Annotated in this window: 49 protein-coding genes (2 of these 49 running past the window's edge); 29 read left to right on the top strand and 20 right to left on the bottom strand. The window is 73.6% G+C overall.

The window, feature by feature from the left end; all coding sequences use genetic code 11:
• A protein-coding gene (locus ACWDYF_RS05535) for an NB-ARC domain-containing protein (protein WP_389473975.1) crosses the window boundary here: on the bottom strand, nt 1–1,173 show its 5' portion. 483 nt of this gene lie to the left of the window's left edge; only the first 1,173 of its 1,656 coding nucleotides appear in the window; its start codon is at nt 1,171–1,173; its stop codon lies off the left edge, out of view.
• Nucleotides 1,174–1,506: 333 nt separating this feature from the next.
• Here ACWDYF_RS05535 and ACWDYF_RS05530 point away from each other — a divergent pair, with 333 nt between their 5' ends.
• A complete protein-coding gene (locus ACWDYF_RS05530) occupies nt 1,507–2,877 on the top strand; it encodes a hypothetical protein (protein WP_389473977.1) in 1,371 nt (456 codons plus the stop codon).
• Between the two features lie 85 nt (nt 2,878–2,962).
• Here the strand turns inward: ACWDYF_RS05530 and glnA are convergent, their stop codons facing one another.
• Nucleotides 2,963–4,324: a type I glutamate--ammonia ligase gene (gene glnA, locus ACWDYF_RS05525; protein ID WP_381743602.1), complete on the bottom strand. Its 1,362-nt coding sequence runs from the start codon at nt 4,322–4,324 to the stop codon at nt 2,963–2,965.
• Between the two features lie 442 nt (nt 4,325–4,766).
• Between glnA and ACWDYF_RS05520 the strand changes: the two genes are divergently transcribed.
• On the top strand, nt 4,767–5,957 hold the full coding sequence (locus tag ACWDYF_RS05520) for a globin domain-containing protein (protein ID WP_389473979.1): 1,191 nt from the start codon (nt 4,767–4,769) through the stop codon (nt 5,955–5,957).
• 79 nt (nt 5,958–6,036) lie between these two features.
• Here ACWDYF_RS05520 and ACWDYF_RS05515 read toward each other — a convergent pair whose 3' ends face one another.
• Complete coding sequence (locus tag ACWDYF_RS05515) at nt 6,037–6,486, bottom strand: RrF2 family transcriptional regulator (protein WP_381743598.1); 450 nt, start codon at nt 6,484–6,486, stop codon at nt 6,037–6,039.
• Between the two features lie 252 nt (nt 6,487–6,738).
• Here ACWDYF_RS05515 and ACWDYF_RS05510 point away from each other — a divergent pair, with 252 nt between their 5' ends.
• The 4 genes from ACWDYF_RS05510 (at nt 6,739) to ACWDYF_RS05495 (ending at nt 12,263) form a co-directional block, all read left to right on the top strand.
• Nucleotides 6,739–7,482 carry a DUF3105 domain-containing protein gene (locus tag ACWDYF_RS05510; RefSeq protein WP_389473981.1) on the top strand — a complete coding sequence of 248 codons (744 nt, stop codon included), beginning with the start codon at nt 6,739–6,741 and terminating at the stop codon, nt 7,480–7,482.
• A complete protein-coding gene (locus tag ACWDYF_RS05505) occupies nt 7,479–8,174 on the top strand; it encodes a DUF305 domain-containing protein (protein ID WP_381743595.1) in 696 nt (231 codons plus the stop codon). The genes ACWDYF_RS05510 and ACWDYF_RS05505 overlap by 4 nt, the downstream gene beginning before the upstream one ends.
• Nucleotides 8,175–8,412: 238 nt before the next feature.
• Nucleotides 8,413–10,356: a S53 family peptidase gene (locus ACWDYF_RS05500; protein ID WP_381743593.1), complete on the top strand. Its 1,944-nt coding sequence runs from the start codon at nt 8,413–8,415 to the stop codon at nt 10,354–10,356.
• A gap of 146 nt (nt 10,357–10,502) precedes the next feature.
• Complete coding sequence (locus ACWDYF_RS05495; protein WP_389473984.1) at nt 10,503–12,263, top strand: NAD+ synthase; 1,761 nt, start codon at nt 10,503–10,505, stop codon at nt 12,261–12,263.
• Between the two features lie 105 nt (nt 12,264–12,368).
• On the opposite strand, the gene panB is transcribed toward ACWDYF_RS05495, so the two are convergent.
• Complete coding sequence (gene panB / locus ACWDYF_RS05490) at nt 12,369–13,247, bottom strand: 3-methyl-2-oxobutanoate hydroxymethyltransferase (RefSeq protein ID WP_389473986.1); 879 nt, start codon at nt 13,245–13,247, stop codon at nt 12,369–12,371.
• A 240-nt stretch (nt 13,248–13,487) separates the two neighbouring features.
• Between panB and ACWDYF_RS05485 the strand changes: the two genes are divergently transcribed.
• The 6 genes from ACWDYF_RS05485 (at nt 13,488) to ACWDYF_RS05460 (ending at nt 20,373) form a co-directional block, all read left to right on the top strand.
• A complete protein-coding gene (locus ACWDYF_RS05485) occupies nt 13,488–15,086 on the top strand; it encodes a DHA2 family efflux MFS transporter permease subunit (RefSeq protein WP_389473988.1) in 1,599 nt (532 codons plus the stop codon).
• A gap of 142 nt (nt 15,087–15,228) precedes the next feature.
• Nucleotides 15,229–15,870 (top strand): TetR/AcrR family transcriptional regulator, encoded by a 642-nt coding sequence (locus ACWDYF_RS05480; protein WP_381743586.1) that lies wholly within the window; start codon nt 15,229–15,231, stop codon nt 15,868–15,870.
• A 182-nt stretch (nt 15,871–16,052) separates the two neighbouring features.
• A complete protein-coding gene (locus tag ACWDYF_RS05475) occupies nt 16,053–17,111 on the top strand; it encodes an endonuclease/exonuclease/phosphatase family protein (RefSeq protein ID WP_037893416.1) in 1,059 nt (352 codons plus the stop codon).
• Nucleotides 17,112–17,200: 89 nt separating this feature from the next.
• The gene (locus ACWDYF_RS05470) at nt 17,201–18,421 is read left to right on the top strand and encodes an MFS transporter (RefSeq protein WP_389473991.1); all 1,221 of its coding nucleotides are present in this window, start codon (nt 17,201–17,203) and stop codon (nt 18,419–18,421) included.
• Nucleotides 18,422–18,535: 114 nt separating this feature from the next.
• Nucleotides 18,536–19,561 (top strand): ATP-binding cassette domain-containing protein, encoded by a 1,026-nt coding sequence (locus ACWDYF_RS05465; RefSeq protein WP_381743583.1) that lies wholly within the window; start codon nt 18,536–18,538, stop codon nt 19,559–19,561.
• Nucleotides 19,558–20,373, top strand: coding sequence for an ABC transporter permease (locus tag ACWDYF_RS05460; RefSeq protein ID WP_389473993.1), 816 nt, complete (start codon nt 19,558–19,560; stop codon nt 20,371–20,373). Before ACWDYF_RS05465 ends, ACWDYF_RS05460 begins: the two co-directional genes overlap by 4 nt.
• 11 nt (nt 20,374–20,384) lie before the next feature.
• Here the strand turns inward: ACWDYF_RS05460 and ACWDYF_RS05455 are convergent, their stop codons facing one another.
• Both ACWDYF_RS05455 and ACWDYF_RS05450 read right to left on the bottom strand, forming a co-directional pair.
• A complete protein-coding gene (locus ACWDYF_RS05455; protein WP_389473995.1) occupies nt 20,385–23,756 on the bottom strand; it encodes an AfsR/SARP family transcriptional regulator in 3,372 nt (1,123 codons plus the stop codon).
• A gap of 79 nt (nt 23,757–23,835) precedes the next feature.
• Nucleotides 23,836–24,360, bottom strand: a complete 525-nt coding sequence (locus ACWDYF_RS05450; RefSeq protein WP_451584263.1) for a Uma2 family endonuclease — start codon at nt 24,358–24,360, stop codon at nt 23,836–23,838.
• 168 nt (nt 24,361–24,528) lie between these two features.
• Between ACWDYF_RS05450 and ACWDYF_RS05445 the strand changes: the two genes are divergently transcribed.
• Nucleotides 24,529–25,329 (top strand): site-2 protease family protein, encoded by an 801-nt coding sequence (locus ACWDYF_RS05445; protein WP_389473999.1) that lies wholly within the window; start codon nt 24,529–24,531, stop codon nt 25,327–25,329.
• On the opposite strand, the gene ACWDYF_RS05440 is transcribed toward ACWDYF_RS05445, so the two are convergent.
• Nucleotides 25,319–25,504 (bottom strand): hypothetical protein, encoded by a 186-nt coding sequence (locus ACWDYF_RS05440; protein WP_018570507.1) that lies wholly within the window; start codon nt 25,502–25,504, stop codon nt 25,319–25,321. The two genes, ACWDYF_RS05445 and ACWDYF_RS05440, sit on opposite strands and share 11 nt — an antisense overlap.
• 98 nt (nt 25,505–25,602) lie before the next feature.
• A complete protein-coding gene (npdG, locus tag ACWDYF_RS05435) occupies nt 25,603–26,307 on the bottom strand; it encodes an NADPH-dependent F420 reductase (protein ID WP_064532796.1) in 705 nt (234 codons plus the stop codon).
• A 139-nt stretch (nt 26,308–26,446) separates the two neighbouring features.
• Here npdG and ACWDYF_RS05430 point away from each other — a divergent pair, with 139 nt between their 5' ends.
• Together ACWDYF_RS05430 and ACWDYF_RS05425 are read left to right on the top strand one after the other, a co-directional pair.
• Entirely contained in the window at nt 26,447–27,064 is a 618-nt protein-coding gene (locus ACWDYF_RS05430; RefSeq protein ID WP_381743576.1) for a hypothetical protein, read from the top strand.
• A 212-nt stretch (nt 27,065–27,276) separates the two neighbouring features.
• On the top strand, nt 27,277–28,551 hold the full coding sequence (locus ACWDYF_RS05425) for an MFS transporter (RefSeq protein ID WP_389474007.1): 1,275 nt from the start codon (nt 27,277–27,279) through the stop codon (nt 28,549–28,551).
• 990 nt (nt 28,552–29,541) lie between these two features.
• Here ACWDYF_RS05425 and ACWDYF_RS05420 read toward each other — a convergent pair.
• Nucleotides 29,542–29,784 (bottom strand): hypothetical protein, encoded by a 243-nt coding sequence (locus ACWDYF_RS05420; RefSeq protein WP_381743575.1) that lies wholly within the window; start codon nt 29,782–29,784, stop codon nt 29,542–29,544.
• A 58-nt stretch (nt 29,785–29,842) separates the two neighbouring features.
• Here ACWDYF_RS05420 and map point away from each other — a divergent pair, with 58 nt between their 5' ends.
• Nucleotides 29,843–30,700, top strand: a complete 858-nt coding sequence (map, locus tag ACWDYF_RS05415) for a type I methionyl aminopeptidase (protein ID WP_381743574.1) — start codon at nt 29,843–29,845, stop codon at nt 30,698–30,700.
• Nucleotides 30,701–30,898: 198 nt separating this feature from the next.
• On the top strand, nt 30,899–31,546 hold the full coding sequence (locus ACWDYF_RS05410) for a biliverdin-producing heme oxygenase (RefSeq protein ID WP_381743572.1): 648 nt from the start codon (nt 30,899–30,901) through the stop codon (nt 31,544–31,546).
• A 25-nt stretch (nt 31,547–31,571) separates the two neighbouring features.
• On the opposite strand, the gene ACWDYF_RS05405 is transcribed toward ACWDYF_RS05410, so the two are convergent.
• From ACWDYF_RS05405 to ACWDYF_RS05395, 3 genes are all read right to left on the bottom strand, one after another.
• On the bottom strand, nt 31,572–32,216 hold the full coding sequence (locus ACWDYF_RS05405) for a PhzF family phenazine biosynthesis protein (RefSeq protein ID WP_389474003.1): 645 nt from the start codon (nt 32,214–32,216) through the stop codon (nt 31,572–31,574).
• A 109-nt stretch (nt 32,217–32,325) separates the two neighbouring features.
• Nucleotides 32,326–33,948, bottom strand: a complete 1,623-nt coding sequence (locus tag ACWDYF_RS05400; protein WP_389472415.1) for an HtaA domain-containing protein — start codon at nt 33,946–33,948, stop codon at nt 32,326–32,328.
• A 122-nt stretch (nt 33,949–34,070) separates the two neighbouring features.
• Nucleotides 34,071–35,570 carry an HtaA domain-containing protein gene (locus ACWDYF_RS05395; RefSeq protein WP_389472412.1) on the bottom strand — a complete coding sequence of 500 codons (1,500 nt, stop codon included), beginning with the start codon at nt 35,568–35,570 and terminating at the stop codon, nt 34,071–34,073.
• A gap of 115 nt (nt 35,571–35,685) precedes the next feature.
• On the opposite strand from ACWDYF_RS05395, the gene ACWDYF_RS05390 reads away from it, so the two are divergent.
• From ACWDYF_RS05390 to ACWDYF_RS05360, 7 genes are all read left to right on the top strand, one after another.
• Nucleotides 35,686–36,705 carry a heme/hemin ABC transporter substrate-binding protein gene (locus ACWDYF_RS05390; RefSeq protein ID WP_389472408.1) on the top strand — a complete coding sequence of 340 codons (1,020 nt, stop codon included), beginning with the start codon at nt 35,686–35,688 and terminating at the stop codon, nt 36,703–36,705.
• A complete protein-coding gene (locus tag ACWDYF_RS05385; protein WP_381743565.1) occupies nt 36,702–37,826 on the top strand; it encodes a FecCD family ABC transporter permease in 1,125 nt (374 codons plus the stop codon). The genes ACWDYF_RS05390 and ACWDYF_RS05385 overlap by 4 nt, the downstream gene beginning before the upstream one ends.
• Nucleotides 37,823–38,665: a heme ABC transporter ATP-binding protein gene (locus ACWDYF_RS05380; RefSeq protein WP_389472402.1), complete on the top strand. Its 843-nt coding sequence runs from the start codon at nt 37,823–37,825 to the stop codon at nt 38,663–38,665. Before ACWDYF_RS05385 ends, ACWDYF_RS05380 begins: the two co-directional genes overlap by 4 nt.
• A gap of 189 nt (nt 38,666–38,854) precedes the next feature.
• On the top strand, nt 38,855–39,994 hold the full coding sequence (gene efeO, locus ACWDYF_RS05375) for an iron uptake system protein EfeO (RefSeq protein WP_037893390.1): 1,140 nt from the start codon (nt 38,855–38,857) through the stop codon (nt 39,992–39,994).
• A gap of 10 nt (nt 39,995–40,004) precedes the next feature.
• Entirely contained in the window at nt 40,005–41,267 is a 1,263-nt protein-coding gene (efeB, locus tag ACWDYF_RS05370) for an iron uptake transporter deferrochelatase/peroxidase subunit (protein ID WP_389472398.1), read from the top strand.
• A 4-nt stretch (nt 41,268–41,271) separates the two neighbouring features.
• Nucleotides 41,272–42,144 (top strand): iron uptake transporter permease EfeU, encoded by an 873-nt coding sequence (gene efeU / locus ACWDYF_RS05365; RefSeq protein WP_018570522.1) that lies wholly within the window; start codon nt 41,272–41,274, stop codon nt 42,142–42,144.
• Nucleotides 42,104–43,147 (top strand): hypothetical protein, encoded by a 1,044-nt coding sequence (locus tag ACWDYF_RS05360; RefSeq protein WP_389472394.1) that lies wholly within the window; start codon nt 42,104–42,106, stop codon nt 43,145–43,147. Before efeU ends, ACWDYF_RS05360 begins: the two co-directional genes overlap by 41 nt.
• Nucleotides 43,148–43,187: 40 nt before the next feature.
• On the opposite strand, the gene ACWDYF_RS05355 is transcribed toward ACWDYF_RS05360, so the two are convergent.
• Complete coding sequence (locus ACWDYF_RS05355; RefSeq protein ID WP_389472391.1) at nt 43,188–43,931, bottom strand: bifunctional DNA primase/polymerase; 744 nt, start codon at nt 43,929–43,931, stop codon at nt 43,188–43,190.
• A gap of 213 nt (nt 43,932–44,144) precedes the next feature.
• A complete protein-coding gene (locus ACWDYF_RS05350) occupies nt 44,145–44,780 on the bottom strand; it encodes a TetR/AcrR family transcriptional regulator (protein WP_389472388.1) in 636 nt (211 codons plus the stop codon).
• A gap of 200 nt (nt 44,781–44,980) precedes the next feature.
• Here ACWDYF_RS05350 and ACWDYF_RS05345 point away from each other — a divergent pair, with 200 nt between their 5' ends.
• Nucleotides 44,981–45,799 carry a dimethylarginine dimethylaminohydrolase family protein gene (locus tag ACWDYF_RS05345; protein ID WP_389472386.1) on the top strand — a complete coding sequence of 273 codons (819 nt, stop codon included), beginning with the start codon at nt 44,981–44,983 and terminating at the stop codon, nt 45,797–45,799.
• Between the two features lie 361 nt (nt 45,800–46,160).
• On the opposite strand, the gene ACWDYF_RS05340 is transcribed toward ACWDYF_RS05345, so the two are convergent.
• The 3 genes from ACWDYF_RS05340 to ACWDYF_RS05330 form a co-directional block, all read right to left on the bottom strand.
• The gene (locus ACWDYF_RS05340) at nt 46,161–47,174 is read right to left on the bottom strand and encodes a small ribosomal subunit Rsm22 family protein (protein WP_389472383.1); all 1,014 of its coding nucleotides are present in this window, start codon (nt 47,172–47,174) and stop codon (nt 46,161–46,163) included.
• Nucleotides 47,175–47,241: 67 nt separating this feature from the next.
• Nucleotides 47,242–48,390 (bottom strand): serine hydrolase domain-containing protein, encoded by a 1,149-nt coding sequence (locus tag ACWDYF_RS05335; RefSeq protein WP_078531263.1) that lies wholly within the window; start codon nt 48,388–48,390, stop codon nt 47,242–47,244.
• Nucleotides 48,387–49,838, bottom strand: coding sequence for a multidrug effflux MFS transporter (locus tag ACWDYF_RS05330; RefSeq protein ID WP_389472381.1), 1,452 nt, complete (start codon nt 49,836–49,838; stop codon nt 48,387–48,389). Before ACWDYF_RS05330 ends, ACWDYF_RS05335 begins: the two co-directional genes overlap by 4 nt.
• An 88-nt stretch (nt 49,839–49,926) precedes the next feature.
• Between ACWDYF_RS05330 and ACWDYF_RS05325 the strand changes: the two genes are divergently transcribed.
• Both ACWDYF_RS05325 and ACWDYF_RS05320 read left to right on the top strand, forming a co-directional pair.
• A complete protein-coding gene (locus ACWDYF_RS05325; protein ID WP_389472378.1) occupies nt 49,927–51,012 on the top strand; it encodes a Gfo/Idh/MocA family protein in 1,086 nt (361 codons plus the stop codon).
• A gap of 97 nt (nt 51,013–51,109) precedes the next feature.
• Nucleotides 51,110–51,871 (top strand): SDR family oxidoreductase, encoded by a 762-nt coding sequence (locus ACWDYF_RS05320; RefSeq protein WP_389472375.1) that lies wholly within the window; start codon nt 51,110–51,112, stop codon nt 51,869–51,871.
• Between the two features lie 276 nt (nt 51,872–52,147).
• On the opposite strand, the gene ACWDYF_RS05315 is transcribed toward ACWDYF_RS05320, so the two are convergent.
• A complete protein-coding gene (locus ACWDYF_RS05315; protein WP_389472421.1) occupies nt 52,148–53,305 on the bottom strand; it encodes a D-alanyl-D-alanine carboxypeptidase family protein in 1,158 nt (385 codons plus the stop codon).
• Between the two features lie 540 nt (nt 53,306–53,845).
• On the opposite strand from ACWDYF_RS05315, the gene ACWDYF_RS05310 reads away from it, so the two are divergent.
• Both ACWDYF_RS05310 and ACWDYF_RS05305 read left to right on the top strand, forming a co-directional pair.
• Entirely contained in the window at nt 53,846–54,391 is a 546-nt protein-coding gene (locus tag ACWDYF_RS05310; protein ID WP_018570534.1) for a DoxX family protein, read from the top strand.
• 79 nt (nt 54,392–54,470) lie between these two features.
• A complete protein-coding gene (locus tag ACWDYF_RS05305; protein WP_389472373.1) occupies nt 54,471–54,911 on the top strand; it encodes a MazG-like family protein in 441 nt (146 codons plus the stop codon).
• A gap of 173 nt (nt 54,912–55,084) precedes the next feature.
• Here the strand turns inward: ACWDYF_RS05305 and ACWDYF_RS05300 are convergent, their stop codons facing one another.
• Both ACWDYF_RS05300 and ACWDYF_RS05295 read right to left on the bottom strand, forming a co-directional pair.
• Complete coding sequence (locus ACWDYF_RS05300) at nt 55,085–55,492, bottom strand: hypothetical protein (protein ID WP_018570536.1); 408 nt, start codon at nt 55,490–55,492, stop codon at nt 55,085–55,087.
• A 201-nt stretch (nt 55,493–55,693) separates the two neighbouring features.
• On the bottom strand, nt 55,694–56,241 hold the 3' portion of the coding sequence (locus ACWDYF_RS05295) for a sigma-70 family RNA polymerase sigma factor (protein WP_389472370.1). Its footprint extends 100 nt past the window's final position; only the last 548 of its 648 coding nucleotides appear in the window; its start codon lies beyond the right edge, outside the window; the stop codon is at nt 55,694–55,696.

Below are 56,241 nucleotides of genomic sequence, written 5' to 3'. Positions count from 1 at the left end.
TTCGTACATGCCGTCGCCGACCGGCCGGAGCAGGTGCTCGTGACTGAGCCGTACCAGCGACTCGGCCGCCTGCGCGGCGGGCCGTCCGGTGAGCGCGCCCGCACAGGCGGCGTCGGCCCGGCTTCCCGGGTGCAGGGCGAGAAGCCGGAACAGCCGCCGGTCGGTCGGGGCCAGCCGCCGGTAGGAGGCGGCGAGGGCCGGTCCGGCGGCCGTCCCGCGCGGCCGGGCGGCGAGTCTGCGGACCTGGTCGGCCAGTGACCAGGCCGGGGTGGCGGCGATGCGCGCCGCGTTGACCGCGAGGTCCAGCGGCAGGTTGCCGCAGAGCCTGCCGAGTTCCGCGACCGCCTCGGGCTCCGCGCGGACCCGGTCGGCGCCGACCACCTGGCCGAACAGTTCGGCCACCTCCGCGCAGTTCAGCGGCTGTAGCTCGACGCGCCGCGCGTCGGCGCCCCCGACCAGGGCGTTCCGGGCGGTGACCAGTGTCGCCCCGCGCGAGGTGCCGGGGAGCAGGTGCCGCAACTGGTCGTCGTCCGCGGCGTCGTCCAGGACGACGAGGACGTCACGTTCGGCGAGCAGTTCCCGGTAGCGGGCCGCGCGGGCGCGGCCGGACATCCGGTGCACCCGCTCGGCGGGCTGCCCGAGGGCGACCAGCAGCCCCGCCAGGACGGCGGCAGGTTCGGCCGGCGGCAGACACGGGTGATAGCCGTGGAGGTCGACGAACAGCCGGCCGTGCGCACCGCGCCCGGCGGCGGCCAGCGACCGCGCGGCCCGGATCGCGAACTGGGTCTTGCCCACTCCCGGCATCCCGGTGATCACCAGGGGCCGGGGGTCCGGCTCGGCGACCGCGCGCAGTTCGGCGCTCCGCCCGGCGAACGGCTCGACCGGCGCGGGCAGTTCCGCGCGGATCCGGCCGCCGCCGCCACTGTCCGGCCGGCACAGCATCGCCCGCACCGCCCGACGCCACTGCTCCCGCGGCGAACCCTCGACGCCGAGCGCGATGACGATGTCCAGAACCAGGTTCATGTCGATGCGGCGCCGGCCGGTACGGAAGCAGTCGTAGACGGTGACCCGGCCCGGCATGCGTTCCGACGCCGGCACCCCACGGGCCGCGCGGACGGTGCCGATCCGCCGGGCGAGTTCGGCGTACGACGGGTTCCCGGCCCAGCCGCGCAACGCTCTGAGGGATTCCGCGAGTTCATCGGGTGTGCGGAGACTGCCAGGGTTTGGTATCGGTAAGAGATCCATACTCTTCGTCTCGTCGGTCGGGCCGGGCCCGACCGCCGCTGCAACCCGGTGCGGCCGATTCCGGCGTCACGGTGGCACTCCCGGACCCGAGAGCGAGGCGGTCGCTCCGGGCACCCGGACATCGACGCAGAGTAGCAGCGATCGATCCAGACCAAAGGGTGATAAACAGACAGCACCGGCTGACGCGAGCACGGCTCAAGCGGCCCCCGGTTTCCTGCCGACCGGGGACGACACGGCACCCCAGTGGCCATACTGCCTGCCATGTCTCAAGCCTCGTCGCCCGCGAACCGCACCCCCGGCGCCCCGCACCACCGCGCGTCGCGCCGGGCGGCGGCCGCACTGGGCAGGACAAGGGGATTCGGCCGCGCGTTCCTGGAATCTCTGAAAGACAATCACTTCAGGGCCATAACCCTCCTGATGGCGCGAGCGAACTATCGTCGGCTCTCGGACATGATCGCCGCCTTCGCGCAGGATCTGGCAAGCCCGGAGGAGGTGGAGAAGGTACGGCGAAGGGTCGGGCGGGGAGCAATGAGGTCCACCCTGAACCGCGCCAACAGACTTGCGTGGGCTGTCACGTGGATTTACTACCCTATGATTCTCCTCCTCCCGTGGATGATATCATTGGGCCTGTTTTCGCCGCCGGACTCCGGATCCGCCCACGGGGACCAGGAGGCCGTGAAAGGCATTTCATTCGACCAGCTGGTGACCCTCGGGGTCCCCCTTGGTCTTGGCTATGTATTGGTGTTCACGGCCGTAGCCTGCCGCATAAAGCCCAGGACGGAAGCAATCCATACACTGAAAATCATCAGAAAAGTGAGACACCGTGTTCTGCCCGTGATGGTGCTCGTGGACTCGTTCATCATATGGACGGTCACCGACACATCGTCGGGCTACCGTCCGGTGGTGCAGTGTCTTGCCTGGTTCGCGCTCGGGGGCGCGGCAGCGGCTCTCCATCTGCTCATGTCCCTGGCTTTCGCCGCCCTGCTGAAATATCTGTTCTATCCGCGCATCACCGAACACGACCATCCCTACGATGAATTGCTTGTCGCCATGACGATGGCATGTTCAAAGGTGCATTCGAGTATGGGGCAGCCCTTCAGGTCGACCAGGACACGCGCGGCTCTGGTAGCGCTCGAAGCGGCCGCAGGTACGGCCGAAGTACTGGCTCTGAAGTTCTCCCGGTCGGCTTCGATCTTCGATCGGGAGTCCCGGAGCATCGCCAGGAGAGAGGCGTTCGGCGTCGCCGACGTGATACGGAAGCACAAATATGTCCTGTCACGAGCCGGCGGACCGGGATCGCATGTCCGCGTAATGGCGTCCTTGTGGGCCGGAATCACCGCTCTCACGCAGGACGACTGGGAGTCCGTGGTCGCGCAGATCGACCAAGCCCCACGCATCTCGAAGATTCACGCCGCATGGCAGCGCCTGCTGCCTCCGCTCGTCCTGCTGACAGCCGCGTTCGCTCTCCCTCTCATTCCCGACGTGGCGAGAATCCCCGCGGTCGCCGGCAGCCTGCGGATCACCCTGCTGATCACTGCGGCGCTGACGCTCGTGCTTCCCCGGGAGTCCTCCGCTCGGGCGCCGATCCTGGACGCTCTCGGCAAGGCGCTGCCCATCGGGTCCCAGAAGTAGCCGTCGTCCGGTCCTTCTGGGCAGCCCTCGCCCCGCACGGCGGCGAGAGCGCCCCTGCGCCCGGGGAGCCCTGTCCCGAGCCCCCCTACAGCACCGGCAGATGCTTCCGCAGTTCGTATGCCGTGACCTCGCTTCTGTACTCCTCCCACTCCTGCTTCTTGTTGCGGAGGAAGAAGTCGAAGACGTGCTCGCCGAGGGTTTCGGCGACGAGGTCGCTGTTCTCCATGAGGGTGAGGGCCTCGCCGAGGTTCTGGGGGAGGGGTTCGATGCCCATGGCGCGGCGTTCGGCGTTGGAGAGGGCCCAGACGTCGTCCTCGGCGCCGGGGGGGAGTTCGTAGCCCTCCTCGATGCCCTTGAGGCCGGCGGCCAGGAGGACGGCGTAGGTGAGGTACGGGTTCGCGCCGGAGTCGATGGAGCGGACCTCCACGCGGGCGGAGCCGGTCTTGCCGGGCTTGTACATGGGGACGCGGACCAGGGCGCTGCGGTTGTTGTGGCCCCAGCAGATGTAGGAGGGGGCCTCGCCGCCGGCGCCCGCGGTGCGCTCGGAGCCGCCCCAGATGCGCTTGTAGGAGTTGACCCACTGGTTGGTGACCGCGCTGATCTCCGCCGCGTGCCGCAGCAGGCCCGCGATGAAGGAGCGGCCGACCTTGGAGAGCTGGTACTCGGAGCCGGACTCGTAGAACGCGTTCCGGTCGCCCTCGAAGAGGGAGAGGTGCGAGTGCATGCCGGAGCCGGGGTACTCCGAGAACGGCTTGGGCATGAAGGTGGCCTGGAGGCCCTGCTCCAGCGCGACCTGCTTCATGACCAGGCGGAACGTCATGATGTTGTCGGCGGTGGAGAGCGCGTCGGCGTAGCGCAGGTCGATCTCCTGCTGGCCGGGCGCGCCCTCGTGGTGGGAGAACTCCACCGAGATGCCCATCGACTCCAGCATGGTGATCGCCTGGCGGCGGAAGTCCATGCCGATGGCCTGCGGGGTGTGGTCGAAGTACCCGGAATTGTCGGCGGGGGTGGGGCGGGAGCCGTCCAGCGGGCGGTTCTTCAGCAGGAAGAACTCGATCTCCGGGTGGGTGTAGAAGGTGAAGCCCAGGTCGGAGGTGCGGGCGAGGGCCCGCTTGAGGACGTAGCGGGGGTCGGCGAAGGACGGGGAGCCGTCCGGCATCAGGATGTCGCAGAACATCCGGGCCGTCCCCGGGCCCTCCGCGCGCCAGGGCAGGATCTGGAACGTGGACGGATCGGGCTTGGCGATCATGTCCGACTCGTAGACCCGGGCGAAGCCCTCGATGGCGGAGCCGTCGAAGCCGATGCCCTCGTCGAACGCCTGCTCAAGCTCGGCGGGGGCCACGGCCACGGACTTGAGGAAGCCCAGCACGTCGGTGAACCACAGGCGCACGAACCGGATGTCGCGCTCCTCCAACGTCCGGAGCACGAACTCCTGCTGCTTGTCCATCTTCCGCTTCCCCATCCTTGCTGGTCAGGCCGCCTGTGTCCGTACGTAGGCACGAGAGGCGGTCGGGCACGCGAGCATCACACCACATCACCGTTTCACACGCGTTGCGGACCGTCGTTCCCACGCGTCACGGGCCTCGGACAGGAGGGCCGTCCCGGGTCCGGCCGGATCCGGCTGGGTCCGGCCAAGGCCAGGTGCGCCGGGTCCGGCGCCGGGTCGGCGGGTGTGCTGCTCCGCTGCCCATCTTGCCCCCTGTACGGCTCCCCCGTAATGGCCGGAACCTCCTCCGGCGTGAGCGACGCCACTTCCTTTTAATTTGCATCTCAGATGCAAGTTTTCATACCGTCGAAGCGGTCGAGCGGTCGAACTTGTGAGCGGTCCGGGCGTTCCGAGCGGCCCGAGCGGTCCGGTCGATCTTTCGTCGAGCCTTCGAGGAGACACGATGCTGTCCGAGCAGTCAGCAGCCACCGTCCGCGCCACCCTCCCCGCCGTGGGTGCGGCCATCGGCGAGATCACCGAGCGCTTCTACGCCCGGCTGTTCGAGGCCCACCCGGAGCTGCTGCGCGATCTGTTCAACCGCGGCAACCAGGCGTCCGGCGCCCAGAAGCAGGCGCTCGCCGGCTCCATCGCCGCCTTCGCCACCCACCTGGTGGACCACCCGGACCAGCGCCCCGACCTGATGCTGCACCGCATCGCCCACAAGCACGCCTCGCTGGGCATCGCCCCCGAGCAGTACCCGATCGTCCACGAACACCTGTTCGCCGCCATCGCCGAGATCCTCGGCGACGCCGTCACCCCCGAGGTCGCCGCCGCCTGGACCGAGGTCTACTGGCTGATGGCGAACGCCCTCATGGCCGTCGAGAAGCGGCTGTACGAGCAGAGCGAGCAGACCGGCTGGCGCGAGTGGACGGTCGTCCGACGCGTCGAGGAGACCGCCGACGTCGCCGCCTTCCGGCTGCGCCCCGCCGACGGCGGCCCGGTGCCCGGCCACCGCGCCGGGCAGTACGTCTCGGTCGGCGTCCGTCTCGCGGACGGCGCCCGGCAGATCCGCCAGTACAGCCTCACCGCCGCCCCCGGCTCACCGGAGCGGCAGTTCGCCGTCAAGCGGGTGAGCGGCGACGCCGTGACCCCCGACGGCGAGGTCTCCAACCACCTGCACGCGCACGTCCGCGAGGGTGACGTCCTCCAGCTGTCCGCCCCCTACGGCGACCTCGTCGTCGAGGACACCACCGCGCCGCTGCTGCTCGCCTCCGCGGGCATCGGTGTCACCCCGGTGATCGCCCTGCTGGAGCAGCTCGTGCTCGACGGCCGCACCGCCCCCGTGACCGTGGTGCACGCCGACCGCTCCCCCGCCGCGCACGCGCTGCGCGCCGAGCACGAGGCGTACGCGGCCAAGCTGGCGGACGGGCGGACGGTCTTCTTCTACGAGGAGGGTGCCGAGGGCGCCGCGCGGTCCGGCCTGGCCGACCTCACCGGCATCGACGTCCCGGCCGGTACGCGGGCCTATCTGTGCGGGCCGCTGCCGTTCATGCGGGCGGTGCGCGAGCAGCTCCTCGGCCGGGGCGTGGCCCCGGCCGACATCCACTACGAGGTCTTCGGGCCCGACCTGTGGCTGGCGGAGGGCGCGGCCTGATCCGCGTGGCCCCTGGGTCCGGCCCGGTGTGCAAGCCGTCGGGCCGGAGGCGGTTCCCCCGACCGCGGTCCCCGAACGGTCAGGTGCCGTCCGGCCGCCGCGCGGTCGGCAGGCCCAGCAGCAGCGGGCCCGTCGGGGAGGCGACCATGTCGGCGACGGTGAGCGGGTCGAGGGAGGCGTAGAACGCCTCCTGGGCCCGGCGCAGGGCGCCGCGCAGGCGGCAGTCGGAGTTCAGCGGGCAGGGGTTCGCGCCCTCGCAGTCGGCGACGTCGCCCTCGCCCTCCAGGGCGCGCACGAGCGCGCCGACCGACGCGCCGCGGCCCGCCTCGGTGAGGGTCAGACCGCCGCCCCGGCCGCGACGGGCGGCGAGCAGGCCCCGGTGCTGGAGTTCGGCGACGACCTTCGCGGCGTGCGTGTACGGCACGCCCATGTCCGCCGCGACCTCCCTGGTCGTGGGGCTCGATCCGCCCGCGACGGCGAGCCTCATCAGGACGCGCAGCGCCATGTCGGTGGAGCGCAGCAGCCGCATGCCGCCAGCCTAAATAATGCGCATCTGCCATTCAACTTATCCGCACAGCCACACAGCCGTATCCCCATACCCGCGTCTGGCGCTTCCCGCTCTCCCCTCCGCGCGCCCTCCCCCACTACGATCAGCGCGCACTCGCACCGCGCCCCCGGCGTCCGGGCCCCGCCGCCCGGCCCCACGGCACCCTTCCCTGCCGCCCCACCAGATCCTCCAGACTCCTCCGCCCCATCCGACCGTGACACGAAGGACTTCCCCATGGGCCCCGCGAAGAAGCCGGACAGCACCGCCACCGGGCAGCGCAAGGCGCGCATCGAGGAGATGCGCCGTGCCGACCGGTCCCGGGAGCGCCGCAACCGGCTTCTGGTGATCGCGGCGAGCGTGGTCGTCGTCGTGGGTCTGGCCGTGGGCGGCGTGGTGCTGGTCCAGTCGCGGTCCGACGACGGCACCCCGGTCGCGAAGGAGAGCGCGTCCGGGTCGGCGTCGAGCGGCATGGACGGCAAGAGCGGCAAGGACGGGAACGACAAGAACGGCAAGGGCACTTCCGGCCACTTCGAGACGGGCAAGGACGGGGTGCGGACCTGGAAGGGCACGCTGGGCCGTACGCACACCACGGACCCCGTGACGTATCCGATGGAGCCCCCGGTCGGCGGTGACCACAACCCGGTCTGGCAGAACTGCAACGGCGACGTCTACACCGCCCCGCTGAAGAACGAGCACGCCGTGCACGCGCTGGAGCACGGCGCGGTCTGGGTGACGTACGACGCCAAGGCGCCCAAGGCGGACGTGGACGCGCTCGCGGCGAAGGTGCGCAGGACGCCGTACTCGCTGATGAGCCCGGTGGCCGACCAGAAGGACCCGATCATGCTGTCGGCGTGGGCGCACCAGCGCACGGTGACGGGTGCGGCCGACCCGAACGTGGACGCGTTCTTCGCCCAGTTCGTCCAGGGCCCCCAGACGCCGGAGCCGGGGGCCGCCTGCACGGGCGGGGTGGACCGGTGAGGGTCGCCGGGCTGGTCGCGGGTGCCGTGGCCACGGCCGTGATCGCCGTCGGCGCGATCGGCTACGCGGTCGCGGAGGGCGGCGGCCCGGCCGGTCCGGCGGACGGCTCTGCGGCGGCGGGCGCCACGGCTCCGGCCCTGACGGTGCCGGACGGCGGCTCGGCGGACGCCGGTTTCGCCCGGGACATGGCGGTCCACCACCAGCAGGCCGTCGAGATGTCGTACATCGTGCGCGACCGCACGAGCGACCCGGAGGTGCGGCGGCTCGCCTACGACATCGCGCAGACCCAGGCCAACCAGCGCGGCATGCTGCTGGGCTGGCTCGATCTGTGGGGGCTGCCGAAGGTGTCGGCGGGGCCGCCGATGGCGTGGATGGGGATGGGCGGCGCGGCCTCCGGGGCGGCGGGCGCGAACGGTACGGACGGCGCGGACGGCGCGCTGATGCCGGGGATGGCCACCGACGCGCAGCTGAAGGAGCTGGGCCGGCTGCGCGGACGTGCGGCGGAGGTGCTGTATCTGCGGCTGATGACGGCACATCACCGCGGCGGCATCCACATGGCGCAGGCGTGTGCCGCCGCCTGCGCGGTGGGGGCGGAGAAGCGGCTGGCGCAGGGCATGGTGGACGCGCAGCAGTCGGAGATCGACTTGATGGCGGACATGCTCAGGAAGCGGGGCGCGGCGACCGGTTCGTGACACCGCACGACCGGAATCCGGGGAACGAAGACCGCAATTCGTGCGCTATACACCGCTCCTGACGGTTCCTTGGGTTTCTCTTGGCCTGCGTATTCCCCTGGCATGCACGGTTCATCGGGAAGAGTGGCACTCGATCGTGTGATCCATTCAGGGGCCACACCGCCGCGGTCGTCATGCCGGGTCACGCGAGGTCCGACCACTCATTGCGTTACATGCGATCCGCATCGCAGGGGGTTATATGAGATCGAACCGCGCCACCGTGCGGGCCGGAGTGAGCCTGGCAGCGACACTGCCGATGGTCGCCGGCGCGCTGGTGCTCGGCATACCCGCGGCGCACGCCGCGGGCCACTCGGGCCGTCAGGCCGTCACGGGCACCAAGCCCGCGTGGGCCACGGCCAAGGCGGACAAGGGTGCCACCGCCGACAGCGCCCAGGTCACCGCCCGGGTGTACCTGGCCGGCCGCGACGCGGCGGGCCTGGCCGCCTACGCCAAGGCGGTCGCCGACCCGTCCTCGCCGTCCTACGGCAAGTACCTGAGCGCCGAGCAGGCGCAGACGCGCTTCGGTGCGACGAAGGCCCAGGTGGCCGCCGTCACGTCGTGGCTGAAGTCGACGGGTCTGAAGGTCACGTCCGTCACGCCGCACTACGTCGCCGTCTCCGGTGACGTCGCCGCCGCGGAGAAGGCGTTCGGCACCCAGCTGCACAACTTCGCCAAGGGCGCGAAGACCTACCGCGCCCCCGCCCAGCAGGCGTCGGTGCCGCAGGAGCTGCGGGACGCCGTCCTGACCGTCACGGGTCTGGACAACGCCCCGCACAAGTCCGACCACAAGGACCAGCTGCCGCCGCCGGACGCGGTCTTCAAGAACGCCGGGCCGTTCTCCACGTACTACGGCTCGAAGACCGCGAAGACGCTGCCGTCCGCGTACGGCCAGAAGGTCCCGTACGCCGTCAAGGGCTACACGGGCAAGCAGCTGCGCGCGGCCTACGGCGCGGGCAAGTACACCGGCAAGGGCGTCCGGGTCGCCATCACCGACGCCTACGCCTCGCCGACCATCGCCTTCGACGCGGCCACGTACGCGAAGAAGAACGGCGACAAGCCGTGGAAGACCGGCCAGCTGCACCAGTCGCTGCCGGCCCAGTACACGCGCACCGAGGAGTGCAAGGCGGCCGGCTGGTACGGCGAGGAGACCCTGGACGTCGAGGCCGTGCACGCGGTCGCGCCGGACGCGGACGTCACCTACGTCGGTGCCGCCTCCTGCTACGACGACGACCTGCTGGACTCGCTGAGCAAGGTCGTCGACAACCACCTGGCCGACATCGTCTCCAACTCCTGGGGCGACATCGAGGCCAACCAGACGCCCGACCTGGCCGCCGCCTACGACCAGGTGTTCCAGTTCGGCGCGGTGGAGGGCATCGGCTTCTACTTCTCCTCCGGTGACAACGGCGACGAGGTCGCCAACACCGGTACGAAGCAGGTCGACACCCCGGCCAACTCGGCGTGGGTGACCGCGGTCGGCGGCACCTCGCTGGCCGTCGGCAAGGGGAACAAGTACCTCTGGGAGACCGGCTGGGGCACCGACAAGGCCAGCCTGTCGGCCGACGGCAAGAGCTGGGACGGCTTCCCCGGCGCCTACACCTCGGGCGCGGGCGGCGGCACCAGCAAGACCGTGGCGCAGCCGTACTACCAGAAGGGCGTCGTCCCGAACGCGCTGGCCACGGCGAACAACGCCGCCGGCAACCGCGTCGTCCCGGACATCGCGGCCATCGCCGACCCGAACACCGGCTTCCTGGTCGGCCAGACCCAGTCCTTCCCCGACGGGTCGCAGCAGTACGCCGAGTACCGGATCGGCGGCACCTCGCTGGCCGCGCCGGTGATCGCGGGCGTGCAGGCCCTCGCCCAGCAGGCGAACGGCGGCAAGGCGATCGGGTTCGCCAACCCGGCGATCTACTCGCAGTACGGCACGAAGGTGTACCACGACGTCGTGGACAAGCCGACCGGCAAGGACCTCGCGGTCGCCCGCGTCGACTTCGTCAACGGCATCGACGCCACCGGCGGCCTGAGCGTCTCGCTGCGCAGCCTCGGCAAGGACAGCTCGCTCAAGGCGGTCAAGGGCTACGACGACGTCACCGGCGTCGGCTCGCCCGCGAAGGGTTACGTCGACTCCTACCGTCGCCGTCACTGACCCGCATCCGCACCGCGGCGCGCCCGTCCCCCGGCTTCCGGGGGGCGGGCGCCCGTGCGTGCGCCCGGCCCGCGCCGCCTCCGGCGTGGGGCGGCCCACACCGCCCGTCCCCCCATCGCGTCGCTCTGACGATTACACTGGTGGACGTGCCTCAACTACGTCTCGCCCTGAACCAGACCGACTCGCGCGTCGGCGACCTCGCCGCGAACTCCGAGGCGGTCGTCCGCTGGACCCGGCACTCCGCCGAGCAGGGAGCGCATCTCGTGGCGTTCCCCGAGATGGTGCTGACCGGGTATCCCGTCGAGGACCTGGCGCTCAGGTCGTCCTTCGTGGAGGCGTCCCGGGCCGCGCTGCGCGCCCTCGCCGCCCGGCTCGCCGAGGAGGGCCTCGGGGAGCTGCCGGTCGTCGTCGGCTATCTCGACCGCTGCGAGACCGCCCAGCCGAAGTACGGCATGCCGGCCGGTGCGCCGCGGAACGCGGCGGCGGTGCTGCACCGCGGCGAGGTGGTGCTGGCCTTCGCCAAGCACCACCTGCCGAACTACGGCGTGTTCGACGAGTTCCGCTACTTCGTGCCCGGCGACACCATGCCCGTCCTGCGGGTGCACGGCGTCGACGTGGCGCTCGCCATCTGCGAGGACCTGTGGCAGGACGGCGGGCGCGTCCCGGCCGCCCGCACCGCGCGCGCGGGCCTGCTGCTGTCCGTGAACGCCTCCCCCTACGAGCGGGAGAAGGACGACACCCGCCTTGAGCTGGTGCGCAAGCGGGCCCAGGAGGCCGGCTGCACCACCGCCTACCTGGCCATGACCGGCGGCCAGGACGAGCTGGTCTTCGACGGCGACTCCATCGTGGTCGGCGCCGACGGCGAAGTGATCGCGCGGGCACCGCAGTTCACCGAGGGCTGTGTGGTGCTGGACCTGGACCTGCCGGGGGTGGCGGCCGACGCGGCGGCCGACGGGCAGCGGGTGGACGACGGGCTGCGCGTGGAGCGGGTGGTGCTGTCCGAGGAGCCGCTGCCCGCGTACGAGCCGCGGTTCACCGGCGGGTACACCGAGCGGCTGGACGACGACGAGGAGGTCTACACGGCGCTCGTCACGGGCCTGCGGGCGTACGTCCGCAAGAACGGCTTCCGGTCCGTCCTCATCGGTCTGTCCGGCGGCATCGACTCGGCGCTGGTCGCAGCGATCGCCTGCGACGCGGTGGGCGCGGAGAACGTGTACGGGATCTCGATGCCGTCCAAGTACTCCTCCGAGCACTCCAAGGGCGACGCGGCCGAGCTGGCCCGGCGCACCGGGCTGCACTTCCGCACGGTGTCGATCGCCCCCATGTTCGACGCGTACATGGGCGCGCTGGGGCTGACCGGGCTGGCCGAGGAGAACCTCCAGTCCCGGCTGCGCGGCACCCTGCTGATGGCGGTCTCCAACCAGGAGGGCCACATCGTCCTCGCCCCCGGCAACAAGTCGGAGCTGGCGGTGGGCTACTCGACGCTGTACGGCGACTCGGTGGGCGCGTACGGCCCGATCAAGGACGTGTACAAGACGTCGGTGTTCCGGCTGGCCGAGTGGCGCAACCGGGCCGCCGCCGAGCGCGGCGAGACCCCGCCGATCCCGGAGAACTCGATCAGCAAGCCGCCGAGCGCGGAGCTGCGCCCCGGGCAGGTCGACACGGACTCGCTGCCGGACTACCCGGTGCTGGACGCGATCCTGGAGCTGTACGTGGACCGGGACCGGGGCGGCGACGAGATCGTCGCGGCGGGCTACGACCGCGAGCTGGTCGTGAAGACGCTGACGATGGTCGACCGGGCCGAGTACAAGCGGCGCCAGTACCCGCCGGGCACCAAGATCTCCGCCAAGGGCTTCGGCAAGGACCGCAGGCTGCCGATCACCGACGGCTGGCGCGAGCAGGCGTAGCACCCGGCGCGGAACGGGCGCGGAACGGAGAACAGCCCCGCCGACGGGGGAAGATCGGCGGGGCTGTTCCGGGTGTTTCCGCAGTGGTCCGGGTGGGCCGGCGGATCAGTGGACGGAGTGCTCCTCCAGCGGGAACGCTCCGCCGATCACGTCCTCGGCGAAGGACCGCGCCGCGTCGCCCAGGACACCGCGCAGGTCGGCGTACTTCTTGACGAACTTGGGCACCCGGCCGCCGGTCAGGCCGAGCATGTCCGTCCAGACGAGGACCTGGGCGTCGGTGTCGGGTCCGGCGCCGATGCCGACGGTCGGGATGTGCAGCACCCGCGTCACCTCGGCCGCCAGCTCCGCCGGGACCAGCTCCAGGACGACGGCGAAGGCGCCCGCGTCCTGGACGGCCTTGGCGTCGCGCAGCATCTGCTGGGCGGCCTCCTCGCCGCGGCCCTGGACGCGGTAGCCCATGGCGTTGACGGACTGCGGGGTCAGGCCGATGTGGGCCATGACCGGGATGCCGGCCTCCACCAGCAGGCGGATCTGCTCGTGTGAGCGCTCGCCGCCCTCCAGCTTCACGGCGCCGACCCCCGCCTCCTTCACCAGGCGGGTGGCCGAGCGCAGCGCCTGCACCGGACCCTCCTGGTAGGAACCGAAGGGGAGGTCGCCGACGATGAGGGCGCGCCGGGTGCCGCGCACCACGGCGGCCGCCATCATGGCCATCTCGTCGAGGGTGACGGGGACGGTGGTCTCGTACCCGAGGTGGCAGTTGCCCGCCGAGTCGCCGACCAGCATCACGGGGATGCCGGACTCGTCGAAGACGGAGGCGGTCATCGCGTCGTAGGCGGTGAGCATGGGCCACTTCTCGCCGCGCTCCTTGGCGAGGGCGAGGTCGCGGACGGTGATGCGGCGGGTGCCCTTTCCTCCGTACAGCGTGTGGGCACTGCCGTCGGAGGTGCTCTTCTGTGCAGGCTGGGCAGCCGGAAGCTGCGTCATTGCAACGGCTCCTTCAATCATCTCGAGGCGCCCTGACGGCGTCCCCGGACTCCCCTCCATGGTGACATCTCCGCCCGCGGCGGGCCAGAGGACCCCCGTGTGCCTCAAGTCTCGGTCCGCCGTGGGCCGGTGTGCGCTTCGAGCGGGCGCGGGCCGGGCAAGGCGGCCGGTCGTAAGATCTGAGCAAAGGATTTCCGATACGAGACGGTTCCGTATCGCAATGGCCCTACGCTCGGGCCCATGACTACTCCTGCCGACCGCGCCGCCCCGGGGCCCGGGATCCCGGCGGCGGTGCACCGCCGCCGCTGGGCGATCCTCGGCGTCCTGATGCTGAGCCTGCTGATAGTGGTGCTCGACAACTCGATCCTGAACGTCGCCATCAAGACCATCTCGACCCCGGCCCCGACCGGGCTGGGTGCCACCCAGAGCGAGCTGGAGTGGGCGATCAACGCCTACACGCTCGTCTTCGCCGGACTGCTGTTCACCTCGGGCCTGATCGGGGACCGGGTGGGCCGCAAGAAGGTGCTGCTGGGCGGCCTCGTCGTCTTCGGCATCGGCTCCGCGCTGGCCGCCGAGTCCGGCTCGCCGGGCCAGCTGATCACCTACCGCGCCCTGATGGCCGTGGGCGCCGCGTTCGTCATGCCGGCCACCCTCGCCGTGCTGATGAACGTCTTCGAGCGCGACGAGCAGCCCAAGGCCATCGGCATCTGGGCGGGCGGTGTCGGCCTCGCCATCGCCATCGGCCCGATCACCGGCGGTCTGCTGCTCGACCACTTCTGGTGGGGCTCGGTCTTCCTGATCAACGTGCCGATCGTCGTCGCCGCGGTGGCGCTGATGATCTGGCTGGTGCCCGACTCGCGCGACCCGCGCCCCGGCCGCCTCGACCCCATCGGCGTCGTGCTGTCCGTGATCGGTCTGGTGCTGCTCGTCTACGGCATCATCAAGGGCGGCGAACTGGCCGACTTCACCGACCCGACCGTGCTGGCGACCATCATCGCCGGTGTCGTCGTCCTCGCGGCGTTCATCGTCTTCGAGAAGCGCAGCGACCACCCGTCGCTGGACGTCACCTACTTCAAGAACAAGGTCTTCTCGGCCGCCATGGCCGCCATCGCGCTGGTCTTCTTCGCCCTGATGGGCGTCACCTTCTTCTCGGTCTTCTACACCCAGAGCGTGCGCGGCTACTCCCCGCTGGAGTCCGGCCTGCTCATGATCCCGCTGGCCGCCGCGCAGATGATCTTCGCGCCGCGGGCCCGGCTGGTCGTCGACCGCTTCGGCTACAAGGCGACCACCACGGCGGGCCTGGTGCTGCTGGCCGGGATGCTCGCCGCGTTCGCCGCGTTCGATGCCGACACCCCGATCTGGGTGCTGGAGGTCGCCTTCTTCCTCATGGGCACCGGCATGGCGCACATCATGACGCCGACCAGCGTGGTCATCATGCAGGCCCTGCCCCGCGAGAAGGCGGGCTCGGCCTCCGCGCTGAGCAACACCTTCCGCCAGGTCGGCGGCGCGCTCGGCATCGCCGTGCTCGGCTCGGTGCTCTCCACCGCGTACCGCGACAGCATCGAGGGCAAGCTCGGGATGCTCCCGGCGAACCTGCGCGGCACGGCGGGCGAGTCCATCGAGGCCACGCTGGGCGTCGCCGAGAAACTGGGCCCGCGCGGGCAGGCGCTGGTCGGCCCGGCCAACGACGCCTTCCTGCACGCCATGCACGTGACCTCGCTGTGCGGCACCGTGGTGGCGCTGGCCGGCGCGGTCGTGGTGGCCGTCTTCCTGCCCGGCCGCACCCCGCGCCGGCCCGAGAACCAGGAGGAACCGGAACTGGTGGCGGCGGCCGACTGAGCGCCGCCGCGCAAGACGCGCGAGGGGGCGGCACACAAGCGGGGGCGGAGCAGTCATGACGGGGGCGGCCGGCCGGCGGTGGGCAGCAGCACCGCCGGCCACCGGGTGGACAATGACCCGGTACGACGAAAGGACGTCTCAGGTGAGCCTCGCCGACAGCCAAGCCGCCCCGGAGTGCCCCGTGAGGGGCCGCCCCCGGAGCGAGGCGGTGGAACGCGCCATCGTCGAGGGGGTGATGAAGCTCCTGGAGGAGGGCGTGCCGCTGGCCGAGCTCTCCATCGAGCGCATCGCCCGGACGGCGGGCGTCGGCAAAGCCACCATCTACCGCCGCTGGAGCGGCAAGGAGGAGCTGTTCGTCGACGTCGTGCGCGCCGCCGAACCGCCCGACCCCGATCTGCCCGGCACCTCCATGCGCGACGATCTGGTGGCGCTGCTGGAGCAGTTGCGCCGACGCGGGCTGATCAGCCGCTCCTCGGCGATCCTGCACAACGTCTACGCCCAGATGAAGAGCAGCCCGAAGATCTGGTGCGCCTACCACGCCACCGTCGTCGAGCCCCGGCGCCGGATCCAGGTGGAGCTGCTGCGCCGCGGCCAGCTCACCGGTGAACTGCGCGCGGACGTCGACGTGGAACTGCTCAACGACATCCTCGTCGGACCCCTGCTGGTGCGCAGCATCATGCGGCCCGACCTGGACCTGCCCGAGGGGCTGTCGGAGCAGATCGTGGACACGGTCCTGGAGGGCCTGCGGCCCGTGCCGCGCCCGGCCGGTCCGGCGCCGGAGTGAATGTGCCCGTTTCGTCACAGAGCAGGCCCCGCACGGCGTGACCGGAACTCCGCGCCCCGGCTCGCTCGTCCTCGTGCTCGTACGGCCGTCATGGACGGCAGGAACGGAGCCGATCATCCCCTAGGGTCGTAGCCCACGGGGTGACGGTGCACGGCAGGCACGGCAGGCAGTGAGGCGACGGTATGGCGCAGCAGGCGTACTTGACGGAGACGGACGACGGCGGCTCGGGGCCCGAGCGCTCGGAGAACCGGATTCGGCGCCTGCTGGACCGGCTGCTGCGCGGCTGGCGCGGCGACCGCCGGATCTGGCGGCGGGGCATCGTCTCGGCGGTCCTCGCGGTGCTGGCCGCGCTGGTGATGCTGCTGCACTCGCACATCCCCAACCGGGTCGGCAACCTGGGCAGTCTGACGGAGACCTTCCTGCCCTGGCTGGGGCTGCTCGTGCCGGTGCTGCTGGTGGTGGCGCTGGTGCGCAAGTCGGCCACCGCGCTGATCGCGCTGGTGCTGCCCGTCGCCGTCTGGCTGAACCTCTTCGGCGGTCTGGTCACCGACAAGACCGGCGGCGGCGGTGATCTGACGGTGGCCACGCACAACGTCAACGCGGACAACCCCGACCCGACCGGCACCGCGCGCGAGGTCGCCGCGTCCGGCGCGGACGTGCTGGCGCTGGAGGAGCTGACGGCCGCCGCGGTGCCGGTGTACGAGCGGGCGCTGTCGTCGGCGTACAAGTACCACGCCGTGGAGGGCACGGTGGGGGTGTGGAGCAAGTACCCGCTCAGCGCGGTCCGCCCGGTCGACCTCCGGCTCGGCTGGACCCGTGCCCTGCGTGCCACGGTGGCCACGCCCGAGGGCCCGCTCGCGGTGTACGTCGCCCATATGCCCTCGGTGCGGGTGAAGCTGAACGCCGGGTTCACCGCGCAGCAGCGGGACCACAGCGCGACCGCGCTGGGCACGGCCATCGCGCACGAGAAGCTGGAGCGGGTGGTGCTGCTCGGCGATCTGAACGGCACGATGAACGACCGCTCGCTGGGCGCGGTCACCTCCCAGATGCGCTCGACGCAGGGCGCGGCGGGCAGCGGCTTCGGCTTCAGCTGGCCGGCCTCGTTCCCGCTGGCCCGGATCGACCAGATCATGGTCAGGGGCGTGGAGCCGGTAAGCTCCTGGACGCTGCCGCGCACGGACAGCGACCATCTGCCGATCGCGGCGCGTGTGAAGGTCACCACATCGGCAACCAGCTCGTAACCTGCTGGAATACCGGGCCTGAAAGACTTTGTTCCGCAGCTGAACATACAAGTCGCACGCTGTACGGAACCCACCCCGAAAGGTCTTTCATGCCCCTGGCCCTGCTCGCCCTCGCCGTGGGCGCCTTCGGCATCGGCACGACCGAGTTCGTCATGATGGGGCTGCTGCCCGACGTCGCCGACGACCTGGGCATCTCGATCCCCGCCGCCGGGCACCTGGTCTCCGCGTACGCGCTGGGCGTGGTCATCGGCGCCCCGCTGCTGGCCGCGCTCACCTCCCGGATGTCCCGCCGCCGGGTGCTGATCGGCCTGATGGCGCTGTTCGTCGTGGGCAACACGCTGTCCGCCCTCGCCCCCGGCCACAACTGGCTGCTGGCGGCCCGCTTCCTGAGCGGACTGCCGCACGGCGCCTTCTTCGGCGTCGGCGCGGTGGTCGCCACCGGGATGGTGCCGCCCGAGCGCAAGGCCCGCTCGGTGTCGCTGATGTTCCTCGGCCTCACCGTGGCCAATGTCGCCGGGGTCCCGGTCGCCACGCTCATGGGCCAGCACCTGGGCTGGCGGGCGACGTTCCTCGGGGTCGGCGCGATCGGCGTGGCGGCCATCGCCGCGCTCGCCCTGCTCATCCCCCGCGACCCCGCGCACGCCGCCCCGGCGGCCGGACTGCGCGGTGAACTGGCCGCCCTGCGCTCGCTGCCCGTGTGGCTGGCGCTGCTGACCACCGTGGCCGGTTTCGGCGCGCTGTTCGCCGCCTACAGCTACATCACGCCGATGCTCACCGGCACCGCCGGGTACGCCGAGTCCAGCGTGACCCTGCTGCTGGCCCTGTTCGGCGTCGGCGCGACCGCGGGCAACCTGCTGGGCGGGCGGCTCGCCGACCACGCGATGCGCGGCACCCTCTTCGGCGGGCTGGCCTCGCTGGCCGTCGTGCTGCTCCTCTTCCCGGTGCTGATGCGGGCCGGGTGGAGCGCGGCGCTCGCGGTGACCCTGCTCGGCACGGCCGCCTTCGTCACCGGCTCCCCGCTCCAGCTCATGGTGATGGAGAAGGCGGCGGCGGCCCCCTCGCTGGCCTCCTCCGCCAACCAGGCCGCCTTCAACCTGGCCAACGCCGGGGGCGCCTGGATCGGCGGGCTCGCGCTGGCCGCGGGCTTCGGCGCGACCTCACCGGCGCTGGCCGGCGGCGCCCTGGCCGTCCTCGGCCTGGCCGTGGCCGCCGCGGCGCAGGCCGTCGACCGCCGCCGTCCGGCCGAGGTCCCCGCGGCCCGCGTCGTCACCGGCCACGTACCGGAGGCGACCGCACCGCTGCACCGCTGAGCGGACGCCCCGCCCGGCGCCCGGCCACCGCGCCCGGATTCCTGTCGGCGGCGGCCGGGCGGGCGTCGGCGGACTGTCGGTGGTTTGTCGGTGGGGGATGGCATCGTCTTCGCCATGACACGAATCGACAAGCACCCCGGCGGCGCGGGGATCGCCGTGACGGTACGGGGACTGGTCAAGCACTACGGCGAGACCAAGGCGCTGGACGGCGTCGACCTCGATGTGCGCGAGGGCACCGTGATGGGCGTGCTCGGGCCGAACGGCGCGGGCAAGACCACCCTCGTCCGCATCCTCTCCACCCTGCTGGCCCCCACCTCCGGCGAGGCCACCGTCGCCGGGTACGACGTGGTGCGCCAGCCCCGGCAGCTGCGCCGGGTCATCGGGCTCACCGGGCAGTACGCGTCCGTGGACGAGAAGCTGCCGGGCTGGGAGAACCTCTATCTGATCGGGCGGCTGCTGGACCTGTCCCGCAAGGACGCCCGCACCCGCGCCGACGAGCTGCTGGAGCGGTTCTCGCTCACCGAGGCGGCCAAGCGCCCGGCCAGCACCTACTCCGGCGGCATGCGGCGCCGCCTCGACCTGGCCGCGTCCATGATCGGACGCCCCTCGGTGCTCTACCTGGACGAGCCGACCACCGGCCTGGACCCGCGCACCCGCAACGAGGTCTGGGACGAGGTCAAGACGATGGTCGGCGACGGTGTCACCGTGCTGCTGACCACCCAGTACATGGAGGAGGCCGAGCAGCTCGCCTCCGAGCTGACCGTGGTCGACCGCGGCAAGGTGATCGCGGGCGGCCGCATCGAGGAGCTGAAGGCCAAGGTCGGCGGGCGCACCCTGCGCGTCCGGCCGGCCGACCCGGGCGAACTGCGCCCGCTCGCCGGGATGCTGGACGAGCTGGGCATCACCGGGCTGGCGACGACCACCGTGGACACCGAGACCGGCTCCCTGCTGGTGCCCGTCCTCAGCGACGAGCAGCTGACCGCCGTGGTCGGCGCGGTGACCGCGCGCGGCATCACCATCACCTCCATCACCACCGAACTGCCCAGCCTGGACGAGGTCTTCCTGTCCCTCACCGGCCACCGCGCCAGTGCCCCGCAGGACGCCAGCCCCGCCGACGCCCGCGAGGAGGTCGCCGTATGAGCGCCGTCACCACTCGGATCCCGACCGCCGACGTGCGGATCCCGCTGCGCGGGCATCTGCGGCACACCGGCGCGCTGATCCGGCGCAACCTGCTCTGGATCCGCCAGGACCCGGAGTCCATGTTCGACGCGCTGCTGATGCCGATCGTCTTCACCCTGCTGTTCGTGTACGTCTTCGGCGGCTCGATCGGGCAGGCGCTGGGCGGCGGCCAGTCGCAGTACGTGCAGTACGTCATCCCGGGCATGCTGGCGATGAACAGCATGACGCTGTCCCAGGGCGTCGGCACGGGCTTCAGCCAGGACTTCAACAGCGGTGTCATGGACCGCTTCCGGTCGCTGCCGATCGGCCGCGGCTCGGTGCTGTTCGCGAAGATCGCGGTCGAGCTGTTCCGGATGCTGTTCGCCACGGTCGTGCTGATGGTCGTCGCCGCGCTGGTCGGCTTCCACATCACCCACTGGGCCGGTCTGTTCGCCACCGTCGGCCTGTCGGCGCTGTTCGCCTCGTCGATCATGTGGGTGTTCCTCACCCTCGGCGTCATGCTGAAGAACGCGCAGTCCGTGCAGGCGATGGGCTTCCTGGTGCTCTTCCCGCTCCAGTTCGGCTCGTCGATCTTCGCGCCGACCCAGTCGATGCCGGGCTGGCTCCAGCACTTCACCGACTACAACCCGCTCTCCACGCTCGCCGACGCGGCCCGCGGTCTGATGCTGGGCGGCCCGGTCGCGCACGACCTGTGGATCACCGTGGCCTGGTCGGTCGCGATCACCGCCGTCGCGGCGCCGCTCGCCATCCACAAGTTCCGCACCAAGACCTGAGGCCGCGCGCCTCAGAACAGGGCGGCGGCCTCCTCCGGGGAGAGGCCGCCGCCCTCGGCGTACGCGGCCTCGAAGCCGTCGGCGCCCAGCGTGCCCCGGATCTGCTCCACGACCTGGTCCCGGACATGGCGTTCCATGGCGGAGGAGATATGGCCGACGGACAGCAGGGCGTCGGCGGCGGCCAGGCAGCGGGCCGCGTCCCGGGCCCGTCCGCCGCCGTCGAGCGCGGCCAGGGCCATCGCGCCGACCATCAGATAAAGGGCGCGCATGTGCGGGGCGATGGCCAGGGACAGCGGGTCACCGGCCCCCCGCATCGCCTGTCCCGCCTTGGCCAGCGCCTCCTCGGGGCGGCCGTCGACCGCGTCGAGCCACGCTTCGGCGCCCAGGATGAAGGAGTCGAAGACGATGAAGTGGGAGATGCCGAACTCCTCGCGCAGCAGCCGCAGTTGCTCGCGTCCCTGCGAGATGCGGCCGGTCATGCCGAGGTGACCGGCCAGGAAGAGCCGGGCGGCGGGCATCGCCTCGTTCCCGGCGCCCAGCCTGCCGTCGATCACCTCGCGCAGCAGCCGCTCGCCCTGCTCCGCCTCGCCCGCCTCGATCAGGACGCTGCCCAGCCGCGACTGGAGCACCGCCGTCTGGGCACGCGCGCCGAGCCGTTCGGCGTGTTCCACGGCCTCCTCGTAGTCGGCGGCGGCCCGCAGATACCGTCCGGCGCGCTCATGGGACTCGCCGCGCGCGGACAGCGCCTCGGCGGCGCCCCAGGCGTCCCCGAAGCTCCGGTAGATCTCCAGCGACTCGTCGGCGTCGCGGGTGGCGTCGCCGGTCCACTCGACGCGGTTGGCCAGCAGGTTGGCCCGCATCTGGAGGGCGCCGGCCAGTTCGTGCTCGTAGCCGGGGGTGCTGCGGCAGGTGGCCACGGTCGCGTCGATGACGGTACGCAGCCGCACCATGTCGCCGCTCAGTATCACCGCGAAGAACCACAGCATGCCGGGGTAGCGGCAGGTCTGGGGCAGGCCGGGCTCGTAGACCTCGGTGACGGCCCGGAGCTTCCGCTTGGCCTCGGGGGTCTCCCACGCCTCCAGTTCGGTGTCCATGCAGGCGAGGTGGAGCAGATGCAGGCCGCGGCGGGCCTCCGCCAGGACGTCGTCGCTCATCGGCGGCGGGGCGTCCGTGCACCGCTGCCACACCGGCACCGCGCGGCGCACCGGCTCGGCGAACGGGTCGGGGGTGAACGCCATGACGTCCGCGCACCAGTTGCGGGCCTCGATGCGCACGTCCCGCATCTGCCAGTACGTGCCCAGGGAGTGGATCAGGCACAGCGCCTCCTGCTCGTCGCGTTCGGCGACGGCGTGCCGCAGGGCGGTGCGCAGGTTCTCGTACTCCAGCTCGAAGCGGGCGATGGCGGCGAGCTGGCCGGAGCCGCGCAGCAACGGGTCGGTGGTGCGGGCCACTTCGCGGTAGTGGACGAGGTGGGCGCGTTCGGCCGCGGCCCGGCCGCCGGTCTGTGCCAGCCGTTCGGCGGCGTACTCGGCGACGGTCTCCAGGAGCCGGTAGCGCATCGCGCCGTCGGCGGCGGGCGCGGCCACCACCAGCGACTTGTCGACCAGGGAGCCGAGGGCGTCGAAGGCGGCGGGACCGCACACGGCCTCGGCGGCGGCCAGGTCGCAGCCCCCGGCGAAGACGGACAGCCGGCTCAGCACCTCCCGCTCCCCCGCGTCCAGCAGGTCCCAGGACCAGTCGACGACGGCGCGCAGGGTCTGCTGGCGGGGCAGCACGGTGCGGCTGCCGGAGGTGAGCAGCCGGAAGCGGTCGTCGAGCCGGTCGGCGATCTGCCGCGGGGAGAGCATCCGCAGCCGGGCGGCGGCCAGTTCGATGGCGAGCGGCAGCCCGTCCAGACGGCGGCAGATCTCGGCGCAGGCGGCGGCGGTGTCCGCGTCGGCGTCGGTGCGGAACCCGGGCCGTACTGCGGCGCCGCGCTCGGCGAACAGGCGCAGCGCGACCGGATCGGGCAACGGCTCCACCGGGCGCAGCAGTTCGCCCGGTACGCCGAGGGGTTCGCGGCTGGTGGCGAGGACGGTGAGGCGGGGGCAGCGGGCGAGGAGTTCCTCGACGAGGTGGGCGGCGGCGTCGACGACGTGCTCGCAGTTGTCCAGGAGCAGGAGCATGCGGCGGCGGGCGCAGTGCTCGACGAGCCGTTCGACCGGGTCGTCGTGGCGGTCGGCGACGGCGGCCCGTATCTCCTCGGCACCGGCGCCGTAGAGCACGGTCTCGCGGGCGCCCACCGCGGTCAGCACCGCCTCGGGCACCGCGTCCGGGTCGTCGACCGGGGCCAGCTCCGCCAGCCACACGCCGTCCGGCGGGGCGGGCCGCAGGGCCTCGGCGGCCTCCTGCGACAGCCGGGTCTTGCCGGCCCCGCCGGGCCCGAGGAGCGTGATGAGCCGCGCGCTTGCCAGGTCGGCGCGGAGCGCGTCGATGTCGCTCTCGCGGCCCACGAAGGAGGTCAGCCGGGCGCGCAGGTTGCTGGACGGCGGCGCCGGGGCGGCGGCCGGGGGCGCGGGGTCGGCGGGAGCGGCGGCCGCCGGGCGGCCGGGGGCGATGGCGGTGGCGTACGGGTCCGGGCCGCCGGTGCCCCGCCGCCGGTCCTGCCGCGGTCCGTCGCCGCCGAGCAGCCGCCCGTGCAGCGCGCGCAGTTCGGGCCCCGGGTCGGAGCCGAGCCGGTCGGCCAGCAGCCGCCGTACGTCCTCGTAGGCGGCGAGCGCCTGGGCGGTGCGGCCGGCCTCGTGCAGGGCGCGCAGCCTGAGCGCCTGGAGGGGCTCGTCCAGGGGGTGGGTGTCGCACAGGGCGGTCAGCTCGGGCAGGGCCCGGTCGGTGTCGCCGAGGGCGAGCGCGGCGGCCAGGCGGGCCCGGCACACATCCAGGTGCCGGGTCTCCCAGCGGGCCGCCTCGGCGGTGCGGTCGGGCAGGTCGGCGAGGGCGGGGCCGTGCCACAGGGCGAGGGCGTCGTCGAGGGTGGCGGCGGCTTTCGCCGGGTCGCCGTCGGCGAGCGCGGCCAGACCCTCGCCCGCCAGCCGCTCGAACCGGTGCAGATCGATGTCGTCGGCCGTGGCGGTGAGCCGGTAGCCGCCCTCGGCGGAGGCCACCGCGTCGGCGCCGAGCGCCCGGCGCAGCCGTCCGACCAGGGCCTGGAGCGCGCCCGTGGCGTCGGCGGGCGGATCGTCCTCCCAGACCTCGTCGACCAGGACGGACACCGGGACCGTACGTCCGGGCCGCAGGGCGAGCACGGTCAGCAGGGCGCGCAGCCGCGCACCGCCGACCGGGACGGCGGTGCCGTCGGAGCGGAATGCCTGGGTGGTGCCGAGGATGCGGTAGCGCACGGGGTCCATTGTCCCCGGGGACGCCCCGGAGCCGCTCGGGGGTTTCCTCGTGGCGGAAAGCGGCGGGAAAGCGGCGAGGACAGGTGTCTCAGATGCGGACGAACTGGGAGGAGTCGAGGGTCAGGGTCTGGTCGGCGACGGGAATGCGGATCTCGTCCCCGAAGGCGCCGGACTCCTCGTGCCGGTAGACGCCGTCCTGGGGCCGGGTCAGCAGGGTCCAGCGGGCGCTGAGCACATCGACGACGAGGTAGGCGGGGATGCCGCGCAGCGCGTAGTGGTCGGGCTTGGTGCTGTAGTCGCGGTTCCTGCTCTCGGGGGAGACGACTTCGACGACGAAGGGCAGGTGTCCCTCGTCGAACTCGCTCTTGCCGGAGTTCCACTCGCTCTCCGGCAGGGCGGAGACATCCGGCTCGGGCGAGTAGCCCTCACGCCGGGGAACGATCTTGAACTCACCGATCGGCACCCAGCCCGGCGCCGATGTCTCGATCTGGTTCGCGATGCGGCGCTGGGTCATGAGATGCGCCTGCGTGACAGGTACCACCGTGAGTCCGTTCCGTGTCAGGCGGAGTCGCAGCCGCCTGGGCAGGTGAACTGCCTCAAGCGCATCTGCCACCCACTCCTCGGTAGTGGTCACGACACCTCCCTGGTCGAGTCGATTCCAGCCTACCGACTATCAGGAACCGCAAGCCCACCGCAGCACGTTCCCCCCGTGTCACCGGTACGGTCGACCCCACCCGCCGGTCGCGCCCGGCACCGGACCGTCCTTTGGAGCGCCCCGCCCATGACCACCGCCACCGCCCGCCGCGACGACCGCCGGATCAGCCCCGTGTTCCTGGGGATCCTGGCCGTCACCGCCGTCACCGGGTGGGCCACCTGGACCGGATTCGCCGAGCGGCCCGGTGTCGCGGTGTTCCTGTTCGTGACGGCGGCCTGGATCGTCTCGCTGTGCCTGCACGAGTACGCGCACGCCCGCACCGCGCTGCACAGCGGGGACATCACGGTCGGCGCGAAGGGCTATCTGACGCTGAACCCGCTGAAGTACACGCACGCGCTGCTGAGCGTCGTACTGCCGGTGATCTTCGTGATCGCGGGCGGGATCGGGCTGCCCGGCGGCGCGGTCTTCATCGAGCGGGGCCGGATCCGGGGCCGCTGGCGGCACAGCCTGGTCTCGGCGGCCGGGCCGCTGACCAACGTGCTGTTCGCGGCGGTGTGCACCGCGCCGTTCTGGCTGGGCGCGCTGGACGGGGTGCCGGGCGACTTCCGGTACGCGCTCGCCTTCCTCGCGCTGCTCCAGGTCTCGGCCGCGCTGCTCAACTTCCTGCCGGTCCCGGGCCTGGACGGCTACGGCGTGCTGGAGCCGTGGCTGTCGCAGGGGCTGAAGCGCCAGGTGGAGCCGTTCGCGCCGTTCGGACTGGTGTTCGTCTTCGCGCTGCTGTGGCTGCCCTCGGTCAACAGCGCCTTCTTCGACGCGGTCCACGCGGTCCTGGGCCATCTGGGCGTGGACGACCAGGACCGCTACTGCGGTCAGGAGCTGTACCGCTTCTGGCAGGGGACGAACGAGTACTGCGCGGTCAGCCGGTGACCGAGCCGCCGCGGGCCGCGCGGCCCCGGCGCAGGTAGTACCAGGTCATGTTGGACGACAGTCCGGCCAGCAGGACCCACACGATCCCCAGCCAGCTGCCCTGGACGAAGGAGACGACGGCCGCGGCCACGGTGAGCACGCAGACGATCAGGGCGTAGAGGGCGAGGCGGGGCATGGGGGCGGGCTCCTGTCGGGGACACGGGGACACTGCTCGGGACTGCTTCGCCGACCAGTGTCCCCCATGCGCGTCCCGGACCGGTGCGCGGGCGGCACTCAGACGTCGGTGAGCCGCAGCCCCGCGTGCGCCTTGTAGCGGCGGTTGACGGAGATCAGGTTGGCGACCAGCGACTCCACCTGGTGGGCGTTGCGCAGCCGCCCGGCGAAGACCCCGCGCATCCCGGGGATCCGGCCGGCCAGCGCCTGCACGATCTCCACGTCGGCGCGCTCCTCGCCGAGGACCATCACATCGGTGTCGATCCGCTCGATCGCGGGGTCCTGGAGCAGGACGGCCGACAAGTGGTGGAAGGCGGCGGTCACCCGCGAGCCGGGCAGCAGGGCGGCGGCCTGCTCGGCGGCGCTGCCCTCCTCCGGGGTGAGCGCGTAGGCGCCCTTCTTGTCGAAGCCGAGCGGGTTGACGCAGTCCACGACGAGCTTGCCGGCCAGTTCCTCGCGCAGCGACTCCAGGGTCTTGCCGTGGCCCTCCCAGGGCACCGCGACGATCACGACGTCGCTGCGGCGGGCGGTCTCGGCGTTGTCGGCGCCCTCGACGCCGTGCCCGATCTCCTCGGCCGCCGCGCGCGCCCGGTCGGCGGCCCGCGAGCCGATGATCACCTTCTGGCCGGACCGGGCGAACCGCTGGGCGAGCCCCTTGCCCTGCGGGCCGGTCCCGCCGAGCACGCCGACGACCAGTCCGGAGACGTCGGGCAGGTCCCAGGGGTCCTTGGCGGGGGCCTTCTGTGCACTGTCGGTAGAGGTCATGGGCCGACTCTACGTCCGCGGCCCCTCCCCCACCCGTCCGGGTGAGCCGGGTCAGCGGTGCCGCCCGGTGTCCCCGGTGCGGGCGAACCGGGTGCGAACTGCGCGCCGGGAACGGCCGTTTGGGGCAGCATGCGCTCCCATGGACGCCGTACGGGTCGCGCTGCTGCGCGAAGTGCTCGCCGGGACCGAGTGGTTGGCCGCCACCCGGCGGTTCGCGGGGGCGCTGCGCGGCTCTGTGGTGGCGCACGGGGGCGGGCTGCTGCTGGTGGGCACGCCGGAGCACGAGCCGTGGCATCTGGCCGCGCATCTGGTGGACGAGGCCGCCTGGTCGGGCACTCCCGAGCTGGCGCCGACCCTGGTGCGGCACGGCGCGGGTCCCGCGGATCCGGCGCACCTCGCGGTCGGGCTCGGCCGGCTGGCGGCGGCCCGGCGCGGCGAGACACTGCTCGTGGTGGCGCCCGAGGTGCCCGGCGGCGGGGGCGAGCCCGCGGAGCTGCTGACGCGGGTGCACGACGTGCGGCGGGCCGGGGCGACGGTGCTGGCGCTGGGCGCGGGCGGCGGCGAGCTGGCGGCGATGGCACACGAGACGCTGGCGGTGCCGGACGGCGGCGAACTGGACCTGGACACCGTGCAGCACCTGGTCAGCGCGGCGGCCGGGGAGAACCCGCTGCCGGGGCCGCGCGGGCGCGGGCGGTGGCGGGACCGGCTGTCCCGGCTGGCGGAGGCGCTGACGGCTCCGCCGCCCGCCCGCTGGTAGGCCCCGGGGAGTCCGCCCCGGGAAAACCCGTTTGCCCCAGCCGGGCCTGTGCCTGAACATGACCCGACGTGACCGATCACGTCCCGTCTTCTCCTGCTTCTCCGTCTGCTCCTGCTTCTCCGCCTCCCCCCGCCTCTCCGCCTGCTCCGTCCGGCGCCCCGCCCGTCGCGGAGTCCGCCGAGCCCGCCGAGCCCGCCGAGCCGCCGTCCGGGCTGCGGGCGCTGCTGCCGGATCTCGCCCCGTGGCGCTCCTCCCGCGACTTCCGCAGGCTGTGGGTGTCCGGGCTGATCTCCAACTTCGGTACGTTCCTGACCTTCGTCGCGCTGCCGGTGCAGATGAAGGAGCTGACCGGCTCGGCGGCGGCGGTCGGCGCGATCGGCGCGGTGGAGCTGGTGCCGCTGATCGTGTTCGGGCTGTACGGCGGGGCGCTCGCGGACGCGATGGACAAGCGGCGGCTGATCCTGTGGACCGAGGCCGGCCTCGGGGTGCTCAGCGCCGTCCTGCTGGTGGACGCCCTGCTGCCGCACCCGGCGGTGTGGCCGCTGTACGTGGTGGCGGCGCTGTCCTCCGCGCTGACCGCCGTGCAGCGGCCCGCGCTGGACGCGCTGTGGCCGCGCATCGTGGCCCATGAGCACCTGCCCGCGGCGACCGCGCTGAACTCGCTGCGCTGGACCGTGGGCGGGGTGGCCGGTCCGGCGGTGGCGGGTGTGATCGTGGCGTACGCGGGCCTGGCCCCGGCCTACGCGGCCGACTTCGCGACCTTCGCCCTCTCGGTGGTGCTGGTGGTCCGCATCGCCGCGCAGCCCGCCTCCCACGAGGCCGCGAAGCCGTCGCTGCGGGCCGTCGCGGAGGGCGCCCGCTACGCCTGGAACCGCAAGGAGCTGCTGGGCACCTACGCGGTGGACCTGGCCGCGATGTTCCTGGCGATGCCGCTGGCGGTGCTGCCGTTCCTCGCGGACGAACTGGACGCCCGCTGGTCGCTGGGGCTGATGTACGCCGCCGTGCCGCTCGGGTCGCTGCTGGTGAGCGTGACCAGCGGCTGGACCTCGCGGGTGCACCGGCACGGCCGGATGGTGGTCCTCGCGGCCCTGCTGTGGGGTCTGGCCATCGCCGCCGCCGGGGTGGCCGGGAACGTCTGGCTGGTGCTGCTGTTCCTCGCCGTGGCGGGCGGCTGCGACATGGTCAGCGGGATCTTCCGGGGCGCCATGTGGAACCAGACCATCCCGGACGAGCTGCGCGGCCGGCTGGCCGGGATCGAGCTGCTCTCGTACTCGGTGGGCCCGCAGCTCGGCCAGGTCCGCTCCGGCGGGCTCGCCGCCTGGTGGGGCGTACGGGCGTCCGTGTGGTCCGGCGGCGTCCTGTGCGCGGGCGCGGTCGGCCTGCTCGCCCTCTGCCTGCCCGGCCTGATGGCCTACGACGTCCGCACGAACGAACACGCGGTACGCCAGCGCGAACTCCGCTCGCCGGGCCTGCGCACGGCCGCCTGACCGGGGCCCCGCCGAACCCCAGCGGCCCCGTGCACCGGACGACGGTCCCACGGCCGACCGCCCTACCGGCACCTACCGAGGGCCCGCCGAAGAACCTGGCCTGGGCCCGCCCCGCGCCTTGGTCCCGGGAGGCGGCGGAACGTCCGCACGGTAAGGGCACCTGGGCGTGCCCCTGGGCAGGGCGCGGGCGGCCGCAGGCGGCAGGCTTGCGGACGGCCGCCGCACCGGCGGCCCGCCGGACGGCCCCGGATCCGTCCGGCGGGCAAGCGACGAACCGGCCCACGGCCCCGGATTCCCGGGCCCCGGGAAACGACGGGCCATCCGCACGCCGAGGGCGCATCAGCACGCGGCAAGCCGCAGGCGGCGGGTTCCGGGCGGACCGCTGAACGGCCCTGGACCCGCCCGGACCGCAGGCGCCGGACCCGCCCACGGCCCCGGTCCCGGGCACCGGAACGCGACGAGCCGTCCACACTGAGGGCGCGTAGACGGCTCCACGACGCGGCAAGTCGCAGGGGCAGTAGGTCGGTGGACGGCCGCCGCACCAGCAGCCCTCCGGACGGCCCCGGACCCGCCCGGCGGGCAAGCGACGAACCGTCCCGCGGCGCCAGTCCTGGGCCGCGGGAAACGACAGGTCATCCACGCGGCAGGGCCACATAGGCGCGCGGCGAGCTACAGCGGCAGGCTTTCGGGCGGGCCGCCGAGCCGCCCCGGGCCGCCCGCCCCGCAGGCACCGGACCAGCCCTCGCCCTCCGGTGCCGGGCGCCCGGGAGCAACGGGCCACCCACACTCCGGAAGCGCGTGAGCACGCGGCAAGCCGCAGGCGGCGGGCCGCCGGACGGCCCCGGACCCGCCCGGCCCGCCAGGCGCCGGACCAGCCCTCGCCCCCCGGCCCCCGGCCCCGGGCGTCGGGTGGGGGCGGCGGGGCCTTGTGCGCCGGAGTGCGTGGGCGTGGCCGACGGCGTGGTGAGGGGTGGTGCGGGGGCGGGGTGGTCAGGTCTGGCCGGGGCCGGGGGGGCGGTCGCCGGGTGGGGTGTCGTGCCAGCGTGGGTCGGTCTCCCACTGGAGGTTGCGCTCGTGCGCGGTGTCCATCGCGTGCTGGGCCTCCTCGCGGGAGGCGTACGGACCGAACCGGTCCTTGGCGGGGCACTCCGGCCCCTCCTCGACCTTCTGGTGCTCCAGACAGTAGAACCACTCACCCGGCTTGCCCGCGGTGCGCTTCTTGAACAGGGCCATGACCAGCTCCTCTCGCCACCGACATGTTCCCCCATCGGCGCTGGATAGACTCACCGGCATGTCTGGCCAGTCACTGCTCGTCCCCGGGGAGCTGTCCCCCGCCCGTTCCGTGCCCGGAAACATCCGCCGCCCCGAGTATGTCGGCAGGCCCGCGCCGAAGCCGTACACGGGGCCCGAGGTGCAGACCCCGGAGACCGTCGAGGCGATGCGGGTCGCCGGGCGGATCGCCGCGCGGGCGATGGAGGAGGCCGCCAAGCACATCGCGCCCGGCGTCACCACGGACGAACTCGACCGGGTGGCGCACGCGTACATGTGCGATCACGGCGCCTATCCGTCCACGCTCGGCTACCGCGGTTTCCCCAAGTCGCTGTGCACCTCGGTCAACGAGGTCATCTGCCACGGCATCCCGGACTCGACGGTGCTGCGGGACGGCGACATCGTCAACCTGGACGTGACGGCGTACATCGGCGGGGTGCACGGCGACAACAACGCCACCTATCTCGTCGGCGACGTCGACGAGGAGAGCCGGCTGCTCGTGGAGCGCACCCGCGAGACGCTGAACCGCGCGATCAAGGCGGTCCGGCCGGGCCGGCAGATCAACGTCATCGGCCGGGTCATCGAGTCGTACGCCAAGCGCTTCGGCTACGGCGTGGTCCGCGACTTCACCGGGCACGGCATCAACACGTCCTTCCACTCCGGGCTGATCGTGCCGCACTACGACAGCCCGCACGCCACCACCGTGATGCGGCCCGGCATGACCTTCACCATCGAGCCGATGCTGACGCTGGGCACCATCGAGTACGACGTGTGGGAGGACGGCTGGACGGTCGTCACCAAGGACCGCAGGCGCACCGCGCAGTTCGAGCACACGCTCGTGGTGACCGAGACCGGAGCGGACATCCTCACGCTGCCGTGACCCGTGCGGCGCCGCCGCCGCGCAGCCGTCTCACGTCTCACGTCTCACGTCTCACGTCTCACGAGGGCCCGCCTTCCCCAGGGGAGGCGGGCCCTCGCGTGTCGCGGTACGGTTTTACCGACAGCGCGTCGGAAAGTTTACCGACCAGACGTCGGCAAGGCATTGACTTAGGTAAGCCTTACCTTAGAGGATCCCCTCATGGACTCCTTCTCGACTCTCCTGCGCACCGCCTCCCACGAACAGCACGTGGAGGCGGAGAACTCGACCTTCATGAGCGACCTGCTCGGCGGCCGCCTCGACCTGGAGGCGTACGCGCGCTACACCGAGCAGCTCTGGTTCGTCTACGCGGCCCTGGAGACGGGCGCCGACCGGCTCGCCGCCGATCCGGTGGCCGGGCCCTTCGTGCGGCCCGAGCTGTTCCGGCTGTCCGCACTGGAGCGCGACCTCGCGCATCTGCGCGGGACCGGCTGGCGCGCGGGCCTGCGCGCGCTGCCCGCGACCGAGGCGTACGCGGCCCGGGTGCGGGAGTGCCGGGAGCAGTGGCCGGCCGGGTACATCGCCCACCACTACACCCGCTACCTCGGCGACCTGTCCGGCGGCCAGATCATCCGCGACCGCGCGGAGCGCACCTGGGGCTTCGAGCGCAGGGGCGACGGCGTGCGCTTCTACACCTTCGAGGAGGTCGCCAACCCGGCCGCCTTCAAGCGGGAGTACCGCGAACTGCTGGACGGCGTACGGGCCGACGACCTGGAGAAGCAGCGGATCGTGGCGGAGTGCAAGCGGGCGTTCGCCCTGAACACCGCCGTCTTCCGGGCGCTGGGCGAGGAGTTCCCGCTCACCGCGTGAGCGGGCCCGGCCCCGCCGCCGGGCGTCAGCGCTCCAGGACCACCCGGCCGCCGATCTCCACCCAGCCCTCCGGCTGCGGGGCCGTCAGGATCTGGGAGCCCGCGCCCTGGACGATGTTCAGGGCGCGGCCCAGCCGCGCGGTCAGCAGCAGCGCGGCGGCGCCGGTGGCCTCGTCCTCCTCGATGCCGTCCCCGCGCCCGGGGAAGGCGCGGGCGCGGATCCGCCCGGCCGCCTCGTCCTCCCACGCCCAGGCGTAGAGCCACTCGCCGGGCGGCGGCACCGCCAGGTCGTCGATCTCGGCGGCGCTCGCGTACCGGCGCAGGGTGCGCGGCGGGGCCCACTCCGGGCGGGCCTCGATCCAGGTGAACTCGCCGTCCAGGCGGGTGCCGACCGGGCCCGCCGGGGTGCGCAGCTCGGGGACGTCCAGGAGCCAGGCCGCGCCCACGCAGGGGTGGCCCGCGAAGGGCAGCCGCAGGGTCGGCGTGCGGATGTCGATGACGCCCCGCTCGGGGTCGTCCACGAACACGGTCTCGCTGAAGCCGAGTTTCGCGGCCAGCGCCTGGCGCTCGTCGGAGTCGGGCAGCAGGGATCCGTCGCGGACGACACCGAGTTCGTTGCCGTAGCCGCCGTTCGCCGCGCAGAACACGCGCAGCACGTCGTAGTCGGTCACCGGGGCATTCAAGCACCCGGGCGCCGCAGGGGGGCGGGACCGGTCGCACAGCGGACCGGTCCCGCCCCCCCTTCTGCCGGGTCTCCTGCCGGATCTGCCGGATCTGCCGTCAGACCTGGGTGGCGTTGCGCCGCCTGCGCAGCGCGAACACCACGCCCGCGCCCGCCGCCACGGCCGCCGCGGCGGCCGAGCCGAGGGCGGCCACCGGCACTCCGGAACCGGTGGAGGCGAGGCTGCCGCCGCCGATCGTGGAGCCGGTGCCCCCGGTCGTGGAACCGATGCCGCCCGCCGTGCCGCCGGTGCCGGACGCCGATCCGCCGCCCGTGCCCGCCTCACCGCCGGTGCCCGCGGAGCCCGCGCCGCCGGAGGAGCCCGACGTGCCGTCGCCCGAGGGGAGTTCGGCGCCGTCGGTGAGGGCCACCGACAGGTTCAGCGGGTCGAGCACGGTGCCCTTGGGGTAGAAGCCGCTGAACGCCGTGGCGCCCGCGTCGGTCAGCGTCACGCTCACCCCGCTCAGGGAGATGACGTCGCCCTTCGGGCTGAGCCCGCCCGCGGGGGCCTTCAGATCGGCCAGGACGACGCCCTTGGAGAGCTTGCCGAGGCTGGTGACATCGGCGGTGAGCCTGCCGGACGTGCCGGAGAAGGACGCCTTGACACCGCTGAGGGTGAGGTCGAGACCGTAACCGCCGCCCTCGCCCTCGCCCTTGTGGCCCTTGAAGTTCACCGCGCCCTTGAACGCGGCGGACAGGGTGCCGGCCTGGGTGTCGTAGCTGCCGGTGGCGTCGGTGAAGGTGAACGCGCCGTTGCCGGACGCCTGGGACGCCCCGCCGGACACCGTGATGGTGCCCTTGGCGAGCGAGCCCGTCACATAGGACCGGAAGGACGCCTTCACACCCCAGGTGAGCCGTCCGTCCGCGAGGACGCCCTTGGCCGGGACCGGGGCGGAGGAGCCCGTCGCGGTGGCGGACGAGGACGGGGCCGGGGAGGTGCTCGTGCCGCCGGTGGCCGATGCCGAGGGGGACGGGGAGGTCCCGGTGCTCTGCGTCGGGGAGGAGGAGGCGGACGCCGAGGGCGAGGACGGGGCGGACGGCTCCGTGGAGGGGCCGGTGGACGGGCTCGGCGACGCCGGGACCTCCTTCTTCACCACCGAGAGCGGGTCGCCCGCCGCGCCCGCGTAGGTGTCGCTGCCGAGGAAGGTGCCGGCCTGGGTGGTGAGCTTGGTGGCCAGGCCGGTCATGTCCGCGCTGGTGGGCGCGGCGACCTCGGCGAACGGCACGTCCTGCTGGGTGGTGCCGTCGTCGGCGGTCAGATCGGCGGTGAGCACGCCGGTGCCGCTGTCGTACTGGAAGTCGCTGAGCACCCGCTTGAAGCGGTGGGCGCTGGACTCGGCGGTCAGGGTGCCCTTGAAGGTGAGGTGCACGGCGTGCGTGGTGCCGTTGTAGGTGCCCTGGCCCTCGGTGAAGGTGAAGGCGCCGTTGCCGGACGCCTGCACGGCGCCGTCGGCGGTGGTGAAGGTGCCCTTGGCGTAGGGGCCGGTGACGTAGGAGCGGTACGAGTCCTTGATGCCCCAGGTGAGTTCGTAACCGCTGAGGGGCCGGTCGGCCGCCGCCGCGCCGGGGGCGCCGGCCAGCGCGGCGGCGCCCACCGAGGCGACGGTGGCGGTGACGGTGGCCACGGCGGCGGCGAGGGCGAGGGGCCGTCTGCGGGAACGGCCTCCGGTGGTGCGGGACATGGTGGTTCTCCTCGTGCGGGGAGCGGCCCGGTGCGGGCCTGCGGGACGGGTGGGCGGATGCGTGCGCGCGGTGTCGCGGCGCTGTGCTGCCGTGCTGCCGCAGCGCTGTGCCGCGGCGGGTGTCAGGAGGTCTTGGACGCGGGGGCCGTGTCCTCGGCCGCGGCGGTGTCCTCGGCGGCCGGGCGGGCGCGGCGCCTGCCGCGGACGATCAGCGTGCCGAGCGCGGAGGCCACGAGGACACCGGCCGCGACCAGGACGAGCGGCAGGACCGGGAAGCCGTCGCCGTCGTCGTGGCCGGAGGCCGCCACGGGCTCGGCCGCGGGACCGGAGCCCTCGGCCGCCTTCGGGGCGGCGGACGCCGGGGCGGAGGCGGCCGGCGCGGTGCCGAGGTCGGGCAGTGCGGGCAGGGCGGCGCCCGCGGTGAGGGCGACGGCCACCGAGACCGGGTCCATCGCGGTGCCCGCCGGGTACATCCCGCCGAAGGCGCGGGCGCCGCGCTCGGTGAGGACGGCGGGCGCCTCGGTGACCCGCGCCAGTCCGTCCCGGGCGGTGAGGCCCTTGGCGGTGAAGGTGACCAGGGGGACGTTGCTGCCTGTCAGGGCGGTGCTGCTCACATCGGCCGAGAGGGTGCCGCGGCCGTCCTCGACGGTGACGCGCAGGCCGGTGAGGCGCAGGTCCAGGCCGTGTGCGCCGGTGAAGCGGACGGTGCCCCGGAAGGCGGCGCGCAGCGTGCCGTCCTCGAAGGTGCCGGTGCCCGAGGGGAAGCGGAAGAGGGCGCCGCCGTCCTGGGCGCCGTCGGACAGCGTCCACCTGCCGCGCGCGATGTCCCCGGTGACGTACTCGCGGAAGGTGCGGCGTACGCCCCAGTCGACGGCGCCGGTCACGATCGCGCCGCCGGAAGCGGCCTTGTGGGCGGGGGCGTTGGCGGACGGGGTGGCCGGGCCGGACGGGGCTCCGGCGGGGGCGCGGTCCTCGGGGCGTACGTCCGCCGAGAGGCTGACCGGGTCCAGCGGGGTCCCGGCCGTGTAGTACCCGGCGAAGGACGTGGCGCCCTGTGCGGTGAGGGTGGCGGGCAGGTTGTTCAGGGCGACCGAGGTGCCGGCGCCGCGCATGTCGATCCCGGCCAGGGAGAGGGAGGCGAAGGGCACCTGCGAGGACGTCGTGACCGCCCCGGTGCCCTTCGCCTTGCTGACGACGTCCACGTAGAGGGTCCCGGAGGAGCCCGCGACGCGCACGGTGGGACGGCTGAGCGTGAGGTCCAGCTGGTAGCCGCCGCCCGCCTGGCGGTGGCCGGTGAAGTGCACTCCGCCCGAGAAGGCGGCCCGGAACGCGCCGGTCGAGCCGTCGTAGGAGCCGGTCGCCGAGTGGAAGCGGAAGGTGCTGGCGCCGACCGTGGCCGCGCCCTGGGTCAGGGAGTAACTCCCCTTCGCTATGGGCCCGGTGACATAGCTCTGGAAGGAGGACTTGATGCCCCAGTCCAGTCGGCCGCCCTGCACGGCGCGGTCCGCCGCCTGGGCGGCGGGGGCCTGGAGCAGGGCGGTCAGCAGGGCCGCGGCGAGCACGGCGAGGGCGGTGCTCGCCGCGCTGAGAACGGTGCGCGGGGAGCGCGCGGGCATGGGCATGGAAATGTCCTCCGGATCCACAGCCGGTAGCGAACGAAGGTAAGGCTAACCTAAGGTCAACGTGCCGGAGATCGGCACTCCCCGAGAGGAACGGACGGACCGCACCGTGCGACGCTTGCGCACACACCTGGCGGGAGCACTGCTGTCGGTGCTCGCGCTCACCCTGACCGCCACCGGCTGCACCGGTACGGCGGGCGCCTCCGGCACCGGCACCACCACCGGCCCGGCCACCTCGGCGGGCGCGGTCGACGACCGGGTCGAACCGCTGACCGGCGTCGCCGCGCCCCGGCTGCCCGTCACCGTCGACTCCGCCGACGGCCGGAAGGTGACGGTGACCGGGGCCCGGCGGATCGTGCCGCTGTCCGGCAGCCTCAGCGAGATCGTGTTCACGCTGGGGCTCGGCGGGCGGGTCGTGGCCCGCGACATCACCGCCACCTTCGCGCAGGCCCGGAAGCTGCCGGTGGTGACCCGCAATCACGACGTGTCCGCCGAGAGCGTCCTCTCGCTCCACCCCGACCTGGTGGTGGCCGAGGAGACGTCGGGCCCGGCCGAGGCCATGGCCCAGATCCGTGCCGCGGGCGTCCCGGTGCTCGTGGTGAAGCCCGCCGCCGGGCTCACGGACGTGGGACCGCGCATCCACGCGGTCGCCGCCGCGCTCGGCGTCCCGGACGCGGGCGAGCGCCTGACCCGGCGGGCGCAGGACCGGATCGAGGCGGTGCGCGGGTCGATCCCGGCGCACGCCGACCGGCCGCGCGTCGCGTTCCTCTATCTGCGCGGCTCGGCCGCCGTCTACCTCATCGGCGGCGCGAAGTCGGGCGCGACCTCGCTGATCGAGGCGGCCGGGGGGATCGACGCGGGCGCCGCCTCGGGCCTGGACAAGGACTTCACCGCCATCACCACCGAGGCGCTGGCCAAGGCCGCGCCGGACGCGATCCTCGTCATGAGCAAGGGACTTGAGTCCGTGGGCGGCGTCGACGGCCTGGTGAAGATCCCGGGCGTGGCCCAGACCCCGGCCGGGATGAAGCGGCGCGTCGTGTCCGTGGAGGACGGTGTGCTGCTCAACTACGGTCCGCGCACCGACCAGGTGCTGCGCTCGATCGTCGGCCAGCTCTACGGCGACGGGACGAAGCGATGACCGCCCCCGCCCTCGACGGCACGGCCGAGGAGCACGGGACATCACAACCTCCCGACGGGAAACGGGACTTGACGGAACCCGGTGCCGGGCGGCGGCGGGGCAGGCCCTGGCTCCTGACGGCCGGTCTGCTGGCCGCGCTGCTCGTGCTGGTGCCGGTCGCCGCCGGTCTCGGGGCGTACCCCATCCCGCTCGGCGACGTGCTGTCCTCCGTGCTGCACCGGGCCGGGCTCGGCGGCTCCGGGCTCGACCGGGTGGCCGAGTCGGTGCTGTGGAACGTGCGGTTCCCGCGCATCGTGCTGGCCCTGCTGGTCGGCGCCTCGCTGGGCTGCGCGGGCGCCCTGATGCAGGGCGTGTTCGGCAATCCGCTGGCCGAACCGGGCGTCATCGGCGTCTCCTCGGGCGCCGCGGTCGGCGCGGTGGCCTCGATCGCCCTGGGGATCGGCTTCCTGGGCACCTGGACGGTGCCGGTGTTCGCGTTCGCCGGGGGCCTCGGCACAGTCCTGCTGGTGTACGTGATGGCGCGCTCGGGCGGCCGTACGGAAGTGGTCACGCTGATCCTCACCGGGATCGCGGTGAACGCCTTCGCGGGCGCGCTGATCGGCCTCTTCCTGTTCTTCGCGGACAGCGCCGCGGTCAGCCAGATCACCTTCTGGCAGCTCGGCTCGCTCGCCCAGGCCACCTGGCCCAAGGTGCTGGCCGTGCTGCCGTGCGCCGCGCTCGGGCTCGGCCTCGCGCCGCTGTACTCGCGCCGCCTGGACCTGCTGGCGCTCGGCGAACGCCCGGCCCGGCACCTGGGCGTGGACGTGGAGCGGCTGCGGATCGTGCTGGTGCTGGTGATCGCGCTGCTGACCGCCGCGGCGGTCAGCGTCTCCGGGATCATCGGCTTCGTCGGCCTGGTCGTGCCGCATCTGCTGCGGATGGCCGCGGGGCCGGGGCACCGGTTCCTGGTGCCGGGCAGCGCGCTGCTGGGCGCGCTGGTCCTGCTCGCCGCCGACCTCGCGGCGCGCACCGTGGCCGCACCCGCCGAACTCCCGCTCGGCGTCCTCACCGCACTGCTCGGCAGCCCGTTCTTCTTCTGGCTGCTGCGCCGCACCCGACGCAGGCAAGGAGGCTGGGCGTGAAGGCTCTGCGGGGACTTGACGTGAAGCGGCTGCGCGGCCGGCCGGAGCCCCCCGGTCCGCCGCGCGCCGGGCAGGTGCTCGCCGAGGCGGAGGGGCTGCGGGTGCGCCTGGGCGCCCGGGAGGTGCTGCGCGGGGTGGACGTCCGCGTACGGGCCGGTGAGGTGCTGGCCCTGGTCGGACCCAACGGGGCGGGAAAGTCGACCCTGTTGGGCGCGCTCGCCGCCGATCTCCCGGCCGCCGCCGGTGTCGTACGGGTGCACGGACGGCCGGTACGGGAGTGGTCGGCGCCCGAACTCGCGCTGCGCCGGGCCGTGCTGCCCCAGTCGGCGGAGCTGTCCTTCCCGTTCCCGGTGGCGGAGGTGGTGCGCATGGGCCGCGCGCCGCACCCCGCCTCCCCGGCCGAGGACGAGGCGGCCGTGGCCGCGGCGATGGCCGCCACCGAGGTGAGCGCGTTCGCCGGGCGGCCCTTCCCGGCGCTCAGCGGGGGCGAGCGGGCCCGGGTCGCGTTCGCCCGGGTGCTGGCCCAGCACGCCCCGCTGCTGCTGCTCGACGAGCCGACCGCCGCCCTCGACCTGCGCCACCAGGAACTGGTGCTGCGGCTGTGCCGGGAACGGGCCGCCGCCGGGGACGCGGTGGTCGTGGTCCTGCACGACCTGGGGCTCGCCGCCGCCTACGCGCACCGGGTCGCGGTGCTGGCCGCCGGGCGGGTCGCCGCCGACGGGCCGCCCGGCGAGATCTTCACCGAGGAGCTGCTCTCCCGCGTCTACGACCAGCCCGTCGAGGTGCTGCCGCACCCCCGCACGGGCGCGGTCCTGGTGACCCCGAGACGGCAGCTTTGACGCACCTGTGGCCGGTTCTTTGCACCGCCTTTGACAGGCCGCGACCGGCCCGTGTCCTTGTCCCGCGCGTGAGAGCTGAATCACGGCACGCGCGGGTAACAAGCCGGGAGGTGTCGGTTAAGTTAGGCAAGCCTCACCAACCACTGTGAGGGCCGTCACGCCCAGTTCCAGTCATCCGGGAGTCCCTGCATGAGAGCCGTCCGACGCTCCGTCGTCACCGCCGCCGCCGCTGCGGTCGCCCTGACCGCCGTGACGGCCTGCACCTCCAAGAGCGACGCCGCGGACGGCGACGCGATCCAGGTGACGGCCGCCGACTCCACGTGCGACACCTCGGCCAAGACCGTACCGGCCGGACAGGTCACCCTGAAGATAGAGAACAAGGGCTCGCGGGCGACCGAGGTCGAGATCCTCTTCCCCGACGACCGGATCGTCTCCGAGAAGGAGAACATCGGCCCCGGCACCAAGTACACGCTGACCGCCGAGGTCAAGGCGGGCTCCTACGAGATCGCCTGCCGGCCGGGCATGAAGGGCCACGGCGTCCGCCAGAAGCTCACCGTCACCGGCAAGGGCGCCGCCGCGCAGCGCAACCCGGAGCTGGACAAGCCGGTCGCCGAGTACCGCCAGTACGCGCAGGACCAGGCCGACGCCACCGTGCCGCTCGCCGAGGTCTTCGCCAAGGCGATCAAGGCCGGCGACCTGGAGGCCGCCAAGAAGGCGTACGCGCCCTCCCGCATCGGCTGGGAGCGCACCGAGCCGGTCGCCGAGTCCTTCGGGGACATCGACCCGAAGACCGACACCCGCGCCGACGGCCTGGAGCAGGGCCAGAAGTGGACCGGCTGGCACCGCCTGGAGAAGGCGCTGTGGCAGGACAAGAAGATCGGCGCCGAGGAGAAGACCCTCGCCGACCAGCTCGTCAGCGACCTGAAGGACTGGCAGCAGCGGGTCGGCAAGGCCGAGATCACCCCCACCTCCATGGCCAACGGCGCCAAGGAACTCCTCGACGAGGTCGCCACCGGCAAGGTCACCGGCGAGGAGGACCGCTACTCGCACACCGACCTGGTCGACTTCAAGGCCAACGTCGAGGGCGCGCAGAAGGCGTACGAACTCCTCAAGCCGGTCGCGCAGAAGAACGACGCCGCCCTCACCGGCGAACTCGACAAGCAGTTCGCCGCCCTGGACACCGTCCTGGACAAGTACCGCAAGGACAAGACGTCCTACGACTTCGTCTCCTACGACACGGTCGGCAAGGAGCAGCGCAAGGAGCTGTCGGACGCGGTGAACGCGCTCGCCGAGCCGCTCTCCAAGCTCGCCGCCGCAGTGGTGAAGTAGGGACGGGACCATGGCCGAGGAGCAGGAACGGCGTCCCGCGCCCTCCCGCCGCGCGCTGATCGGCTGGGGCGGTGCCGGGCTCGCGCTCGGCGCCGTCACGGCGGGCGGCGCGGTGGCCGCGGCCACCGGCGGCGACGGCGGCGGCGGCGCGGCCGACACCGGGGGCGCCGTGGAGTTCCACGGGGTCCACCAGGCGGGCATCGCCACGCCCGTGCAGGACCGGCTGCACTTCGCCGCGTTCGACGTGAAGACCGACGACCGCGCCGAGTTCGTCCGGCTGCTGAAGGACTGGACGGCCGCCGCGCGCAAGATGACCGCCGGTGCCCCGGTCGGCGACGGCGCCTACGGCGGGCTGGCCGAGGCGCCGCCGGACGACACCGGCGAGGCGCTGGGCCTCAGGCCGTCCCGGCTGACGCTCACCGTCGGCTTCGGGCCCACGCTGTTCGACCGGTTCGGGCTCAAGGACCGGCGCCCGGCCGCCCTGGTCGACCTGCCCCGCTTCCCCGGCGACAACCTGGACCGCTCGCGCACCGGCGGCGACCTGTGCGTCCAGGCGTGCGCGGACGACCCGCAGGTGGCGGTGCACGCGATCCGCAACCTGGCCCGGATCGGCTTCGGCAAGGTCGCCGTGCGCTGGTCCCAGCTCGGCTTCGGCAAGACCTCCTCCACCACGCCCGACGCCCAGACCCCGCGCAATCTGCTCGGGTTCAAGGACGGCACCCGCAACATCGCGGGCACCGAGACGGCGCGGCTGGACGAGCACGTGTGGGCCGGCGCCCAGGACGGCGGGGGCAAGGACGCCTGGATGAGCGGGGGTTCGTACCTCGTCGCCCGGCGCATCCGGATGAACATCGAGACCTGGGACCGCACCTCCCTCCAGGAGCAGGAGGACGTCTTCGGCCGGGACAAGGGCGAGGGCGCGCCGGTCGGCAAGGCCAAGGAGCGGGACGAGCCGTTCCTGCCCGCGATGAAGCCGGACGCGCATGTGCGCCTGGCGCACCCCGACTCCAACGGCGGGATCACCATTCTGCGCCGCGGCTACTCCTTCACCGACGGGACCGACGGCCTGGGCCGCCTGGACGCGGGGCTGTTCTTCCTGGCCTACCAGCGTGACGTGCGCAAGGGCTTCGTCCCGCTCCAGCGCCGGCTGTCCGCGCACGACGCGCTCAACGAGTACATCCAGCACGTGGGTTCGGCGGTCTTCGCGATCCCGCCCGGCGTCCGCGACGCGAACGACTGGTGGGGGCGCACCCTGCTGTCCGAGGAGGCGTAGGTCCGTGTTCTCCAACTATCTGATCGGTCTGCGCGAGGGGCTGGAGGCCAGCCTCGTCGTGTGCATCCTGATCGCCTACCTGGTCAAGACCGGCCGCCGGGACGCCCTGCGGCCGATCTGGACGGGCATCGCCATCGCCATCGCGCTGGCCCTGGGCTTCGGCTGCGTGCTGGAGTTCGGCTCGCAGGAGATGACGTTCCAGGCGCAGGAGGCCCTCGGCGGCTCCCTCTCGGTGATCGCGGTCGGCCTGGTCACCTGGATGGTGTTCTGGATGCGGCGCACCGCCCGGCACCTGAAGGCGGAACTGCACGGCAAGCTGGACGCGGCGCTGGCGATGGGCACCGGGGCGCTGGTGGCCACCGCGTTCCTCGCGGTGGGCCGCGAGGGCCTGGAGACCGCGCTGTTCGTGTGGGCGTCCGTGCACGCCGCCTCCGACGGCACCCCGCGCCCGCTGATCGGCGTGGCCCTCGGCATCGCCACCGCGGTGCTGCTCGGCTGGCTGTTCTACCGCGGCGCCGTGCGCATCAACCTGGCCAAGTTCTTCACCTGGACCGGCGCCATGCTGGTCGTCGTCGCGGCCGGGGTGCTCGCCTACGGCTTCCACGACCTCCAGGAGGCCGACTGGCTGCCGGGCCTGACGAACCTCGCCTTCGACATCAGCGGCACCATCGAGCCGGACAGCTGGTACGGCACGCTGCTCAAGGGCGTGTTCAACTTCCAGCCCGACCCGACCGTCCTCCAGGTCACGGTGTGGCTGCTGTACCTCGTCCCGGCGCTCACGCTGTTCTTCGCCCCGGTAGGGTTCGCCTCCGGGAAGGGGAAGGTGAAGGTAGCTGATGAGCAGGGTTCGCGGCCCTCGGAGGCTTCGCAGGCTTGAGCGGGCGGCCGTCCTGGCGGCCTCGGTGACCGCGCTGGCGCTGACGGCGAGCGGCTGCGTGGTGGTGCACGGCGAGCGCGAACTGCTCCCGGGCGCCACCCGGGCCGAGGCCGCGACGGCACTGGCGCAGTTCACCGCCGCGTACAACAAGGCCGACCGGGCGTACGACAGTTCACTGGACGCGGACCGGGTCACCGGCGCGTTCGGCGCGATCGACGCGGCGCGGCTGAAGGCGGGCCGCACCAACAGCCCGTCGGGCAACGCCGCGCACAGCCCGCTGACGCTGACGGACGCGAAGTTCACCATCCCCAAGAAGGCCGGCTGGCCGCGCTGGTTCCTCGCCGACGCCAAGGGCAACAAGGGCGGCGGCTCGCGCTGGCTGCTGGTGTTCACCCGGCACTCCCTCACCGGCACCTGGCAGGTGGCGTATCTGACGCTGGCGGCCCCGGACGCGGTGCCGAAGTTCCGGGTGGACGAGGACGGCTGGGCCGAGGCCGTGCCCGCCGGCTCCCCGGGCCTCGCCGCCGCGCCGAGCGGGCTGAGCCGCGCCTACGCCACGTATCTGAAGGACGGCGGCGACACCTTCGCCCCGGGCCCGCACACCACGGCCTGGCGCGCGCTGCGCGCCAAGAACTCGGTCCGTCCGGGCCTCGCCACCCAGTACATCGACGAGCCGCTGAGCGGCGGCGACCACGCTCCGCTGGCGCTGCGCACCGCGGACGGCGGCGCGCTGGTGTTCTTCGCCACCCGCCACTTCCAGAAGCAGACGGCCGCCGCGGGTGCCTCGGTGCCCACCCCGAACAAGGACGTCCGCGCCCTCACCAAGGGTGAGATCAAGCAGTCCCTGACCATGGAGTTCGTCTCCACCGAGGCCGCTCTCGACCCGGCGGCGGGTACGGGCTCCGGGTCCGGGTCCGGGGCCGGATCGGGCTCCGGCTCCGGCGGCGAGAAGGTCTCGGTCGTGGGGCGCGTGCAGGGGATGACGTCGGCGCAGGGCGGCTGAGGAGGGGCAGCCCGACGCCGGGGGGCGGGAGCCGGTGGCCTCAGTGGCGCAGCGGCCAGGCCGGGGCCGGGTGGCCGGGATCGTCCGCGGTGTGGCGGGCACAGGCGTCGGTGAGGGTCTCCAGGAGGGTGAGCGGGTCCGGGAGGGGATGCTCGGGGCCGTGGCCCGCGAGCCAGCGCACCGCGCGGTCCGTGTCACCGGGCAGCCGGGCCGGCGGGACCAGGACGTAGGAACCGCGGCAGTGCCAGCGCAGTCCGGGGTGCTCGTCCATGGTCTCCGGGTGGCAGTCCAGCTCGCACGGCCACCACTCGTCCTCGTCCTCGGGGGTGCCGCGGGTGAGGGTGAAGAACAGCATGCGCCCGTCGTCGCTCTCCGCGACCGGGCCCACCTCCACCCCGCCGAGCCGCAGCCGCTCCAGCGCCTCCCGCCCGGCCTCCAGCGGCACGTCCAGGACGTCGTGGGTCATGCCGGTGGCGGTGATGAAGTTCGCCTCGGGCTGGTGCCTGGCCCAGCGCTCGACCTGGGCGCGGTCGGTGGTGGACTGCGTCTGCCAGGCGAACGACACCGGGTGCCGGGCGGGCGTGGGACAGCCGACGCGGTCACAGGAACAGCCGTAGCCGATGCCCGGGTGCGCGGCGGGTGCGAGGGGCAGTCCCGCGCCGGCGGCGGCGAGCAGCAGGCCCTCCCGGCCGCCGTCCCCGGCGGGCTGCTTCGGGCGGCGGCCGCGCAGCCACTGGGAGATTCTGCCCTGCCGGCCGCTCGGACCGCCGAACTCCGCGCTCATCTATCCCCTCGCCTCGCTGTGTGGACAGCTTGCTCCGTGGCTCTCCATCGTCCCACCATCCTGCGCCTTCGGTGACCGGAGCCGGTATCCGGGGTCGGGGCAGGGCGTCTTCGCGGGGCTCACACGGCGCACGGGCCGGGGCTCACCCCGGCGCACGACGGGTGTCCGGTACGGGGGCGCGAGTGTCCGGTACGAGGGGGCGCGGGCGGCGGTTCAGCGCGGGGCGAGTCCGTACAGCGCGTAGTCGACGAGGGTGTCGGTGTACGCGTAGGTGAGCGGGCCGGTGTGCTGGAGCCAGCGCTGGGCGACCGGGGAGACGAAGAGTTCCAGGGCGATGCGCGGGTCGATGTCGGGGCGTACGGCTCCGCTCTGCTGCGCGGAGCGCAGTCTGTGCACGTACAGCTGGAGCTGGGGTTCCAGCAGCCGGGCCACGAGTTCCCGGCTGAGCTGTTCGTTCACCAGTCCCTCGGCGGCGAGTGCGCGCGAGGGCGCCTCGAACTTCGGGTCGAGCAGCCCGTCGACGGTGGCGCGCAGCACGGCCTTCAGGTCGGCGGCGAGGTCGCCGGTGTCCGGGATGCCTCCGTGCGCCTCCGCCGCCTCGCCCGGTTCCTCCCCGCTCTGGCGTGCGCCCTGCTCGGCGAGGTCGAGGAAGGCGTCCAGGAGCACGTCGGCCTTCGATGTCCACCAGCGGTAGATGGTCTGCTTGCCGACCCCGGCCCGTGCGGCGATGCCCTCGATCGTGGTCCTCGGGTAGCCGTTCTCGGCGACCAGCGCGAGCGCGGCCTCGTAGATCGCCCGGCGCGACTTCTCGCTGCGGCGGGAGGCGTCGGGGGTGGGCTTCTTGACCATGCGGCGACGGTAGCAGGGGGCTGAGACGGGCCGTCTCGCCACCGGGCGTCCCGGGCGCCACCCGCGCGGGCGAAGGCGGCGGCCCGGCCCGCGCGCGGCGGCGGCGCCCGGCGCACCATGGCAGCGAGCGTCCGGGCGGCCGAGCACACGGGCACGCCGTCCGCGCGCCGTCCCAGCGCCGCCGTTCCGAGGAGCCCGCCTTGGCCCGTCCCCGCCGCGCCACTGCCCGGCGCTATCTGATGTGCCCGCCCGTGCACTTCGCCCACTCCGCCGCCGCCCGCACACCCGGCGCGGGCCCGGTCGACACCTCGGCGGCGCTCGCCCAGTGGGAGCGGCTGCGCGAGGTGTACCGGTCGCTCGGGCACACGGTGGAGGTGCTGGTCCCCGAGCCGGGGCTGCCGGGCATGGTGCGCACGGCGGACGGCGCGCTCGTCGTGGACGGGCGGGTCCTCGGCGCCCGGTCCGCCCGGCCGCGCCGCGAGCCGGAGGAGGAGGCCCTGCTGCGCTGGTTCGCCGGGCACGGCTTCGCCCGGCTGCGCCTGCCCGAGCACGACAACGCGGGCGAGGGCGACGTCGCGGTGACCGCCTCGTACCTGCTGGCCGGGCGCGGCTTCCGCACCGGTCCGCTCGCACACGGCGAGGCGCAGGAGTTCCTGGGCCGTCCCGTGATCGGCCTGGAACTGACCGACCCGCGCCGCCCCCGCCTCGGTCTCGCCCTGGCCGTCCTCGACGACGCGGCCGACGAGGTGGCGTACCACCCGCCCGCCTTCTCCCCCGGCAGCCGCGAGGTGCTGCGCCGCCTCTTCCCCGACGCCCTGCTCGTGGACGAGGAGGCCGCCGCCGCCTTCGCGCTGGACGCCGTCGGCGACGGACTGCACGTGGTGCTGCCGCACCCGGCCGCCGCCGTGCTGGACGGCGCGCTGCGCGAGCGCGGCTTCGCACCGGTCGGCGTGGAGGTCGGCGAACTGCGCAAGAGCGGTGGCGGGGTGCGGCGCTGCTCCCTGGAACTACGCGGCTGAACGCCGGGCGGGGTGGTGGAAACGGCGGCCGGCGGCTCGACCGGGAGCGGCCGGGGCCGGACTTCGAACCGCCTGGCGAGCCCCCGAGGCGGGCGGCAAGGCGAACACAGCCTCGTGGGACCGCACGCCCAGCCCGCCATCGCTCGACCCCGGCCCCGCCCAGCGCCTGCGGGTCCCAGGCGACCGGGCAGGGCGGCCGACGGCACTGGCCTCAGCCGGGCCGCCGCGCCTGCGGGCCGTCGTACGGACCCGCGAGAGCTGCGGGGAAAGCCGAGGCGCGGCCGTCCGGAGAGCCGCGCGGCGGGCGGGGCCGGGCGGGTGGCGGACGGGTGCGGCGGACGGTGGGGCCGTGCCGTGCCGGTCAGGCCCCGTCCTGCGTGGCGTCCCGAGGTGGCCAGGCGTCGCCCCAGTCGGTGTCACGGGCCGCCTTGTACAGCTCGCCGTGGCGCTTGGTGACCGTGCGGCGGCGCAGTTGCTCGTCCGTCTCGCACAGGTCCAGCAGGACCTGCCCCTTGCGGATCTGGGGGCGCCGTACGACGCGGGCGGGCGCGGGGACGGCGGCGGCGCGGGTGGCGGCGACGTAGCTGAACTTCTCGTCCTCGTAGGCGAGCGAGCCGCCCTTGACCTGGCGGTGCAGGGAGGAGCGGCTGACCCGGGCCGAGAAGTGGCACCAGTCGGTGCCGGGCACGATCGGGCAGGCCGCGCTGTGCGGGCAGGGCGCGGCGACGCGGAAGCCGGCCGCGACGAGCCGGTCGCGGGCCTCGATGATCCGGGCGTAGCCGTCGGGGGTGCCGGGCTCGACGACCACGACGGCCCCGGTGGCGGACGCGGCGGCGGCAGCGGCGTCGACGACGGCCGCCCGGTCCGCCGCGGTCAGTTCGCCCAGGACGTAGGAGACGGTGACGAGGTCGCTCTCGTCCAGGGCGAGCGCGGCGCCGATCCGGGCCCGCCGCCAGGTCGCGTCGCGCAGGTCCGGGTGGGCGGCGGCGATCTCCCGGCCCAGGGCGAGCGCGGGTTCGGCCCAGTCGAGCACGGTCACCGGCCGCGTCCCGGGCCAGGTGTCGGCGACGGCCCAGGTGGCGGCGCCGGTGCCGCCGCCGACGTCGACGTGGCCGCCGGGCGTCCAGCCGGGGACGGCCGCCGCGAACTCGGCGAGCGCCGAGCGGACCGCCTCGAAGGTGGCCGGCATCCGGTAGGCGGCGTACGCGGCCACGTCGACGCGGTCGCGCAGGATCGGCGCGTCGGTCGGGGTGGTGCCCCGGTAGTTCGCGATCAGCCGCTCCACGGCGCCCGCGGCCTGCCGCGGCGGCAGTCCGTCGAGCAGACCGGAGAGCGCGCCCCGGAGGGTCTCCGAGGCAAGTACGACGTCGTTCACCGCACGATTCTCTCAGCCGGTACGGGGTGCTCGGGGCCGCCTGACGCGCGGGCGGCCCCGGGCCCGCTCAGGTCCCGCGTGCGGCCCGTACGCCCCGGACCGCCCGCGCGAGCCGGGTGGCCGCCGCCGCCCGCGGCCGGTTGTCGGGGCGCCGTCGGCGCGGGTGCACGGTGGTGGCCAGCAGCACCAGGAAGGTGTCGGTGGCCGGGTCGAGGACGAGGGACGTCCCGGTGAACCCGGCGTGCCCGGCCGCGCCGCGCCCGGCCAGCTCCCCCATGAAGCGCGGCTCGTCCACGGCGAAGCCGAGCCCCGGCCGGGCCAGCAGCAGTTCGACGAGGTCGGGGCCGAGGATGCGGGCCGACCCGTAGGAGCCGCCCGCCAGCAGGGCACGGCAGAAGACGGCGAGGTCGGTGGCGGTGGAGAACAGGCCCGCGTGCCCGGCGACCCCGCCCAGCGCCCAGGCGTTCTCGTCGTGGACCGCGCCGCGCAGCATGCCCCGGTCCGCCTTGGCCCAGGGCCGCCGCTGGTCCTCGGTCGCCGCCGCGCCGGGGCAGGGCCCGAAGCGGGTGGCCGTCATGCCGAGGGGGCGGGTGATCCCCTCCTGGACCAGGACGTCCAGGGGGCGGCCCGTGACGCGTTCCAGCACATGCTGGAGCAGCAGCAGGTTCAGGTCGGAGTACGTGTAGGTGCCGGGCACCCCGACGGGGGGTTCGGCGCGCAGCCGGGCGAGCCGGGCGGCCTGGTCGGGGCAGTCGTACAGCGGGATCTCGGGCCGCAGCCCGGAGGTGTGGGTGAGCAGTTGCCGCACGGTGACGCCGTGTGCGGCGGCGGCGTGGAACTCGGGGAGGTAGGCGCCCACCTTCGCGTCCACGCCCAGCGTGCCCCGTTCGATCTGCTGCACCGCGGCGACCGCCGTGAACAGCTTGGTGACGGAGGCCAGGTCGAAGGGGGTGGCGACGGTCATGGGGACGCGTTCGTCGGGCGGGAGTTCGACGCCGCGGTCGGTGGCGGGGTCGTAGGACGCGTACCGTACGGCCCAGCCGGCGGCCTCCGCGACGGCGATCACCGGACCGCGTCCGGCGACCACGACGGCACCCGCGGCCCAGGGGTGCTCGCCCTCGGTGGCGGCGCGCACCTCGCGGACGAGGTGGCGCAGTTCGGCGGGGTCGAGCCCGGCCCGCTCCGGGCTGTCCCGCCGCAGTCTCGACGCGCTCAGCTGTCCGCTCCTTCGGCTCCCTCTGCTGCCCCTGGTGCTCCTGCTGCCCCTGGCGCCCCCGGCGTTCCCGCTGCCTCTGCTGCTCCTGATGTTCCTGCCGCCGCCGGTGTGCTCCAGGGACGGCACATTCCCACGAAGCAGCCGAGCGCCACCAGAGCCGCGGCCAGTTGGACCACGGCCATCGGCACGGCGGTGTGCTCCCCGGCGATCCCGACCAGCGGGGAGGCGACCGCGCCGATCAGGAAGGAGGAGGCACCGAGCAGGGCGGAGGCGGATCCGGCGTTGCGCTTGGTGCGCATCAGGGCGAGCGTCTGGGTGTTGGGCAGGGTGATGCCCATGGCGGACATCAGCACGAACAGCGCGGCGGCCACCGGGACCAGACCCACGTCACCGAAGGCGCCAGCGGCCATCAGCAGCAGCGCGGTGGCCGCCGCGATGACGACGAGGAGGCCCACGCCCAGCACCCGGTCCATGTGGAGCCGGCCGACCAGCACCGCGCCGTTGAGCTGGCCGACGGCGACCAGGCCGATCGAGTTCAGCCCGAACAGCAGGCTGAACGTCTGCGGCGAGGCGCCGTAGATCTCCTGGATCACGAACGGCGAGGCCGATATGTAGGCGAACAGGGAGGCGAAGGCGAAGCCGCCCGCGATCAGGTAGCCGGTGAAGACGCGGTCGGCGAGCAGCCGCCGCATCGAGCCCAGCGCCTCGCCGACGCCGCCCTCGTGCCGGGCGGCCGGCGGCAGCGTCTCGGGGAGCCGCGCCCACACCACCGCGCCGAGCAGCGCGCCCACCACCGTGAGCACGGCGAACACGCCCCGCCAGTCCGTCACCCGCAGGATCTGCCCGCCGATCAGCGGCGCGACGACCGGGGCCACCCCGGAGATCAGCATCAGGGTGGAGAAGAACCGGGCCATGGCCACGCCGTCGTACAGGTCGCGGACGACCGCGCGGGCGATGACGATGCCGGCCGCGCCCGCGAGGCCCTGCGCCAGCCGCAGCGCGACCAGCGCCTCGACGTTCGGTGCGAGCGCGCACAGGGCGGTGGCCAGGACGTAGAGGGCGAGCCCGGCGAGGAGCGGGCGCCTGCGGCCCCAGCGGTCGCTCATCGGGCCGACGACGAGCTGTCCGAGCGCCATCCCGGCCAGGCAGGCGGTCAGGGTGAGCTGGACGGTCGCGGCGGGCGCGTGGAGGGTGCGGGTGACCTCCGGCAGCGAGGGCAGGTACATGTCCATCGCGAGCGGGGGCGTGGCGGTCAGGCCGCCCAGGATCAGGGTGACCAGCACACCGGTGCGGCGGGCCGAGCGGTCCGGCGGCCGGGATCCCGGTGACGGCCGGGGCCCAGGTGGCGCCTGAGGTCCCGGCGGTGGCAGGGGTCCCGGTGCCGTCCGCGCGGCGGCCGTCTCCCCCGCGGCCTGCCTGTGCGGTGCCGACGCCCCACCCTCGGACATGTGTCCCTCCCTCTCCGACCGGTCCGCCACCTATGCTCTCAGCTCGTACACCGTGCCGAGGAACGCATGAGCGAGGGTGGGGTCCGTGATGCCTGGAATATCCGGTGGGGCGCAGGAGAAGGTCCGCTGGGGGATCCTCGCGACGGGCGGGATCGCCGCGGCGTTCACGGCGGATCTGGTGGACCTGCCGGACGCCGAGGTGGTGGCGGTGGGTTCGCGCCGCGCGGAGTCGGCGCGGGCGTTCGCGGACCGGTTCGGCATCCCGCGGGCGTACGGCACCTGGGAGGAGCTGGCCCACGACGCCGACCTCGACGTGGTCTACGTCGCCACCCCGCACGTCGCCCACCGCACGGCCGCGGGCCTGTGCCTCCGGGCCGGGCGGAACGTGCTGTGCGAGAAGCCGTTCACGCTGAACGTGCGCGAGGCCGGTGAACTGGTCACGCTGGCCCGGCGGCAGGGCCGCTTCCTGATGGAGGCCATGTGGATGTACTGCAATCCGCTGGTCCGGCGGCTGAAGGCGCTGGTCGACGACGGCGCGATCGGCGAGGTGCGCAGCGTGCGGGCGGACTTCGGGCTGGCCGGTCCGTTCCCGCCCGCCCACCGGCTGCGCGACCCGCTGCTCGGCGGCGGCGCGCTGCTCGATCTCGGCGTCTACCCGGTGTCGTTCGCCCATCTGCTGCTCGGTGAGCCGACGGAGGTACTGGCCCAGGCGGTGCTCTCCCCCGAGGGCGTCGACCTCCAGACCGGCGCGCTGCTCTCCTGGGACGGCGGGGCGCTGGCCCAGCTGCACTGCTCGATCACCGGCGACACGGGGACGACGGCCTCGGTCACCGGTTCGCGCGGCCGGATCGACGTGCCGTACGGCTTCTTCCACCCGGACCGGTTCGTGCTGCACCGCGACGGCCGCGACCCGGAGGAGTTCACGGCCGACCCGGCGGACGGCCCGCGCAGCACCCTGCGGCACGAGGCGCTGGAGGTGATGCGGGCGCTGCGGGCGGGCGAGACCGAGTCGCCGCTGGTCCCGCTGGACGGCACGCTCGCGGTGATGCGGACGCTGGACGCGGTCCGGGAGCGGATCGGGGTCCGCTACCCGGGGGAGCCGGGCGGGGCGGGCGACACGGGAGAGCCGGGCGAGCCGGGCGAGCCGGTGGATCCGGTGCTCGCGGGCGCGTGACGGCTGCCCGGCCCGCGCAGGTGCGTACGCGCGCAGGGCATCCGTATGGCGGACATGGGATTCCGCATGGCGGACCGCGCTCGTACGCTCCGGTGGCATGACTGACACCGAGACGTCGAAGACCGCCGTGGTGACGGGCGCGGGTTCCGGCATCGGCCGGGCCGTCGCCGTGGAACTGCTGCGCGCGGGATGGTCCGTGGCGCTGGCCGGGCGACGCGCCGAGCCCCTGGAGGAGACGGCGGCGCTGGTGCCCGGCGCCGCCTCGCTCACCGTAGGCACCGACGTGGCGCGCCCCGAGGACGTGGCCGCGCTGTTCGCGGCGACGGCGGCCCGGTTCGGCCGGGTGGACCTGCTGTTCAACAACGCGGGCACCTTCGGCCCCGGCGGCGTCCCCGTGGAGGACCTGTCCTACGAGGCGTGGCGGCACGTGGTGGACACCAACCTCAACGGGGCGTTCCTGTGCGCGCAGGCGGCGTACCGGCAGATGAAGGAGCAGGACCCGCAGGGCGGCCGGATCATCAACAACGGCTCGATCTCGGCGCACACGCCCCGGCCGCACTCGGCGCCCTACACCGCCACCAAGCACGCGCTGACCGGCCTGACCAAGGCGCTGTCGCTGGACGGGCGGCCGTACCGGATCGCGGTCGGGCAGATCGACATCGGCAACGCGGCCACCGAGATGACGGCCCGGATGGAGGCGGGCGCCCTCCAGGCGGACGGGCGCACGGTGCCGGAGCCGGTGATGGACGTCGCCGACGTGGCGCGCACGGTGCGGCACATGGCCGAACTGCCGCTGGAGGCCAACGTCCAGTTCGCGACGGTGCTGGCGACGGCGATGCCGTACGTCGGGCGGGGCTGAGCGGCCGTACGCCGGGGCCGCCCGCCGATGTGGCGCGGCGGCCGTCCACGGACCGGTGCGCACCTCGCGTCCCGCGAGGTCCACCCCCAGCCGGTGCCGTGGAACGGCCGCCGCCTACCCCCCTGGACATGGCCTGATGGAAGCCCGGCGCTCCAACTGTGAAGCTCCGGTGAAGGAGGAGTCGAGCATATGTCGCCGAACGGCCCGCAGGGTGCGGAGTCTTCTCCTCCGTATGTGCAGATCGCGACGGCCTGTCAGACGCCGCGCTGACGTGACTCAGCGGCGGTGCCGTCCGCCCGTGCCCGCCCGCGCCGCCGCCCGCGCCTCCGCCCGCGCGGCGGCCCGGCGCCGGCGCAGCGCCCAGACGCCGCCCGCGAGCAGCGCCGCGGTACCGCCCGCGCCCTCCAGCAGCCGCCAGGTGGAGGGCCCGGCGTCCCCGGCGGACGCCGCCGCCCCGGTCCCGGAACCGGCCCCGGCCGCCCGTGAGCCGGGCGCACCACCCGCCGGTGCGCCGCCCTCGCTCAGCGGTTCCACCAGCGCGCCCACGGCCTGCGCCGAACTCCCCTGCGCGAAGCCCCAGTCGAGCAGCGCGGCGGTCTCCTCGTAGACGGCGTTCGCGCCGTTCTCGGGGTGCATCACGGTGGCGACGAGGGTACGGCCGCCGCGGACCGCGGCGCCGGTGAAGGTGTTCCCGGCGTTGGTGGTGTAGCCGTTCTTGACGCCGATCATGCCGTCGTACGGCTTCAGCCCCCAGGAACCGGTCAGCAGGCGGTCGGTGTTCTGGATCTGGAACGTCTTGCGGCCGCCGGCCGGGAAGTCGGCGGTGCGGGTGGCGCAGTAGCCGCGGAAGTCGGCGTTGCGCAGCCCGTGCCGGGCGAACAGGGTCAGGTCGTACGCCGAGGAGATCTGGCCCGGGTGGTCGAAGCCGTCCGGGCTGACCACGTGGGTGTCCAGGGCCTGGAGGTCCTCCGCCCTGGCCTGCATCTCGGCGACCGTCTGTTCGACCCCGCCGTTCATATGGGCGAGGACGTGCACCGCGTCGTTGCCCGAGCGCAGGAACACGCCCTGCCACAACTGCTCGACGGTGTACGTGATCCCGGCCTGGATCCCGACGAGGCTGGAGCCGGAGGGGATGTCGGCGAGTTCGGCGGCGGTGACGGTGTGCCGGGCGGTGCGGTCGAACTTCTTCAGGACCGTGTCCGCGAAGAGCATCTTCAGCGTGGAGGCGGGCGCGAGCCGCTGGTGCGCGCGGTAGGAGGCCAGCACCTCGCCGCTCGCCCAGTCGGCGAGGAGCCAGGCACGGGCGGAGAGCTGCGCGGGCAGCCGGGCGGCGGCGCGCACCTGGACTCCGGTACGGGCCAGCCGCTCACCGCCGATGACGGCGGCGGACCTGGTGGAGGCGGTGGTGCCGGTCGTGGTGGTCACGCCGGTCATGCCGGTCGTGCCGGTCGTGCCGGTCGTGGCAGTCGTGGCGGTCCCGGTGATGGCCGCGGTGGGGGACGCGGCCGAGGCGGGGTGACCGGCGGTGACGGCGGCGACCGGAGCGGCCGCGCACAGGGCGAGCAGGGAGCGCCGCGACGGGAGGGGGGACGGGGCGGCGGACCGGGGTGGGCGGGGGGAGCGGGGGGACAGAGAGGAATCGCGCACTCCGGGACCGTACAAAGCCGGGGCGGGCCCGCGCACGACAGGTCTTCAAAGGCTGATCAAAAGATCACCGAAGGAGGGACGCCGGATCACTCGTGTCGCGCACCCGGGCCCCGGTCCGGCCCCGGTGTCCGGCCGGTCCGGTCGGTCCGGTCCCGGTGTCCGGCCGGTCCGGTCGCGGCGCCCGCCACCCGAACGGCATGCAGAACGGGCCGCCGGGGCGCGACCGGTGCGAGGGTGGTCACGGCGTTGCCGCTTCTGCGCCCCTCTGCTTGCCCGCTTCTCCGCTTCTCCGCTTCTCCGCTTCTCCGCTTCTCCCGAGGAGTCACCGTGACCTGTTGCGACCGGCGTGATCTCGGCCTGCTGCTGCTCCGGTTGGGCACCGGCGGCGTGCTGGCCGCGCACGGCGCGCAGAAGCTGCTGGGCTGGTTCGGCGGGGCCGGTCTGGAGGGGACGGGCCGGTTCATGGAGTCGGTCGGCTACCGGCCGGGCCGGGCGAGCGCGACGGCGGCGGGTCTCGCCGAGGCGGGCGGCGGTCTGCTGCTGGCGCTGGGCCTGGCCACTCCGGCGGCGGGCGCGGCGGCGGCCGGCGCGATGGCGGGGGCGGCGGCGGTGCACACCCCCAACGGCTTCTTCGCGCAGGGCGGCGGCTACGAGTACGCCGCTTCCCTCGGCCTCACCGCCACCGGCCTCGCGATCACCGGCCCCGGCCGCCTCTCCCTCGACCACGCCCTCGGCCACAGCGTCAACCGCGGCTGGATGGTCCCCGCGGCCCTCGCGGCGACGGCGGCGGGCACGGCGGCGGTCCTGGGCGCCCGGGTCCGGTACCTGCGGCGGCAGAAGGAGGGGCAGCAGGAGGCGCTGTTCGAGGAGTAGAGCAGTACAGGAGCAACGGGCAGGAGCAGAGGGCAGGAGCAGAGGGCAGCCGCCCCGGGTTCGTGACAGGCTGCCGCCCATGACCGCCCCGGACCCCGCCACCCCGGCCCCCGCAGCCCCCTCCGCGCCCTCCGCGCCCCCCGCAACCCCCCTCTGGCCGACCGTCGACGCCCTGTGGGCCTGGCTCGACGGCCACCGCGCGCACGGCGAGCGCGAGACCCTCCTGCTGCGCCTGCTCAAACTCTCCGAGGAGGTCGGCGAGGCCGCCCAGGCGGTCATCGGCGCGACCGGCCAGAACCCGCGTAAGGGCACGACCCACACCTGGCAGGACGTCGAGGCCGAGCTGTGCGACGTGGTGATCACGGCCGTGGTCGCGCTGCGCACCCTGACCCCGGACGCCGAGGAGGTCTTCGGGCGCCATCTGGCACGGGTCAGAGACCGCTCGCTGGGCACGGGTACGGGAACAGGCACGGGCACGGGCACGACGCACGGCGACGGCGTGCCGCCCCGTACTCCCTGAGCCGGAGCGGCACGCCGTCGCACGCTGCCGCGGCCGGTCAGCACTGACCGGCGGTTCTTGTCCGGCGCCGCATCCACCCCCCGTGGGGATCCGGCACCCGGCGCCATGACGGCGCCCCACTGTCACGGCCACTGCCGCGCGACCGGACCGCTCCGGCCGCTTCAGGCCGGTCGCTAGCGGATCGCGACACCGCCTTCCCGCATCGGTCCCCGGCGGGGGCCGCGGTCGAGGGACGCGGCCAGCCCGAGTCCCGCCAGCGCGGCTCCCGCGGCCAGGCACTGGACGACCTGTGGTGCGCCGCCGGGTGCGCCCACCGCCGGATGGACGAGTGCGGCGCCGAGCGCGCCGCCGGTGAAGAGCGACAGCGGGATCGCGACCGGCCTGCGGGGCTGGGGCGGCAGGGGTCCGGCGGTCGCCGGGACGCCGCCACCGTCCCGCTCGTCCTCGTCGAGCTGGTCCTCGACCCGGTCCAGGAGCGCTTCCCAGCTGACGGGATCGATCCCGTCCCCGTCCTTCTGCTGCCGGGTTCCCTCCCGGTGTTCCTCCGCGAGGCGGCGGAGGTGATCGAATGTTTCAGACATTCCGTGTGTCCCTCCCGAGTGGTGCGTATGGGCTTCGAGCGGACGCTTGACCTTTCTTCATGGCTTGACTGTTCTTCATGGCTTGACTGTTCTTCATGGTTCGCCACTGTTCTTCGTTGTTGTCCTACGGGTCGCTAGGACCCAACCTGGACTCACGGGAGGCGACGTGCGTGCCCCCTCCCGTGAGTCCGAGTAACGGCACTAGCTCGTCACGTCACCGAGCACCTCGTCGTGGACGGTGGCGCGGTGCGGCTCCAGTGCCTGGCGCACCTTCGTGTAGCGGCGGGCCACCGTGTGCCGGTCGATGCGGAGGACCTGGGCGATCTCCGCCTGGGTCAGGCCCTCGACGATCGCGAGCCGGGCGACCGGGTACAGCCGGTCGGGCAGCGTGTCCGCGAGGAACCGGTCGATGGCCCTGAGCCGGTCGTCGCGGATGTGGTCGCCCTCGTCCGGCTCGACCGCCACCGTCTCGGGGACCTCCGCCACCGGCGTCGAGCGGTCGCGGTCGTTGCCGCGCGCCGCGTCCGCGATGACGTTCCGCATGACCTTGCGCGCGAAGGCCCGGCCACCGTCGCGCCGGTCCAGCGCGAAGTCCGGGCGGGACCAGGCGCGTACGAGCTGGAGCACCGCGGTCTGCACCAGGTCCTCCATCGCGTACTGCATGCGGGCCTGGCGCACCATGCCTTCCAGGAAGGGCTTGAGCCGCTGGAGTTCGTCCACCTGTTCCGGTGTCAGCCGACGGCGCGGCT

The sequence above is a fragment of the Streptomyces sp. NPDC003284 genome, assembly GCF_053589675.1.
This window is presented reverse-complemented; position numbering and strand designations above follow the sequence as displayed.

Excerpts from the sequence above, each read along its gene's own strand:
- ACWDYF_RS05530 (WP_389473977.1), top strand. The coding sequence starts at position 1,507 with ATGTCTCAAGCCTCGTCGCCCGCGAACCGCACCCCCGGCGCCCCGCAC.
- glnA (WP_381743602.1), bottom strand. The coding sequence starts at position 4,324 with ATGGACAAGCAGCAGGAGTTCGTGCTCCGGACGTTGGAGGAGCGCGAC.
- ACWDYF_RS05520 (WP_389473979.1), top strand. The coding sequence starts at position 4,767 with ATGCTGTCCGAGCAGTCAGCAGCCACCGTCCGCGCCACCCTCCCCGCC.
- ACWDYF_RS05515 (WP_381743598.1), bottom strand. The coding sequence starts at position 6,486 with ATGCGGCTGCTGCGCTCCACCGACATGGCGCTGCGCGTCCTGATGAGG.
- ACWDYF_RS05510 (WP_389473981.1), top strand. The coding sequence starts at position 6,739 with ATGGGCCCCGCGAAGAAGCCGGACAGCACCGCCACCGGGCAGCGCAAG.
- ACWDYF_RS05500 (WP_381743593.1), top strand. The coding sequence starts at position 8,413 with ATGAGATCGAACCGCGCCACCGTGCGGGCCGGAGTGAGCCTGGCAGCG.
- panB (WP_389473986.1), bottom strand. The coding sequence starts at position 13,247 with ATGACGCAGCTTCCGGCTGCCCAGCCTGCACAGAAGAGCACCTCCGAC.
- ACWDYF_RS05485 (WP_389473988.1), top strand. The coding sequence starts at position 13,488 with ATGACTACTCCTGCCGACCGCGCCGCCCCGGGGCCCGGGATCCCGGCG.
- ACWDYF_RS05475 (WP_037893416.1), top strand. The coding sequence starts at position 16,053 with ATGGCGCAGCAGGCGTACTTGACGGAGACGGACGACGGCGGCTCGGGG.
- ACWDYF_RS05470 (WP_389473991.1), top strand. The coding sequence starts at position 17,201 with ATGCCCCTGGCCCTGCTCGCCCTCGCCGTGGGCGCCTTCGGCATCGGC.
- ACWDYF_RS05465 (WP_381743583.1), top strand. The coding sequence starts at position 18,536 with ATGACACGAATCGACAAGCACCCCGGCGGCGCGGGGATCGCCGTGACG.
- ACWDYF_RS05460 (WP_389473993.1), top strand. The coding sequence starts at position 19,558 with ATGAGCGCCGTCACCACTCGGATCCCGACCGCCGACGTGCGGATCCCG.
- ACWDYF_RS05455 (WP_389473995.1), bottom strand. The coding sequence starts at position 23,756 with ATGGACCCCGTGCGCTACCGCATCCTCGGCACCACCCAGGCATTCCGC.
- ACWDYF_RS05445 (WP_389473999.1), top strand. The coding sequence starts at position 24,529 with ATGACCACCGCCACCGCCCGCCGCGACGACCGCCGGATCAGCCCCGTG.
- ACWDYF_RS05440 (WP_018570507.1), bottom strand. The coding sequence starts at position 25,504 with ATGCCCCGCCTCGCCCTCTACGCCCTGATCGTCTGCGTGCTCACCGTG.
- npdG (WP_064532796.1), bottom strand. The coding sequence starts at position 26,307 with ATGACCTCTACCGACAGTGCACAGAAGGCCCCCGCCAAGGACCCCTGG.
- ACWDYF_RS05430 (WP_381743576.1), top strand. The coding sequence starts at position 26,447 with ATGGACGCCGTACGGGTCGCGCTGCTGCGCGAAGTGCTCGCCGGGACC.
- ACWDYF_RS05420 (WP_381743575.1), bottom strand. The coding sequence starts at position 29,784 with ATGGCCCTGTTCAAGAAGCGCACCGCGGGCAAGCCGGGTGAGTGGTTC.
- map (WP_381743574.1), top strand. The coding sequence starts at position 29,843 with ATGTCTGGCCAGTCACTGCTCGTCCCCGGGGAGCTGTCCCCCGCCCGT.
- ACWDYF_RS05410 (WP_381743572.1), top strand. The coding sequence starts at position 30,899 with ATGGACTCCTTCTCGACTCTCCTGCGCACCGCCTCCCACGAACAGCAC.
- ACWDYF_RS05400 (WP_389472415.1), bottom strand. The coding sequence starts at position 33,948 with ATGTCCCGCACCACCGGAGGCCGTTCCCGCAGACGGCCCCTCGCCCTC.
- ACWDYF_RS05395 (WP_389472412.1), bottom strand. The coding sequence starts at position 35,570 with ATGCCCATGCCCGCGCGCTCCCCGCGCACCGTTCTCAGCGCGGCGAGC.
- ACWDYF_RS05385 (WP_381743565.1), top strand. The coding sequence starts at position 36,702 with ATGACCGCCCCCGCCCTCGACGGCACGGCCGAGGAGCACGGGACATCA.
- efeO (WP_037893390.1), top strand. The coding sequence starts at position 38,855 with ATGAGAGCCGTCCGACGCTCCGTCGTCACCGCCGCCGCCGCTGCGGTC.
- efeB (WP_389472398.1), top strand. The coding sequence starts at position 40,005 with ATGGCCGAGGAGCAGGAACGGCGTCCCGCGCCCTCCCGCCGCGCGCTG.
- ACWDYF_RS05360 (WP_389472394.1), top strand. The coding sequence starts at position 42,104 with ATGAGCAGGGTTCGCGGCCCTCGGAGGCTTCGCAGGCTTGAGCGGGCG.
- ACWDYF_RS05355 (WP_389472391.1), bottom strand. The coding sequence starts at position 43,931 with ATGAGCGCGGAGTTCGGCGGTCCGAGCGGCCGGCAGGGCAGAATCTCC.
- ACWDYF_RS05350 (WP_389472388.1), bottom strand. The coding sequence starts at position 44,780 with ATGGTCAAGAAGCCCACCCCCGACGCCTCCCGCCGCAGCGAGAAGTCG.
- ACWDYF_RS05330 (WP_389472381.1), bottom strand. The coding sequence starts at position 49,838 with ATGTCCGAGGGTGGGGCGTCGGCACCGCACAGGCAGGCCGCGGGGGAG.
- ACWDYF_RS05325 (WP_389472378.1), top strand. The coding sequence starts at position 49,927 with ATGCCTGGAATATCCGGTGGGGCGCAGGAGAAGGTCCGCTGGGGGATC.
- ACWDYF_RS05320 (WP_389472375.1), top strand. The coding sequence starts at position 51,110 with ATGACTGACACCGAGACGTCGAAGACCGCCGTGGTGACGGGCGCGGGT.
- ACWDYF_RS05315 (WP_389472421.1), bottom strand. The coding sequence starts at position 53,305 with ATGACCGGCGTGACCACCACGACCGGCACCACCGCCTCCACCAGGTCC.
- ACWDYF_RS05305 (WP_389472373.1), top strand. The coding sequence starts at position 54,471 with ATGACCGCCCCGGACCCCGCCACCCCGGCCCCCGCAGCCCCCTCCGCG.
- ACWDYF_RS05300 (WP_018570536.1), bottom strand. The coding sequence starts at position 55,492 with ATGTCTGAAACATTCGATCACCTCCGCCGCCTCGCGGAGGAACACCGG.